The sequence below is a fragment of the Microcoleus sp. Pol7_B2 genome, assembly GCF_036701035.1.
Lineage (GTDB): Bacteria > Cyanobacteriota > Cyanobacteriia > Cyanobacteriales > Microcoleaceae > Microcoleus.
Map to the genome: position 1 here is coordinate 1 of NZ_JAUBQB010000009.1, position 57,671 is coordinate 57,671.

A 57,671-nucleotide genomic window follows, 5' to 3' on the forward strand; every position below is an offset into this window, starting at 1 on the left:
ATTGAGCCATTGATTGAAGTTGTTGCCATTAACAGGGGACAGTCAGCAGCAGAAATCAAGCAAGCTGTTATTGACGATGTGCGGCGATACATGGGGGAGCAAAAAGTATTTGATGACATTACTTTGGTAGTAATCAAACAGAAGTAAGTATGGGAGAATTTAGTAATCCGACTGTCCGAAAGTCCGACAGGGAATGAATTCCCTGCCTCAAAGTTAAAGTCCTCTAAAGAGGACTAATGAGTTTAAAAATTTTTATTCTAATCTCGTTTCCGGTTGGGTAGGAATGATAAAGTCAAGGTCGCGCAATTCAACATTCCCCCACTCCCCACTCCCAATCATAAGGAGTGTAACCGGAATTGATATCAGTCCTCTTCAGAGGACTTTAGCTATTAGACAGGGGTTTCAACCCCTGGCGGACTGCCGGGTAGGCGGGAGGATTGATGGACTAAAAGCTTAAGTTGACACGAATGGGCAATGCCGTTTCCCTACGCCTAAATAATCAAGAACACTTAATGAGAGATGTAATTATCACCCGATTAATTCTAGGGAAACGGGACTGCCATGTCCTGATTATGCGTAATATAAATTCCGATGCAACCGGATTTGATATAACTACTGATTTTGTAAGCCTTTCTGCTTGACCAGCCCTAAAAATTACCAATTAATAGTATAACCGAAATTGGGCGATGCCAATAGTTTACAAACCGGATATCGGCACAAACTCGTAACCGTAACTGGTGCGATTTCCGGGTTTAACAGTTACTAATTGAACTGCTCGATTGCGATCGCCCGAAGGTAAAAACCGAATCGGGCCGGATGCTCCATTTGCCGAAAAATCTGACGCCGATAAAGCTTGTTGAATGCCTGTACGAGTCGGATTGCGCCCTAAACCGGCAATTAACGCGATCGCCGCGTCGTAGGCTAAAGCTGTGCGCCAACTTACTTCAGCATTCCAAAGTTGTTTGGATGTTTGGGGAAAGTTTGACTGCGGATCTGCGAGAATGTGCCAAGGAACAGCCAGCACCATATCTGTTGCTCCTGCGCCACCGATTTGCAGTGTTTTAGCAGTATAAGCACCGTCTCCTGCTAGTAACGGCAGCCGTTTGGCGTTTACTTGCACTACTTGCAAAGCTTGGTCGAGCGTGGCTGAATTGGATGCTAACATAATGACTTCTGCTCCTTGGGCGATCGCACTTTTAACGCTATCGGCCGCATTAAAATTGCCCTTAGCAAAGTCAAATTCGCCTACTATTTCTCCTCTATCTCCGTAAACAGCAGTAGTGAATTCATCTTTTAAAGATTTGCTGTAACTGCTGGCAGAATTGAAAAATACAGCAGCTTTTTGCTTTTGCAATTTTCCCAGCATATAGCGGGAAAGAGCATTAGCCGCAAACCGATCGCTCGGCACTGTGCGAAATATATTGTTGGCCATTCCTGAGAGCTGCACAGACGTACTTGTCGGAGAAATTGCTACTAATTCTTTTTGCTTGTAAATCTTGCTGGCTGCTAGGGTTGTATCGGAACCAAAATGCCCGATGACTCCTAAAATTTCCGAGTTATTTGCCAAAGCACTGGCAATTTGTGCCACCATTTCTGGCTTGTTGTCATCGTTAGCAATTACCACTTTTAAGGGAGTACCGCTAATGCCGCCGCTTTGGTTGATTTCATTTTGAGCTTGAGCTACCCCCCGCAGAATTTCTAGAGCAGCATTGATATCGCCGCCAATGGGAACTGCTGCAGCAATTGTGTAGGATTTTTGAGATCCGATGCGAGCGTTGTTGAGGTAAATTAGTGCTTCGGGATCGTTGCGATTGGTTTTCAGCGAAGCTTGTAAATCCGAAATAGCTGCGTTATAGTTGCCAGATGCGATCGCCTGTACTGCTGCTTGTTTGGTTGTTGTGGCTTGCTCTGGAAGTAACAGTTTTTCGCCACCACTCAGGCGCTGCCCAATTGCCTGCTCTGATTGCGGCGAATTCCCCGTCGCAGAGTTGGGAAAAGTCGGATTTTGGGGTGATAAACCCCCGACATTGATGCTGCCTCGGCTTGTCAGCCACCAAATACCTGCACCGGCTAGCCCGATCGTAATTAGGAGCGATAATACCAGAACAGCGGTTTCATTTTTTTGGGACATGGCTGCAGAATTTTAGATTTTAGGTTTTAGATTCAACGACTTAAGAAGTTCGGCAACGAGCAATGTATGGGATGTAAAGCATTTAATAACAAGTTCTCTTTCATTTAATAATTTATGTAGCAATTATGCTAATTCTCATACTTGAGATAGATGATTGTGGGCTGACATCTACCTATATTTTAGCAGTTGTTAATTTATTTGATCTGGATATTATAGAATCTAGCTGTGTAGCAGCTTAGATCCCACTGAGGCTGACTGTGATACCTGCAGATTGTCCCGTCTCTGAGGGTTTGGCTCCTTTACCGTATTTGGCGCTGCTGGGGGTGGGAGCCATTTCTGGTGTGATTTCTGGTGCTGTTTCAGGCACCGCGTCTCCTAAGTCTGCGATCGGTGGAATGCGATCGCTATGCAGCCAACTAGGGCCAACAGGGAAGCTGGCATTTCTCTTGTTTTTTTCCATCCTTGAACAGCTTGCTCGCGGCTACGAAGCCTGGAGTAAAGAGTCGCTGGGTTATAACTTGCTTAACTTGTTGACTGCCGTTTTATCTGCAGTCATACTTCACTACTAGGGTAGAACAATCAGCTCAATATAGTTTGCTGCGAATCCTACTTTATAGGTTTTTTTATGTTGTTTAGCTTTTTGTAAACATTTTTGAGTCCCTCTTATCACAATCATCACCTAAATTCTTTTTCTTAATTATATCTTTATTTTCCCGGAGAGTCTCGACAGCGGGGGAGTTTTTAATTATCCAGGGGCGGGGAAAGATTAAAGTTTTTTTAAGTTTGACAAAATAAAGGACATCTTTTGTAATATAAAGAAGAAAGTTGAAAAAATTATAAAGACAAACTAATTGGATAAAAGTGTCGCTAAGGTAGTAAAAATGACGGTTGGTCAGAGAAAAAGAGTGTTAAGCTAGGCTAAGCTCAGTCAAAGCAAAACCTCGATATTTAATTAAGTTCGATCGATAACAAAGGCTAAGGTAAATTCCATGGCAAACTCAGTTTTAAATCAGCCAAACGCAGCAGCAGGAGTGCAGTGGCAGCCAAAAGATATTATCCGCGGCCTAGTGTGGAAAATTGCGATCGCAACCTGGCTGTTAATGGCTGTAGGCAGCGCCACGCGAGTCATGAATGCGGGGCTCGCTTGCCCCGACTGGCCGCTGTGCTACGGTCAATTAATACCTGCAGCGCAAATGAATTTGCAGGTATTTCTGGAATGGTTTCACAGGTTGGACGCAGCAGCGATCGGTTTAAGCGCGATCGCACTTTTAGGACTATCTTTGTTTTACCGCAGCCGCCTGCCAAAATGGCTGCCTTGGGCGATCGCCGGAGCACTATTTTTAATCGTTTTTCAGGGCGTATTGGGCGGCTTGACAGTAACACAACTGCTGAGATTTGACATCGTTACTGCTCACTTGGGAACAGCTTTACTATTTTTTGGCGCCCTGCTAGTCATCGGTTTCATGCTGACTCCCTACGAAGCTACAGGAAATGTCGGTAAATTGGCTTGGGTAAGTTCGATCGCAGCATTGTTAGTTTACCTGCAAAGTTTGCTAGGAGCATTAGTAGGCTCTAGATGGGCTCTGCACCAATGTTTGGACTCCTCAGAATTGTGTTCGGTAATGAACAGCCACATCGCCGGTATCGTACCAGCTACAGCAGCGACTTTAGCCGTAGCAGTCATGGCTTGGCGGCAGCCTGCACTGAGTCCAAACTTGCGAAAACTGGCTCATTGGGCGAGTGTTTGCCTAATTGCTCAATTAGTTTTAGGATTAGCAACTTTCCGGCTGCACCTTCAGGTAGAACCGCTGACAGTCGCCCACCAAGCAGTCGGTGCTGCTTTGCTGGGAACCCTGATCGCTTTTAGTGTTTTAGCTTGGCGCGATCGAGTTTTATCAGCTTGAGAGTAAGAAGCGGCGGGTTTATTAATCCTTGTAGCTACACCAAATATTTCTCGTAAAACCCGCCCCTACAACCTAATGACTAATGACGAATTCACAAATAATTACTAACAGCTTACAACCGATGCAAGAAATCCTTACCAACGACAGTCCCCGCCTCCACGAAAACTTTTCGCAAGTTGTGAAAAGCTACTATCAACTAACAAAACCCAGAATTATTTTACTGCTACTAATCACTACCTCAGCAGGAATGTGGATGGCCGCCAAAGGAGAAGTAGATCCGCTATTACTGGTATCAACTATTACGGGAGGTGCTTTAGCTTCTGCGTCGGCGAATACGATTAATTGTGTCTACGACAGTGACATCGATTATATTATGGAGCGCACCCGCTGGCGGCCGATTCCTTCAGGGCGTGTCAAGAAACGGGATGCTTTGATATTTGCGATCGCCCTAGCTACAATATCCTTTACATTGCTCACAGTTGTTGCCAACTTATTAGCGGCATTGCTAGCAATGTCAGGCATCGTTTTTTACGTCCTAATTTACACCCACTGGCTGAAGCGCCACAGCGTGCAAAACATCGTCATCGGCGGTGCAGCAGGGGCGATTCCCCCGCTAGTTGGGTGGGCTGCGGTAACGGGAGATTTGAGTTGGGGTGCGTGGCTGCTGTTTGGGATTATCTTCCTGTGGACACCGCCGCATTTTTGGGCATTAGCAATGATGATTCGCGATGAATACAAGGAAGTAGGCGTCCCGATGTTGCCGGTAATTGAGGGCGACGAAGAGACAGCCCGCCAAATTTGGATTTACACGCTATTGATGATTCCTGCAACTTTGCTGCTAGTTTATCCCCTGCATTTAGCGGGCGCGTTGTATGCGGGAACAGCTATTTTCCTCGGTGCTATTTTTGCCCAAAAAGCTTGGTTACTGTTGCAGACTCCAGAGGATAAGATTGTTGCGCGATCGCTCTTCAAATACTCTATTCTGTACCTGATGCTATTGTGTGCCGGAATAGTAGTTGACAGTTTGCCTGTGACTCATAACTTTACTACTGCTCTTGTACAAAATGTGCAAACTTTGATTAGTGCAGTTGTGATGTAGTTAGGAGTTACTCAGAAATACCAAAGAAACCTGGTTTTTCACCAGTATTAAAGTCTCAAATGCACTATTGTGCTAAAAAACCCGGTTTAGGCCTAAGTCCTAGTAGTGAGTTAAATTGCAATTCTTAAAATGAAGCCCGCATCTAGCGGGTTTTGTTTGTTTACTTTATGGAATGGGATACAACCATTTGCGAAATAATTGTGTTAAGCGCGGCATGATCAGATAGGTGAGCAGGATAACAGTCAGACCTGTGATCATCAGAGATGTGAGCAAGGCAGGAAGCCCTGATAGTAGCGGTACCAGCAAACGATTGAGAATAGAAATCGTACAAAACACTCCCAACCATGTAACTAACGCCATTTTGTAGCGAGGGGGTGGAGCCTTCATCGATTTATTGGGCAGCGTAAACCAGGTTTCCAATCCGGTCAGGGTTTGAATATTTTCTGGCCTTTCAATCAAGGGCTGCAATCGCTCAATCCACTCTCGCCGAACATCAGATTCTAGCCAGCTCTTAAGATTGTCGTAGCAATCGAACTTGAGAATGACCACATACTCAGGATGAGCGTGATGCTGGGGTCGAATAGTGCTGACACCCAGATGTCCCTTGAATTTTCGTGCATCTGCGGCGATGCCATGAAACCAGGCTTCGTAACCTTCCTCGCGCCCCGGTTTCACTACATGAGAGATCACAGTGGTGACTAGATAGTTTTCTTCACTGGTATTGCTCGCCAACGGTTCTTCCAACATAGAATTTAGAGAATTAACTGATAAAAAAGTTTTATTCAGAACAACCACCCTACAGACACCAAATTGCTCGGCAATTTTCGGCAGCACGTCTTGAAACAGAATGGAGATTAACGAATGCGATCGAGAAGGTTTGGCATGAGATGAAATGACTATAAAAAAACTTACAATCATTGAGAAGAGCTATTAAAAATACCCTCTACGTGGCTTACAACGAAGTAGTTGTCACCGCTAAATTCCACGTTAAATTCATAACCTAGCGATGACAATATTAACTCAGTTACACAGGAGCTAGATAAACTACGCGCTTTCTCACTACTTACTGGGAGATCCAGCCTTAGCCGTTGCTGCATAGCTGGTCATCAGGTTTTTATAGTCAGGAATAAACTCTGCTAAGAGACTACCCAATCCTTCAATATCGTTGCGCCAGTCACGGTGCAATTCACACACAACGCTAAACCAATTGACCAACTGAACTCCCGCACGAGACATTCGATCCCAAGCTGCATAGCGACAGGCTTCATCGAAGGTTCCAGAGGCATCGGTAACAACAAAAACTTCATAACCTGCCTCTAATGCCGAAAGCGCACAAAAAGTAACACATACATCAGTGACAATTCCGGCAATAATCAATTGCTTTTTACCTGTTGCTTCTACTGCTTTAACAAAGTCCTCGTTGTCCCAAGCGTTGATTTGTCCGGGACGCGGAATAAAGGGAGCATCTGGAAACTTCTCCTTCAGTTCAGGGATGAGGACTCCATTGGGGCCTTGCTCAAAGCTAGTTGTCAAAATTGTAGGCAGGTTGAAAAATTTGGCTGCACTTGCCAGCGCCAGCACATTATTTTTGAAGTCAGCGGCACCAATATCACGCACAAGTGAGAACAGTCCAGTTTGATGATCGACCAGCAAAACCGCAGCATTATTCTTGTCTAGACGGTTGTATTTGAATGTAGACATCAGGTATTTCTCCTATTTGGGTTATGGGTGAATGAAGAATTGCAGAAGGGAGTCAAAAATCACAAAGCCTTAAGCTGTAAAACTTAATAATGTGCTTTTTATTAAAAGCGAAACGTCTATTTCCTCTAAATGGCTTATGGCGTAACCTGTTGCGGCATGAACTCAGTTTGCAAAATCTTACCAAATTTCACCGCTCAAGATCCGCAAGTTAAGCGCTGAGTTAACGCGATCGCCCTAATCTCGACACACGTTACACCAACGCCCCTAACGCTTTCAATGTCGCTTTTTGAGCATTCGTCAATCCCGTTGCCCCTTGAATATTTATGCCTTCATACAGCCGATCGCCCATCAGCGTCCGGTTACAGCGACCAGTTGCGACATCCCACAACTTAATCGTGCGAATGATAAATTAGGTCTTTTGGGCAATCATATAAACATGATTTTCAGGATACTGGTCATATTCGAGATGGCGGCAGGTGCAATGATGCTCAACCAAAATTTGCACGAAAGTATCTACACCCAAAGTGCTGTAATCAAAGTCTTGACCTTGAAATGCTCCCGAAACCTCGCTGCTTGTATGTCCCCCGCCACAAGTGAACAGGATCACTCCATTAGGTTCAAGCGCATCGCATAGCTTTTGTATCACAGGCGCTTGGCTGTTGATTGGCAGATGAAACGTGCTATCCCACGCTGCAATCAGGCTGTAAAGTTTCGGCGGCAGCCAATCACAAATGTCTTCCCGGTAAAACGTGATTTCTGGATGTAGCCGCTGGGCTAAATCGATCATTTGCCTAGAAATATCAAGTCCTTCAGGCTGAAATCCATGCTTGGATAAACTGTTAATAAAACGTCCGCTGCTTCCACACCCGACATCAAGTGCTGCGTGCTGCTTAGAAGTAAATTTGATCGCCCGTTCTAATTGGGCAATCCCGTAGGTTGAATCTTGATGCTCAGTTTGCCACCATTGGGCAATTCGGTCGTAGCGCGCCGATGTATCATTTGGCTCCATAGAGTCACCTCATAAGTGGCGATCGAGATTTTCAGGACAATTAAAATCTTTCTCCACGGTACACCCAGACTACGCGATCGCCCCTAACGCTTTCCATGTCGCTTTTTGAGCGTTTGTTAATCCCGTTGCGGCTTGAATATTCATTACATCTTGAACACTACCAAATTTTTCAATGTTTCAATTTCTGGCTGTCAGTGGGAAAGTGGCGATTTCTGTTGCAGATTCTGGCAGAGGGGGGCGCAGACAAAGATAAACTAGCGGCCCTAACAGCGGAACTAGAGACACTGCCCAAAAAATGCGATCGTCCGCGAGTCCGCGGCGTGCCATGTCGTCTCCCAGAAGTGAGGGAAATATTACAGCCATCAAGCAACAATCCCAAGTTATTAAATGCACAAAAGGAATTGATTGCCACTGCCTGACATAATCTCCCCAATCTCCATTTAACCAAGCCCAAGCTAACAGCCAGATAGTAGTTAGTAAAAGTACAATCCCTGTCCAGCGGGAGTCTGATATTTTGATCGACATATCTTTGCGGCCGGAAAATTCTTGCTGAGGCTGGCGCAGGAGTAAGTAGGGAATTAAGCCGATGATGCCGGCGCCGTTGGAAGCGATGAAAGCAGGCCAAGCGGATATATTTTGGGTTTTCTCATCAATGAATAGGAGGCAAGCGTAGACCATCGGCCACACTCCCATGAGAGCGAATACCGTTACAAGGTAGGGGTTAATTCCTTCTAGCTGGAATTTGAGCATTTTTTCCATAACTGTTAGCGTTCCGGGCCTGTCGAGAGGAGCTAGCAGCAAGGTGTAGGCAATAAATGTTGCCCACAGCAACCCCAGGAACATTTTTGTTTTCATCCGATATAACGAGTAGTTGAACCCGACTAAACTAAATTATGGTAAAGTAGCGGCCGAGTTAGCGCCGTCTATCTTAGGTGATAAGCAGTTCGATTGGAACAGCGGCTGCAAACCCCGTTTTAGTTCGGGGATGAAAGGCTCTACAGCAGGCGATCATTACTTTAGGCAGACGCAGGAGCCGCGCCAGGGGAGATACATTTTAAAAAATCGGTTGTTTTCATTACACCACCCTTTATTAGAAAAGGAGTTTCAGCGGTGAACTTAATATCTGTAGAGGAACTCAAAGCGCTGGTACAACAATCTCCTGGATTGTGCGTCTCTATTTATATGCCAGTAGCTCAAGGAACAGAAATTCAACAAAATCCGATTCGGTTCAAAAATTTAATCAGAGAGGCTGAAGACAAAATTTTAGAGTACGGATTTGACAAAAAAGAAGCTGCCCAATTGCTAGAGCCAGTCAGAGCAGAAATTGACCAGGAAAACTTTTGGGAAAATCAAAGCAACCTGCTGGCGATTTTTGTCGGTTCGGGATTTTTCCGCTACTATACCTGTCCGGTGAATTTTGATGAATTAGTGGTTGTGAGCGACAATTTTCACGTCAAACCGCTGATGCCTATGCTGACAGGAAATAATTTATTTTATGTTTTAGCTCTCAGTCAGAAGGAAGTAAGGCTGATTGAGTGTACGGCTTACAGTGCTCGGGAAGTTGAAGTTGAAAACTTGCCGAAAAGCCTTGATGACGCTCTGCAATATGACCCGACTGCTAAAGATGGTCAGTTTCGGATTGCTACTTCAAAAGGAGGCACTAATAATTCTTTTCAGCAGCCGGGAAGTTTTCACGGTCAAGGAAGTCCAGATCAAGATGAGCGCCAGCACGAAATATTGCAGTATTTCCACATAATCGATGGGGCGCTGCACGAATATTTGCACAATAAAAAAGCTCCTTTAGTGTTAGCTGGAGTTGAGTATTTGTTCCCGCTTTACCGAGAAGCAAATACCTACGCGCATTTAGTTGAAGAAGGAATTACAGGCAATCCGAAACTTCTCAAGCCGGAAGAGTTGCGGGCCGAAGCTTTGCCGCTGGTGGAACCTTTGTTTTTGCAGGCTCAGTCAGAGGCGATCGCACAATACCACGATCTGACAGGAAGCGATAAAATTTCTGCTGATTTGAAAGAAGCTGTTTCGGCTGCTTATTTTGGACGGGTCGATCGGCTGTTTGTTGCTCTTGGCGTTCAGCAGTGGGGTAGTTTTAATCCCGAGACGAACTCGGTGCAAATCCACCCCGAGGCAGAATTGGGCGACGAAGATTTGTTGAATGCGGCAGCAATTCAAACTATTCTCAACGGCGGAATTGTTTACGCGATGCCGCCAGAAAAAGTGCCGGAGGAGGCACCTGTAGCTGCTATTTTTCGCTATTAATTTACCAGGTTGAAAGCAATGGAATCTACTTCAATGACAAATTCCGACAAACAAAACCAAAGTAGCAGCGGCGATACCGAACGCTGGGCATCTTTAATTGGTGGCGGGGCGCTGGTGCTTTTTGGTTTATCGCAGCGTTCTTTGCGAGGTGCTTTGCTGGCGGTTGCGGGCGGCGGTTTAGCGGCGCGCGGTCTGGGGGTTGTGGAGGGTTTGCAGTCTGCTGCCGATCCGAATCAAAGCATTAAAGTTGAAAAGACAGTGACGATAAACAAACCGGCTGATGAATTGTACCGTTTATGGCGCAATTTTGAAAATTTGCCTCGGTTTATGAAGCATCTCAAACACGTTACGGTCATCGATGAAAAACGTTCTCACTGGATTGCCAACGCGCCGATGGGCAATAGTGTGGAATGGGATGCAGAGATTGTCCGCGAAGAAGAAAATCGCTTAATTGCTTGGGCGTCTGTGGAAGGAGCTGATGTTGACAATTCGGGTTTTGTGCGCTTTCAACCGGCATCAGCGGGACGGGGTACGGAGGTAAAAGTTGTCATCGAATACAACCCTCCGGGCGGTGCAATTGGTGCTGGCGCTGCTAAACTATTTGGCGAAGCTCCCGAACAGCAAATTGCAAATGATTTACGTCGCTTTAAGCAGTTGATGGAAGCTGGGGAAATAGCGACTACGGAAGGTCAACCTTCGGGCCGCAAGTAATAAGTTAGAGGGTGTCCCCCGATCTAAGCATCTTTGTTGTTTACCTGATTAGCTGATGTCATCTCAAGTGGTTTTCGGAAATGCGGGCGCTGAAGGTGCAAGTCGGGGCGGTTGGTTTGCGGGTCACTTTATGACGCCTGAAGATGATCCGCGATCGACTTCTGTTTTAGAGGTAAAATGGGGCGCTCACCCCGCCGGAGATTGCAGGACTCAGTGGGCGGTAAATGCGACAGCCACGACGCTTTCTATCCTGGTAAAAGGGCGGTTTCGCCTGCAATTTCCAGAGCAAGAAATATTGCTTTCTCGCGAAGGAGATTATGCTCTCTGGCTACCGGGAGTGCCTCATTATTGGTCTGCCGAGGAGGATTCGGTGATCGTGACTGTGCGCTGGCCTTCCCTGTCGGGAGATAGTTCTGGAGTTAAGAAGTAACTTTAATTTCGGGAACCAAAACGCGGCCGCTATAACCCGCGCGCTGGTAGCGATCGATCGCCTCTGATGCGATCGCACCCGCTTTCCCACTCTCCACCAAGGCTACGCAAGCACCGCCAAAACCGCCGCCCGTCAGCCTTGCGCCGAAGACTCCGGGGATTGACTGCAAGATTGCCGCCAGCGTGTCTACTGCCGGCACCGAAACTTCGTAGTCGTCGCGCTGACTGGCATGGGAAGCATTCATTAACTCCCCAAAACGTTTTGCTGGCAAAGATTTTACCGCTTCGAGTACGCGGTTGTTTTCAGTAACCACGTGCCGCGCTCGCCTTCTGAGGGGTTCCGGCAATACTTCGACAGCTTGGGGGTCGGCGATATCCCTAAGAGCTTTAACTCCCAATATCCGCGCGGATTCCTCGCACTCGGCGCGTCGCTGGTTGTAGCCGCTTCCTGCTGCCAGTTCATGGCTTTCGCCACTGTCAATTATTAAAATTTCTGTGTTTGTGGGAAAAGGTATCGGGCGGCATTCGAGGCTGCGGGTGTCGATCAATAGCATGGTGTTGGTGTCTGCTAAACTCGACGCCATTTGATCCATGATGCCACAGTTCAAGCCGGCATACCGGATTTCGACTTGCTGTCCGATTTGAGCTAGCCGCACGTCGTCTATGGGGAGGTTCAGCAGCGCGCGCAGTCCTCTGAGGGTTGCTATTTCTAAAGCGGCGCTACTGGACAAACCGGCTCCGATCGGTACAGTCGAGGTAATGTAGAGATTTATTGGCGGTATTTTGTATCCTTCTTTTTCTAAAAGTCTCAGGCAGCCACAGATATAACTGACGAATTTTTGGGGTATGGTATCGTCGTCTGAATAATTTATGAGTTCGTCATATTCTGCTGAATAAAAATGGTGTCGATCGTCGCTGCTGAAGCCGATTTGTACTGTGGTGCGCTGGGGAATCGCAGTGGGAAGTACAAATCCATCGTTGTAGTCTGTGTGTTCGCCCAGCAGGTTTACTCTGCCGGGGGCGCTGGCTGTGGTTTTGGGTAATGTACCAAATACTCGTTGGAATTTCATTTTTGGGGAAGTGGTAATTGGTTGTTGGTAATTGGTTGTTGGTTATTTGTTATTGGTTATTTGGAAAAACAGCTATCCGTGTCTCCGTGACTTACGTGTTGTGCTGTTGGTAATTGGGAAGAAATAAATTTATTTTTTATTGTTTGTCCTTATTATAGTGCCCAAGTTTTTTGGTTAATTCAACCCCTGTTAACAAAAATAAACATCACCGTAGGTTGGGAAGATATATTGAGCTGTGATAGAATGACAGGCTAAGATTTCTCCAAAAATTCAAAAAATGCGATCGACCAGACCCCGAAAACAGTTTGCTCAACATTGGCTCAAAAGCGAGAAAGCCTTAGATAAGATTGTGAAAGCGGCTTCTTTGGATCGCGATCGCGTCCTGGAAATTGGGCCGGGTACGGGGATTTTGACTCGGCGTTTGCTGCCTGCGGCTGAGTCTGTTGTTGCTGTGGAGATCGATCGAGATTTGTGTCTCAAGCTAGCCAAACAACTCGGCAAAACTGACAATTTTTTACTGTTACAAGGCGACTTTTTGGAAATGGACTTAGAGGCTGAACTAACAGCCTTTCCCAAATTCCAAAATCCCAATAAAGTTGTTGCCAACATTCCCTATAATATCACCGGCCCGATTCTGCAAAAACTGCTGGGAACGATATCTGTTCCTGCTGCTAAACCCTTCGATTCCATCGTGCTGTTAGTGCAGAAAGAAGTGGCCCAAAGGCTTTACGCTAAACCGGGTTCGACAGCTTTTGGCGCGCTGTCAGTGCGCGTGCAGTATTTAGCAGAATGCGAGTTAATTTGCGATGTGCCCTCTAAAGACTTTTTTCCGCCACCCAAAGTCGATTCCGCCGTGGTGCGGCTGCTTCCCAGACAGATAGAAACTGCGGCGGTTAATCCGCGCTATTTGGAGAATTTAGTGAAGTTGGGATTTGGTAGCAAGCGCAAGATGCTGCGAAATAATTTGAAAGGGGCTGTGGATTTAAATAAACTCGTTCAATTGTTAGAAGAGTTACAGATCAATCCTCAATCTCGCGCTGAAGATTTAAGCGTGGCTCAATGGGTCAGTTTGAGTAATAATATTATGGGCGATGTTTGAGGTTCAGGATTGTGTTAGATACCAGACTTCTTAAATAATTCGGATACCTGGGTATTTTTTTTAATTAGGAGTTTTCGCAGTGACTACTAACAGTTGAATTTAGGTTTTATGGGGATTCTTAAAGGTTTATTATTGCAGGCTAATCGGAATTTTAATAATAAATTCCGCACCTTTGCCCGGTGCAGAAATACACTGCAATTCGCCTTTATGTCTTACTGTGATAATTTGATAGCCAATTGATAAACCCAATCCCGTGCCTTTACCTACTGGTTTAGTGGTAAAAAATGGATTAAATAACTGGTTCCTCACCGATTCGGTTATTTCTGGCCCGTTGTTGCTAATTCGGATTTCTACCACTTCACTGTCTAAAAGTTTAGTAGAAATTTTGATGAGGTGGCAATTAGCTTCATTGACTGCAATCGACTCGCTGTGGCTGTCATCTTCTAAAGCATCAATAGCATTAGCCAAGATATTCATAAACACTTGATTTAGCTGTCCGGGGTAGCACTCTATTCGGGGTAAATTGCCATATTCTTTGATAACTTGAATATTCGCCAAACCGGGCTTAGCATTCAATCGGCTTTGCAAAATCATCAGTGTGCTGTCCATTCCTTCATGAATGTCGGCTACTTTCATTTCTGCTTCGTCATGGCGAGAAAAAATTCGCAGCGACTTGACAATACCAAAAATCCGCTCAGCGCCGTTTATCATAGAAATTAATATTTTTGGCAGGTCAGAGATGATAAAGTCTAAATCTATAGACTCGATTTTTTCTTGAACTATGGGTAGGGGAGTCGGATACTGCTCTTGATAGAGATTCACCAGTTCTAGCAAACTATTGGCATACTGGCGGGTGTGAGTAATATTGCCGTAAATAAAGTTAATCGGATTGTTGATTTCATGAGCAACCCCAGCGACCAATTGCCCCAAAGACGACATTTTTTCGCTGTGAATTAGGTTGGATTGAGCCTGCTTCAATTCAGACAAGGCTTGTTCTAGTTGTTGAGTTTGAGACTGTAACTCTGCGGTGCGTTCCTCAACTCGAATTTCTAATTCTTCTTTAGCTCTTTGTAGTGCAGCTTCTGCTAATTGGCGCTCGACAATTTCCGCTGCTAGGAGTCTGTTGGCAAATTCTAAATGTTGAGTTTGAGACTGTAACTCTGCGGTGCGTTCCTCAACTCGAATTTCTAATTCTTCTTTAGCTTTTTGTAGTGCAACTTCGGCTAATTGGCGCTCGACAATTTCAGCTCCTAGGAGTCGGTTGGCGGATTCTAACTGTGCGGGGCTGGGAAGTGCTAGGGCTTGAGGAATTAAGTCTACCAAAAGTATGGCTGTAGCAAATGAAATAAAGGCAGTAATTGCTTTCATTGTTCCTGAAAGCCAATAGGTAGGATACCAAAGTGTCCAGAGTTCAAATATGTGAGTGATGCCACAGGCGACGATAAAGGCTCCAAACAGGGCAAAGATCCAATCAAAGGGCAAATCTTCGCGTTTGGAAATAAAATAAACCAATGTAATCGGGATGGAAAAATACGCCAGTGCAATTATAGAATCTGAGGCAACGTGAAGCCAGACTAACGGGGTATGCCAGAGATAGCAGTGGCCGTGAGGAATAAATGACCCGGAACTAAAAAAAGTTTTCCACATTTCCTGCATAATTTTTCCTTTGAGTTGTGAGAAAATGGACGGGGACTGGTGTCAATTAATTTCAACCAGGGGTTTATTTCACCTGCGGCTTAATCACCTATGCGTTCATATTCTCTGCTAGCTTCAGCAAAAATCAATCTGTATCTGGAAATCATAGGCGATCGCCCCAACGGATATCACGAACTGGCGATGGTACTTCAAAGCATAGATTTAGCCGATCGAATTGACTTGCGCCCGATCGGTACGGACACGATTCGCGTGCGCTGCGATCACCCGCAAGTCCCTCCTGATAAGAATAACCTGGCCTACCGGGCGGCGGATTTGTTGGCAAAGCAATTCCCCGATGCCTTGGCGAAATACGGCGGAGTCGAGATTGCTATTCACAAGCAGATTCCTGTGGCGGCGGGGCTTGCTGGCGGTTCGGCCAATGCGGCTGCGGTTTTAGTCGGGATGGATTTGCTGTGGCAATTGGGACTTACTCAGTCGGAGTTGCAAGAGTTGGGGGGAACTTTGGGTTCGGATGTGCCTTTTTGCATTGCTGGAGGTACGGCTTTGGCAACTGGTCGCGGAGATAAACTGTCGCCGCTGCCTGATTTGGGGGGCTTTTATGTGGTGTTGGCCAAGTACCGTAACCTCAGTATTTCTACCGCATGGGCGTATCAAACTTATCGCCAGCAGTTCAGTAGTTCCTATTGTGCAGCGGAAGATTTGGAGTGCCGCCGGCAACGGTTGCATTCAGGCCCGATGGTGGGGGCGATCGCCCAAAAAGATCGATCGAAAATTGGTCAATTGCTGCACAACGATTTAGAAAAAGTTGCTTTGCCCATGTACCCGCAGGTGTTGCAGTTGCGGCAGGCTTTTGAGTCGGCGGGGGCTTTGGGAACGATGATGTCGGGTTCCGGGCCGACGGTGTTTGCGCTGGCGGAGTCTTCAGAGCAGGCTCAGCAAGTTTTAGAACGGGTTAAAAGTGCGATCGCTTCTCCTGATTTGGATTTTTGGGTAGCACAGTTTAGCAATACGGGGATTCAGATTTTTTCGGAGGGAAACGAGACGAAACCGCCGATTTCGAGGGTTTAACTCGAAGAGAGTGCGATCGCCATCGCCCGTTAAACCGGTCTAACAGGCGAGGGTCAAGATTAATCTAACTTTTCGTAGAGTCTATTGAGATCGAAGAACTGATAATATGTCATGCAAGACTGATTTTAGTTTTGGTGAATTAACCAGAAATCTAAAATCTAAAATCTAAAATCTAAAATCGCCATGACTGATTTAACTAATCCAAATTCTACTTCTAAACCTCTGAGTTCTGTGGAAGATGCAACCTCTGCATCTTCCACGCCGCCGACGATTTTGCGGTGCGTGATGGGTTCGCTGATCGCAGGCGGGTTTGCGGCGGCTTTGTACGCGCTAACTTTGTCGATCGTCCAAACTTTTGCAAATTCGCCCATTCATTCTGACAATGTGACTGCGATTAATATTGGCGCGGCTGTGCGAACTTTAGTAATGGGGATTGTGGCTTTGGGTGCGGGTGTTTTTGCTTTTGCATCTTTGGGTTTGATGCTGCTGGCTGTGCAACTTTTAATTCAAAAGTTGCTAAAGAAACCTACAGCTTGAAGTCTACCAATTGCAAGAACTGGGCGACACAAACTTTCATCTGCAAGGCAAAGACTGCATAGTAAGAGCGAAGCAATGGAATTATTTACGATCGGACACTCCAATCTGAGTATTGAAGCGTTTGTTTTGCTGCTGCAACAACACGGAATTACGGCGGTTGCGGACGTGCGATCGCATCCTTTTAGTCGCTATTTACCTCATTTTAATAAATCCGAAATTAAAGCTTCTCTGTCAAGTGTCGGCATTCAATATGTTTTTTTAGGCAAAGAGTTGGGCGCGAGACCGGAGGATTTAAGCTGTTACGATTCTAGCGGTAAAGCTTTATACGATCGCATAGCAGTAACTCCTCTATTCTCCCAAGGAATTCAGCGCTTGCTCAAAAACGCAGCCAATTATAAAATCAGTTTAATGTGTGCGGAAAAAGACCCGATTACTTGTCATCGGACTATTTTAGTCTGCCACAAAGTTAAAGAATTTAATTTACAAATTAATCACATTCTGTCAGATGGCAATTTAGAATCGCACCCGCATTTAGAAGAAAGACTTTTGAGCAAGTTTAACAAAGGCAAAAAAAATAATGAGCCAATTCAGCTAAGCTTGTTTGAAGTAGAGCCTCAACTTAAACAGGAAATAGTTGATTTAGAAACAGCTTATTATCGTCACGGATTGGAAATCGCTTATGTCACAAAAGAAAGCAATTAATTTATTTACAATTGGTTTTACTCAAAAAAGCGCCGAGCAGTTTTTTGATACTTTGATGAAAGCGGGAGTCCGCAGGGTGATAGATACGCGGCTGAATAATGTGTCGCAGTTGGCGGGTTTTGCTAAGCGGAAAGATTTAGAGTATTTTTTGCGAACAATTGGCAATATTGAGTACGTTCACCTTCTGGATTTAGCGCCGACTCCAGATATTTTGGATGATTATAAAAAGAAAAAGGGAGATTGGGATGTTTATGAACAGAAGTTTTTGGAGTTGATGGGCGAGCGACAAATTGAACACCAGGTTTCATCGGATATTTTAGACTGGGGGTGTCTGCTTTGTAGCGAACCAAAACCTCATAATTGTCACCGCCGCTTAGTTGCTGAATATCTCAGCGAGAAGTGGAAGAATGTCACAATTAATCATCTTTGATTTATTGAAAATACTATATCATTGTGGGACGAATCTAAAATCTAAAATCTAAAATCGAATGGCTCAAATAATTTGTCTCGCTAATTCCTGGAAAAACCACGACAGGTGCATCGCCGGAATTAATCAACTTCAAGGTAAGTGGGTGCGTCCTGTTTCCGACTTACCAGATGGTCGAATTCCTAAAGCAATGTGCCTGATAAATAGACTTGGACTCGCGTTGTTAGATGTTCTAGAAATCCCTCTGGCCAAGACGGGACCGGACTTTGGCTTTGCGTGTGAAAATCTTTCTGTTTTACCGGGAGAATGGCGGCAAGTAGGGAAAGTTTCGCCCGCATATTTGCTGAAATATTGCAATAGTCAAGAATATATTTTGCACAACGATTTGCGATATGTTACGGTGAAATATATGCAGTCTTTGCCAATGTGCGAGCGCCTAACTTTGCAATTAGTCAAAGCAGTAAGATTTACGGTAAACGAGCCAATTAAAAGAAAGCAAGGTGGTAATAAATGGAAAGGCTCTATTGTCACGCAGCATGGTCAAAGATTGACTGCAACAATTACCGATCCGGTGTTTATTCTAAAGTTAGAATTGGGGTATCGACCGCAAAAAGCTTGTTTGGTAACAGTGAGTTTGAGTATGCCTTGGCGGCCCGATGATTGGAAGGGAGATGACCCTTGTTGGAAGTTGATTGCGGGTGTGGTAGAGTTGCCGGAAGATGTTGTTGATGATGAAATTTAGTTTTGACCAAAATGGGCTATCGATTATTTATTTCTTTTTATTTCCCGCAAAAACTCTGTTCATGCTATAATTCTGCGGGACTGTAGCAGGAAGGGGTGCTTTTTGATGAAAGCAGAATTTTATTTTGACTGTCACAAATATATTTGCAGTTTAGTTCAAGTAGATTTTGTCAAAGAATTAAAAATAAAAAATCATCAAGGTTTTGTTTTGGCTATTAAGCAAGGAGAAAAAATTGGACTTTTGGGGAAAAGTCGCCATAATGCTAAACAAGTTGATGTATCTAAGCCGCATTTTTATAATGTAATTAAAGCGGCGATGAGCGCTTTGGAATTAGAAACTAAAAATGAGGTGATATTAGAAAGAAATCGAACTCTTGCTGATGCCGAAGAAATGATTCAGCAGCAAAACCGAGAAATTCGCGTTCTCAACGAACAGATTAGAATGCTTGGAAGTAAGGTTGAGGAATTGTCAAGGGAAAAGCAGCAGTTATCAATGCAGCTAGTAGACAAAGAAATCAGAGAAACTGAAATTAGTCAAGAACTTGATAACTTTCCTGCTACCGAGGAAGATTTACTGACGGGGGAAATTGAGGATCGGATTGGAGAAGTTGAAATTCATGAAAAAATCGAAGAAGTTTCGGTTCAAGCTTCTGGGTTAGCCGTGCATTTAATCGCAAATCAACAGAATTCGGAGGAGATGGAGGGAGAGGAAGAAATCAGCGGGGGTGACGTTGAAATTGTTAATTTAGAAATTATAGAAGAAGTAGAAGAAAATCTCAAACAAGTAGAAATTCAAGGAGGCGAAAGTGAAATTAAGCGACTGCCTAAAAGACCTTCCAACAGAAAAATGAGAAAGAAATCTTAATGCTTTAGTTATATAGCAATACTCGCATCATTTGTGAATTTATTACGGACTCCCAGCGGGTTCGGGGAGGGTTGGGGTGCGTAAAAATAAACGAGTCATTTAGGATTGCTATATAACTCCTTTATTTGTGGCGATCGCATTTTAGCCAAATTCCTCAACAGTTAAGCCAAAAAATCCCTCACAACTAGCCCGTTTTTCCCCCCGCAGCCTCGCCCACAACAGAATTTTGACAATTATCCAGGGCGATCGCTAAAATTACAGGTACGATCGAACTATTGTCAGCAGCATTAAATCCTTCAGTCATTAGTCGTTTGCCAACAGTCACATAATTGTTGACAATATTGCACAATAGATAAAATTGTAAATATATAGCACCGGCGTTTTTTTTACCGCTTATGAATAGCAGATTCCTCGATCGCCTCCACCACCCCTCACGCCCCGTCATCGTCTTCGACGGCGCAATGGGAACCAACCTGCAAGTCCAAAACCTCACCGCAGAAGACTTTGGCGGCAAAGAATACGAAGGTTGCAACGAATATCTCGTCCACACGAAACCGGAAGCCGTCGCCAACGTGCACCGGGGATTCCTCGAAGCAGGGGCCGATGTTATCGAAACAGACACCTTTGGCGGGGCTTCCATCGTGCTCGCGGAATACGATTTGGCAGACAAAGCATATTATCTCAACAAAACGGCCGCCGAACTTGCCAAGGGTATCGCCGCCGAATTTTCCACGCCAGAAAAACCTCGATTTGTCGCAGGATCGATCGGGCCAGGCACCAAATTGCCAACATTAGGACACATTGATTTTGACACTCTCACCGCCGCTTTTGCCGAACAAGCAGAAGGACTTTATGACGGCGGCGTTGACTTATTTATTGTCGAAACTTGTCAAGATGTGCTGCAAATTAAATCAGCATTAAATGCGATTGAAGAAGTATTTAAGAAAAAAGGTGCGCGAATTCCGTTAATGGTATCAGTCACAATGGAAGCCACCGGCACAATGTTAGTCGGTTCCGACATCAGCGCCGCCCTAGCCATTTTGCAGCCGTACCCGATCGACATTTTAGGCCTCAACTGCGCCACCGGGCCCGATCGCATGGCCGAACACGTCAAATACCTTTCCGAACATTCGCCCTTCGTCGTTTCCTGCGTCCCCAACGCTGGTTTACCCGAAAACATCGGCGGACACGCGCACTACAAACTCACGCCAATAGAATTAAAGATGGCCTTGATGCGCTTTGTCGAAGACTTAGGCGTGCAAGTCATCGGCGGCTGCTGCGGCACCCGCTACGATCACATCCGCGAACTATCAGAAATTGGCAAAACTCTTAAACCCAAAATCCGCGAATTTACTTGGGAACCTTCCGCCGCTTCAATTTATACCGCCCAACCCTACGAACAAGAAAATTCCTTCTTAATTGTCGGCGAAAGACTCAACGCCAGCGGTTCCAAAAAATGCCGCGATTTGCTAAACGCTGAAGACTGGGACGGTTTAGTAGCAATGGCTAGGGAACAAGTGCGAGAAGGCGCGCACATTCTCGATGTTAACGTGGATTATGTCGGCCGCGACGGCGTGCGAGACATGAAAGAATTAGTCTCCCGCGTTGTGACTAATGCAACTCTCCCTTTAATGCTGGATTCCACAGAATGGGAAAAGATGGAAGCCGGCTTAAAAGTTGCGGGCGGCAAATGTTTGCTGAATTCCACTAACTACGAAGACGGAGAACCGCGTTTTTATCAAGTTTTGGAGTTGGCGAAAAAATACGGCGCGGGCATAGTTATCGGTACAATTGACGAAGATGGAATGGCGAGAACCGCAGACAAAAAATTTGCTATCGCCCAACGCGCCTATAACGCGGCAGTCGCCTACGGAATTCCTCCCGAAGAAATCTTTTTTGACACCCTAGCTTTGCCAATTTCTACCGGGATTGAAGAAGACAGAAAAAACGGCAAAGCTACCATCGAATCGATCCGCCGCATTCGCCAAGAATTGCCCGGTTGTCACGTAATTTTAGGAGTTTCTAACATTTCCTTCGGCTTGAATCCGGCGGCGCGGCAAGTCTTGAATTCCATGTTTTTGCACGAAGCAATGCAAGCGGGGATGGACTCGGCAATTGTCAGCGCTAATAAGATTTTGCCCCTCGCCAAAATCGACCCCAAACACCAAGAAATCTGCCGTAAACTCATTTACGACGAACGGGAGTTTGACGGCGAAATTTGCGTTTACGACCCCTTGGGCGAGCTGACAACGGTGTTTGCGGGCAAAACTACCAAGCGCGATCGTACAGAAGACGCAAGCCTTCCGGTAGAAGAACGCCTGAAGCAGCACATCATCGACGGCGAACGGATTGGACTCGACATCCAACTCGCCAAAGCATTAGAAACCTATCCGCCTCTCCACATTATCAATACTTTCCTGTTAGACGGGATGAAAGTAGTCGGAGAGTTGTTCGGTTCGGGACAAATGCAACTGCCCTTTGTTTTGCAGTCAGCAGAAACCATGAAAGCGGCAGTTGCCTATTTAGAACCGCACATGGAAAAGTCCGAATCCGGGGATAACGCCAAAGGCACATTCATCATCGCTACTGTCAAAGGCGACGTTCACGATATCGGCAAAAACTTAGTTGATATTATTTTATCAAACAACGGCTACCGAGTGATTAACTTGGGTATTAAACAGTCTGTTGACAATATCATCGAAGCTTACGAGAAGCACAAAGCCGACTGTATAGCGATGAGTGGGTTGCTGGTAAAATCCACCGCGTTCATGAAAGAAAATCTGGAAGTATTCAACCAGAAAGGAATCACCGTTCCGGTAATTTTGGGCGGCGCAGCTTTGACTCCCAAGTTTGTGCATGAAGACTGCCAAAATACTTACAAAGGTAAAGTTATTTACGGCAAAGATGCGTTTTCCGACTTGCACTTTATGGACAAACTCATGCCAGCTAAATCTGCTGGTAAATGGGAAGACTTGCAAGGATTTTTAGATGAAACACAGGATGATAATGAGGCGGTTAAAGAAGCTAAAGCGGCGCCAGAAACTTCTGTAGAAGATGCCAAGAAAGCAGACACTCCTGTGGTAATAGATACCAGGCGGTCAGAAGCAGTGGCAGCAGATATCGATCGCCCGACTCCTCCTTTCTGGGGAACGAAACTGTTGCAGGGAGAAGACATCCCCTTTGAGGAGATTTTCTGGCACTTAGATTTGCAAGCTTTAGTTGCCGGTCAGTGGCAGTTCCGCAAGCCAAAAGACCAATCGCGGGAAGAATACGATGCTTTCTTAGCTGAGACAGTTTATCCGAAATTGGAGGAATGGAAACACAAAATTATCACCGAAAATTTACTGCAGCCACAAGCAATTTACGGGTATTTTCCCTGTCAAGCTGAAGGCAATTCTTTGTATGTGTATCAGCCAGAAATCATGGATGGCGGGCAAGATGTATCGACACCCGCTGCAACATTCACATTTCCCCGGCAAAAATCGGCGCGACGGCTGTGCATTGCCGACTTCTTCGCCCCCAAAGAATCGGGTAAAATCGATGTATTTCCGATGCAAGTAGCGACAGTGGGAGAAGTTGCTACAGAGTACGCGCAAAAGCTGTTTGCTAACCATCAATATACCGACTATCTCTACTTTCACGGGTTAGCGGTACAGACAGCGGAAGCAATAGCAGAATGGACTCACGCGCGAATTCGCCGGGAATTGGGCTTTGGTAGCGAGGAACCGGACAACATTCGCGATATGCTAGCCCAAAGATATCGCGGTTCGCGGTACAGTTTCGGCTATCCCGCTTGTCCGAACATGGCGGATCAGTACAAGCAACTGGAATTGTTAAAGTGCGATCGCATCAACCTCTACATGGATGAAAGCGAACAACTTTATCCGGAACAATCAACAACCGCAATCATCACCTATCACCCAGCCGCCAAATACTTCACCGCTTAATTTCGAGGGTGCGCCCCGCGCACATTCCTCCGTGAATTATACTCGTTACCAGGCTCTTCCTGGTAACGCAGATCCGGAGGCTCTGGCTCCACTTAGAGCAGTAAAGCTTGTAGTATCGTTCCCAAAACTGTCCGGAGTATTGGCCCAGAAGGTAATATCATTGCTGACAATGCGTAACACCTAAATCTGACACTTGCGTTTAACCAAAGCGTCCACTAATGTACTCTTCGGCTTCTTTGGTTTGGGGAGAACCGAAAATTTGTTCAGTGGGACCAAACTCCACCAATTTGCCGCGTCGTTTGCCTCCATCGTCCGTTTCTGTATTGAAAAATGCCGTCCAATCCCCGATTCTTGACGCTTGCTGCATATTGTGAGTCACCGTAATAATTGTGTATCGTTCCTTAAGTTCTAAGCACAGTTCTTCGACCTGTCGCGTAGAAATGGGGTCGAGAGCAGAGCAAGGTTCATCCATCAATAAAACATCGGGCTTCATAGCGATCGCCCGGGCAATACAAAGCCGTTGTTGTTGTCCCCCAGATAACGCCGTTCCTTTATCTTTCAGCTTATCCTTAACCTCTTTCCAGATAGCTGCTTGTCTGAGGGAAGATTCCACTAATTCATCCAGATTTCCTTGATATCCGTTGGTTCTGGGGGCATAGGCAATATTTTCATAAATGCTCTTGGGAAACGGATTCGGCCTTTGAAACACCATTCCCACCTGTCGCCGCAATTTGACGGGATTCACTTGCGGATCGTAAATATTACGGTTGCGGTAAATGAGTTTCCCTTCCACCTTGGCACCAGGGATTAAATCATTCATGCGATTGAAGCAACGCAATAAGGTACTTTTGCCACAGCCTGAAGGGCCGATAAAGGCCACAATTTTTTGACGGGGAATTTTGATATAGACATCGACAAGGGCTAAAAAGCCATTGTAATAAACCTTTACGCCTTCTGCATCAAACGCACTATCGTCCGTTTTGAGTTTGGTATTACTGTCAGTCATCTGAAATAGTCTCCTTAATCTTGACAACTCAACTTAATTAATGGCTGGAATAGCGTTGGCGCAGATAGATAGCGACGCCATTAAGCGCCAAAATCAAGATAATCAGCACAATAATCGTCGCTGCGGCTGCACTGGCAAACCCCGGTTCAGGACGAGTGATATAGCTGAAAATTTGAATGGGTAACGCCATAAATCTTTGGAATAAACCCGGATTAAACGTGAGGAAACTGACAGCACCCACGACCACCAAAGAAGCAGCATCCCCCATAGCGCGGGAGACAGAAATAATCACCCCCGTAAGAATTCCCGGAATGGCATAGGGTAAGACATGGTGTTGAATGGTTTGCCATTTGGTAGTTCCCAGTCCATAGGAAGCATTTCTCAGGGAATCGGGAACGGCGCGGATGGCCTCCCTCGCCGTGACGATAATCACAGGTAAAGACAATAGGGCAAGGGTTAATGCCCCCGAAATCAAGGTAGGCCCAAACCCTAGTAAATAGTTAAAGACCCCTAAACCCAGTAAGCCATAGACAATAGAAGGAATCCCCGCTAAATTCCCGATATTTATCTCAATCACGGCAGTCCACCACTTTTTAGGGGCATATTCCTCTAGGTACAAAGCAGCCCCTACACCAATGGGAACCGCCACCAGAAGGACGATCAGTCCCAGAAAGAAACTCCCAATAATGGCTGGACGGATACCTCCGCGTTCGGCAAAACGGGAAGGCGTTTCCGTGAGAAACCCTGGTGTTAGCAATCTGCCAAGTCCATCATGGAGGATATTAAGAACCAGTAAGGCGAGGACAAATAAACCAATGAGTAACCCAATTAAGAATAGATACTCAAAGACTTTACCGATCGCTTCTCGGCGTTCTAAATTATCGGTAAATTCGGCAGTTTTGACGGAATTGTTTGTTGAAGTTGATTTAACCATAGCAATCAGTCGTATTTTTCCTTAAAGCGACTAGAAATCCAGAAGCTGGCCATATTGAGAGACAATGTAATCAGGAACAGAACTGCTCCCACCGCATACAAAGTCTTAAAACTGAGGCTACCCCTGGGACTATCTCCCCCCGAAATCTCCGCCATAAAAGCGGTCAGGGTGGCGACGGATTCCATGAAATTGACGGTGATGCGAGGCTGCGATCCAGCCGCAATCAGAACGGTCATGGTTTCTCCCACTGCGCGGGAAACGCCTAAAATAATCGAAGCCATAATCCCAGACAAGGCTGACGGAAGCACCACTTTAAAAATGGTTTCTAGTTTGGTAATGCCCAAGGCATAGGAACCTTCCCGCAGAGAACGGGGAACCGATTGAATGGCATCTAAGCTGATCGAACCGACGGTGGGGGTGATCATAATGCCCATCATTAACCCAGCGCTGAGGGCATTAAAAATCTCTAAGGGGAAAAGATGCCGCAGAACCGGAGTGACAAAAAGCAAAGCAAAGTAACCATAAACTACTGTGGGAATTCCCCCCAATAACTCCACAGCAGGGCGTAACACGGCTGCCACTTTCGGTTGGGCATATTCACTCAGGTAAATGGCTGAAGACAACCCCAAGGGAACCGCCACAGCCATAGCGATCGCAGAGGTTAAGAACGTTCCGTTCAGCAGCGGCCAGATGCCAAAATGGGCCTCGGCAAACAGCGGAGTCCATCGGGTATCCAGAAAGAACTGGGCTAAGGACACTTCTTGGAAAAAACCCAAAGTCTCTTGGAAAATGATCCAGACAATACCAAAGGTTGTGGCAACGGACACGAAGGCGCAGGCAAATAAAACCGCAGCAATAATCTTTTCTGGGACATCTTCAGAACCCTTCTTAAGCAAGGAGTCGTCCGCAGCGAAAAGGGAGTCATCAAAGGAACTAGGAGTTAGGGTCATGGGCTTGAGATTTCCTCCTTAAATAAAGTTAGTAATGGGTTCACCGGGTTTTGCTTTTTTGAATTTCGTTCCGGTTTCACGCCGCTCAAATTTTTGCTTAGTTTTCACATAAGCTTCATCGGGTAACGCCACATAGCCGACACCATCTACCCATTTCCAAGAATTTTCTAAATAGAATTTCACAAATTTTTCAAGGGAAGAATTGGTTTCAAGGGCTTTTTTATTGACGTAGATAAAGAGGGGGCGAGAGAGGGGGCTATAGATATTTCTCAGAACGTTATCAAGGGGAACTGGTTTAACACATTTTCCATCCGCATTTTCAATCGCCACCCCGTTCAATTTGTCTTGGTTTTGGAGCAAGAAGGCAATTCCCAGATAAGCCACTCCCGATTTATTGCCAATCACCCCTTGAACGAGGGTATTTTGGTTGCGGCTGGGGGTAAAGTCGGTACGACTATTTTTCCTTTTACCCGTTACGGCTTGGGTGAAATAATCAAAGGTTCCTGTATCGGAAGGAGGGGCAAACAGCAACAGTTTTTCGTCGGGAAAGTCGGGATTGATTTGCTTCCAACTGGTAATCTTGCCTTCAGATTTGGCATTCCACATTGTGTCTAATTCTTTAATCGTTAGACATTTGGCAAAGTTATTTTCCTTATTAACCACTACCGCAAGACCATCAAGAGCCATCGGCAGTTCAATAAATTCGATTCCTTTGTCGGCACATTTTTTGATTTCTTCCTCTCTGATCGTGCGAGAAGCCCCCGCAATATCAAGGTTTCCAGCGCAAAACTTGCTAAACCCTCCCCCTGTGCCACTGGCAGCCACGCTGACTTGGGCATTGGGATAAAGTTTTTGGTATTCTTCGGCGACGGCGAGGGAAACGCTAAAGCCCACAGCACCACCATCAATACTGATTTGCTGTTCCTTATCTCCTGAATTGCCACAACTCGTCATCAGGTTGCCCATGACGATGAGAGGGATTAGGTAAAACCAACGAGAAAATTTCATAGCATTTGAGTGTAAGTTTGGAAAAATGAAAGTGAATTAGGCGTTTAGGTTCAGAACTTTCCCTTAATTTGGTCAAAGATGGCACCGTTTGCAAAAAACTTCTCTTTTATCAAGGGCCACCCTCCTAAATCTTGAGCATTAAACAAAGTTTTAATTGGGGGAAATTGCACCTGTGCGCTTTGAGCGATAAAGGGATTGACCGAACGGTAGCCTAATTTGGCGAATTCTTGCTGAGCTTCGTCTGAATAGAGAAAATCGACAAAGGCTGTTGCCACTTCTCTCGTTCCATGCTTATCAACGTTTTTATCAACTATTGCCACGGGATTATCGATAGAGATATTGAGGGGAGGAACAAAGTAAGTGGTTTTTGGTTGGTTCGTTCCAGCTAAAATCACTTCATTTTCATAGGTGATTAAGGCATCTCCCTGACCTTGTTGGAAGAATAAGTCGCTGGCTTCGCGGGCATCTTTGGTTAGGGTGGGAATCTTTTTATAGACTTTGCCCACAAAATCAAGGGCTTGTTGAGGTTCGCCTCCTTCTTGGGTTACTGACCCCCACAGACCTAAAAATTCCCAAACGCCAATACCCGATGTTTGAGGATTTGCTGCAATCACGTTTACATCTTCGTTGGCTAAATCTGCCCAAGTTTGAATATCTTTGGGGTTGCCTTCTCGGGTGACAATTGCCGCCACAGAATGACTAACTACTCCCCGTCTAGGAACTCTGTCCTCCCAGCCAAAATTAATCAAACCAGCTTCTTCGATGCGAACCACATCCAATGGGAGGGCAAGATGCACCACATCGGCTTCTTGTTTGCCGGCAATGATCTCGTCAGTTTGCGCTAAAGACCCGCCATAACTGCGTTCAAAAATGACGTTTTGGTTGTGCTCTTTCTTCCACTTTTCAATAAATTTAGGGACGATTTGGTCATGGGCCGCTTTCGTCACTGAGAAGGAAACTAGGTTGAGCTTGACCTCGCTTTGATTGGCCCCACTCGCGGCAGAGCAAGCAGCAATTGACGCAGTTAGAATTACACCTAGTAAAAAGAAGACGATGTACGCTTGGACTGAGCGTCCTAGATGCTGGGCTTTTTTGAGAAATTGCCCTGAAAATCGCACCAATTGGGAACTGGCTGCGATCGCAAATTTTAGAGACTGAACGATCGAAGTCACTGAATTTTGCCAAACTTGTTGTTGATTCACCGATACTTTTTCTTTAACTACGGTATTTCTATCAATGTTTCGTAGTTACTCTGAGGAGTATAGAGTCATCAAATTATAGTATTCAGTTTTCTTAATATTTTCTTAATAAACTCTCTTAACCTAGCGCTACCATGACAAAGAGTCCAAACTCACACCCGCCCGCCGTGGTCGCTAAACAGTTAGAACTGACTAACTTTAAAAACCTGGAGGCAGAGCCTCAAGAAATGCGTTCCCCGGTAGAAACGGGGAACGAGAAACCAACAAAAAAGCACCTTAAAAAAAGTGCTTTCCTGAATATGAACTTTCCGTGTCTGACGAAACTTTTACGAGTAATTCCGGGGAGTGCGCGCGCCGGCAGATGCTCCTACCATAGAAGCAACTAAACCCAATAGTGAGCCGAACAAGAACGACCAACCAGCTTTTGCAGCATTACCAGCAAGATTGCGAGCATCCTGAGCAGATACGTTAGGTGCTCGGTTCGGCAAATCGACCCCGCCCTGCTGCGCTTGATTAATTGCTTCTCCCGCATTCGCAGCTATTACACCAAAAGTACCGGCCACGCCATTTGCTAACAACCAAGAGCCAATTGTTAAGGTAGTTGCCCACAAAATTGCTCCGTTCAAAAGCGCTGTGTTGCGGTTCATCGGACCGCAAGCGCGAGCAGTTACCCAACCGCCAACAGCCAAGCTAATTAACAAACTAATAATTGACCAAATTCCGACGCCGGTACCCACGTCGCCTGAAATACTGCGCGGAGCTCCTGAATTAGCAATGTTGCTCAACCCGATCGCAGCGCCCAATGCACTTAACACCAGTTGTGTGCCGATCGCAATTACCAAACCTGAAAAAATCGGGCCCCAACGTACTCGATCGTGGTATTCCATCACTGAATTTACTACCACGGGTTCAGTACCAACGTTATCTACAGGTCTATTTACGTATGACATAGGTTTTTCTTTCCTCTTAGAGTTGCTTTAATTTTTAACAATCTTTCACCTAAGCATTGATTGTGGCTGAGATTGATAAAAACTATATCTGCCTGGGGAAATAACCAGTATCTATGTCTGAAGAAAGAAACGAAAAAGTCATCCGCCGCCAGCCACCCGCTATTAGCTAATGACTGATGACTTATGACTTATGACTATTTTATCCAGTTAGAAAAGTTCCCGGATGTATACAGGAAATGCGGACGTATACAGAAAATACAGCTTAACGCAATCTTACAGCCGTTCCAACGGCAGTAATCAGCAGCAAAGCCCCGCTCGAGTCTACATTAATCGTGCCGGTGTCCACTTCCACCCCGATTACGGCATTGGCGCCCAGGCGCTGCGCTCGTTTTTCCAGTTCAGCGAGGGCATCTCGCTGTCCTTTGAGAAACACTTCCTCGTAACTGCCGGTGCGCCCGCCGATGATGTCGCGAATGCCCGCGAAGAAATCTCGCAGGGCGTTGGTGCCGTAGACAACCTCAGCAGTTACTATTCCCAGGTAAGATTGAATTTCTGCTCCTTGGATGATATCAGTTGTTGTTACAATCATCAGTTGGCCTCAGTCGCGAAAATTTTGAGTGGGTCTTGTTCTGTAGATTTACTACATCTCGCCGCTCAAAAATTCCTGGTAAACCCTAAGCTGTCAGCTTAACAAGGTGACAGCCCCTCGCTCTTTCATTCCACACACTCTTTGAAACAAATGGCCGTGTACAAACAAAGTCTCTTGGTATTCAGTACGTTGCTAGTAGCAGGATTCGCTGTCGCAGCGCCGCAGATAGCGCTCTCAGCAGAAACATTCGTTCAAGTCAACCCTCAAAATGATTCAAATTTAGATGCTCTGCTGCGACAAGGGCGCGAGTTTGTAGATTTAGGAGACTACAGTAAAGCGATCGCCATTTATCAGGAAGCGGCGCGTTTAGATACAGAAAACCCCCGCATTTTTTCTGGTATTGGCTATTTAGAAGCGCGTCAGGGCAACTATCAAGCCTCAGTAGAATTTTACCAACAAGCGATCGGTCTCGAACCGAACAATGCGGACTTCCAATACGCATTAGGATATGCTATGGCGAATTTACAAAACTATCCCGCTGCTGCCACAGCTTATCGCCGCGCCGCTGTTCTCGATCGCAAAAATGTCAATGCCCGAATCGGTCTCGGAGTGGTACTCTTTCAGCAAAAAGATTACAGCGGTTCTTTTAAAGCATACCAAGAGGCGATCGCCCTGGATCCAAAAAATTGGCAAGCTTATTCTTCAATGGGTTTAGTATTGATCCAGCAGGGAAATTTTGCCAGTGCTGTCACCGTGCTCCAACAAGCAGCCGAACTCGCTCCCAAACAAGCCGGTGTCCAGTTAAAATTAGGCACTGCTTTGCTGCGTGCCGGCTATACTTCCGAAGGGCTAGCAGCTTTTGAAGAAGCTGCCAAATTGGAGCCCCGGAATCCAGAAGTGCAGTTAGAAATTGGCGAACTTCTCAAGGCTCAAAACGACTTAGACGGAGCGCTGGTAGCTTATCAGCGGGCTATTGCGGTGCGACCGAATTTAGTGGAAGCACACGCAGGAATCGGGGAAATTCAACTGGAAAAACAAGATTTTTTAGGAGCGATTAACACTTTTGGGCGAGTGATTAAGCTCGATCCAAACAGGGCCGAAGCTTATTACAATATGGGTACGGCACTCAAAGCGCGCGATCGCAAATCCGAAGCAATTGAAGCTTTTCAACAAGCCCTCAACACTTTCCGCCAGCAAGGCAACAATGAGGGTGTACAAAAATCTGAGGCGGCCCTCCAGCAACTAAAGTAATATTTCTCAATGGACTAATTGGTAATGGGCTAGCAGTTTTGAGTGTGGAGTAAGTAATTTTCTTAGTGCTTAACTTTTTCCACTCGCCGTGTTGCAAGGAAAAAAGCCATCTCAAAACTGTTTCTATTCCCTATTCCCTATGCCCCCCTTTCCTCTTCCTTCTTCCTTCTTAGTTCGTTTCTTAAGTTTTTAATTGAATGCAGATAAATGTGGCTCAATAGAGTACAATTTTGCCGCGATTGGAGAAGAGCGATCGCTCTGTAATTTTAAGAAAAAATAAGGGCGATCGCACAGTAGCATTTGGTAAAAGCTCCATCTTTTGTAAGATGTTAAAACAGCTTCCTGAAAATGAATCTATTTCTATTGATAGAGACCGCAAACTTGTTAACTTTTGTAAAATAAGCAAAATCTCCCATCCCCAGAGCTTTATCTATGCAAACGTATGATGTGATTATCATCGGAGCCGGTCACAACGGACTGGTCTGTGCGTCTTATCTCCTAAAAGCTGGATATACCGTCCTGTTGTTAGAAAAACGTTCGGTTCCCGGGGGCGCGGCAACTACTGAAGCTGCGATTCCCGAATTGCCGGATTTTAAATTCAATTTGTGCGCGATCGACCACGAGTTTATCCATTTAGGGCCAGTTGTAGAAGAATTAGAACTGGAAAAATACGGTTTAGAATATCTTTTCTGCGATCCAGTGGCCTTTTGTCCGCATCCCGATGGCAAATATTTCTTAGCGCACAAATCCGTAGAAAAAACTTGTGCAGAAATTGCCCGCTACAACGAGCGCGATGCTAAAAAATATGCCGAATATACAGACTTTTGGCAGCGGGCTTTAGGTGCAATGGTTCCGATGTTTAATGCGCCACCAAAATCCATCATAGATATTCTGGGCAACTACGATATTGCAAAGATCAAAGATTTATTGTCAGTCATCGGTTCCCCCGACAAAACGCTGGACTTTATTCGCACGATGCTCACCAGCGCTGAAGACCTTCTCAACGAGTGGTTTGACGAGGAATTTATCAAAGCACCCCTAGCAAGATTAGCCGCAGAACTCGGCGCGCCTCCTTCGCAAAAAACCCTGGCTGTAGGCGCAATTATGCTAGCAATGAGGCACAATCCCGGCATGGCAAGACCGCGCGGAGGGACGGGTGCATTAGTGCAAGCGCTGCTCAATTTAGTCAAAAGTTATTCAGGTGTGGTACTTACCGACCAGCACGTCGAGAAAATATTAGTTGATGACGGTCGCGCTGTGGGAGTTCGAGTTGCCGGCGGCACGGAATACCGCGCTACAAAAGGTGTCATTTCTAATATTGATGCTAAGCGCTTATTTCTGCACTTAATGGATTCCAGCGATGTTGACAGTGCCGACCCGGATTTGCGGGAAAGATTGGAGCGCAAAATTGTTAACAACAACGAGACTATTCTCAAAATAGACTTAGCTCTCAATGAAATGCCCAAGTTCGATCGCTGGAATCATCGGGACGAGTATTTAATGGGTTCGGTTTTAATTGCAGACTCGGTGAGACACGTTGAAATTTCTCACAGCGACCCTTCAATCGGCAGAATCCCCGACTCTGACCCATCGATGTATGTAGTGTTTCCGACGGTACGAGACCCGTCAATGGCTCCCCCCGGACATCATACAGCTTGGATTGAATTTTTTGCTCCTTACATGATCGAAAATGCTGAAGGAACCGGCCAGCACGGTACGGGGTGGACGGATGAGCTGAAAAACAAAGTTGCCGATCGCTGTATTGACAAATTGGCAGAATATGCACCGAATATCAAGAAGTCAATTATCGGCCGCCGCGTGGAAAGTCCGGCGGAATTGGGAGAACGTTTGGGGGCTTTGAAGGGGAATTATTATCACGTTGATATGACCCTGGATCAGATGATCTTTTTCCGTCCTCTGCCGGAGTTGGCTAATTACAAAACGCCGATCGATGGTTTGTTTCTGACGGGGGCGGGAACGCATCCGGGCGGCTCGATTTCGGGTATGCCGGGACGCAATACCGCTCGCGTTTTCATGCACTCGCAGCAGCCTTTCGCCCAGACTTTCGCAGATGCGGCTAATACTCTGAAAGCGAAGGGTAAGTCGGTATTTCGGAGTAATGAGAAGTAAGATTTTTTGAACTGTAGGCAGATTAACGCAGATTAACGCAGATGACTCCCATCTGCGTTTGTTTGTATTGATTTATCAGTGGGGGAGTGCGATATTTTTTTCTGGTTGATGCCCTGTGAAGGGAAAAAGATTTGCGATCGCCCTCAATACCCTTTGTAAATCCTGTGCATCTTTCGCGCTTGGTGGCGACGGTGGGCGTTTCATCAAATCTGTTAAAATATTTTGTTATCATAGAGCATATTCCATCGATAAAATTCTCAATATTAGAAGAACAAGTTAACACTGCAAGCATTTTTGAACTTAGTATTGCAGCCAAACCTCTAATTTAGCAAAACAGGCAAGTCGCTGGTAGAAGTCGCTCCCCCTCTCCGAATCAGGGCGATCGCCGCCGATCCCCCAGCATCTCGCATTCTCCTTAATTCATACTTTATGCGGATGAAAACGCTGGCCCCAAGTTGAGAAACTGAGAAGTGGCGTTACCCTTTTTTTAGCGATGGCAAACCGAGTTTTGATTGTCGGTGGGCGGGGACGAATTGGCAGCAGCGTTGCCCAAGACCTTGTTACCCATACCGATGCAGAAATTACTATTACCGGACGCAACCCTGAAGGCTCTATTACGCCGGAATTGCCACCGGATAGGGTGCAGTATCAAGCTTTAGATTTAGCAGACAGTGCAGCCCTGCACCAAGCGGTTTCATCCTCTAACCTCGTCGTTCACTGTGCTGGACCTTTTCACTACCGAGACGCTAGTGTATTAAAAACTTGCATAGAAGCAGGTGTTAATTATACTGATGTCAGCGACAGCCGCAGTTTTACTCGCAGAGCTTTAGAATTGCGCGAAACAGCTAAAAATGCTGGGATTACGGCTATTATTAATACGGGGATTTTCCCCGGTGTGTCTAATAGCATGGTGCGCCGAGATGTGGAACAATTAGATGAAGCAGAACACATCCATTTGAGTTATGTAGTCGGAGGTTCTGGCGGCGCTGGCGTTACCGTCATGAGAACTACTTTTTTAGGCTTGCAAACTCCTTTTGAGGTTTGGGAAGAGCGCAAGTGGCACCAAGTAAAACCCTACAGCGATCGCGAAACAATTGAATTTCCCGCGCCCTACGGCAAAACAGGGGTTTACTGGTTTGATATGCCGGAAGCAATCACTTTGCCCGAAACATTCCCCGTCAAATCAGTTGTGACTAAATTCGGTACGTCTCCCGACCTTTACAATCACCTTACCTGGTTTGTTGCCAAGTATTGGCCTGCTAGCTGGCTCAAAAATAACTCCGTGATTGAATTTCTCTCCTACGTCAGTTATGGGATGACCAGTGTTACTAATAGTTTTAGTGGGGTTGGCGTGGCAGTGCGATCGCAAGTGACTGGTCTCAAAAACGGTCAACCCGCTAAAGTTTGCTCGACAGCGATACACCCCAATGCTGCCGTCGCTACTGGCATTGGTACTGGCAGCATCGCTCAATTAATGTTAGAAGGTAAACTGGAAAAACCTGGCATTTGGTCTGTCGAACAAGCTCTTTCTACTGAGCTATTTGAACGCGCTATGCAGAACAGAAAACTAGACATAGAGCAGGTGGTTTTGTAGTTACTTAGGTTATTTATAGGACTTTAAAATGTTGGAAAATGGGATTTTTGCCCGAACTGCTAAGACGCGAAACACGGGCCGAAAGAGAAGAGTCAGGGGCTTCGTAATTGATGGGAAAACCCCTAGATAGGGTTCCTCGCAGGAATTGCGATCGCCCCTCATAGGAGATGAGTTCCGCTTGTCTAACTAATCTATCTTTTGGTAGAAGTAATAGTAACAAGCAGGCGCTTAAGATATGGGACATGACGGGAAACATCCCTTTTGGCTCGCTCTAGATGCTGTAGCTGCGACAAAGATTGCGCTTGAACCAAGGTAGTCAATGTGCGATCGCAGTGAAGGGGCGACAAACACCATAATTTTTGCGGAAAAATACGAGGAGAAGTTGATATGAAGCGGGTTTTAAAAGCTCTAGGACAAACATTGAGCCAAAGCATTTTGCTGGTCTGTACCTTGGCGTTCATTGGTTTGCTAAGTCTAGCGATAGTACCCAGTCAGGCTGCTTACGCAGGTCAAGACAGGAGTCAGGCGCAGCCAGAAGCTAGAATTACTGACCCCGCAGAAAGTTTCGAGGATCTCAATCCCCAAGCAGCTTACGAAGAAATAGTCAAAACCTCTCAAAATCCTGCAAAGGTCGAGAAAGCTTACGACGAAAGCTTAAAGGAGTACAAGGGAGAACACCCGCAAGAAGGAATAGTTCAAAAAGCTGAAGATTTGATCGAAAAAGTCACGGGCAACTAATAAATCAAGAGATTTATATCTAACTCAAGTTGCTGGTAAATAGACAGCTTCAGTGAGTAGACAATGAAGCCACTGTCAGAACTTACTTGAAGATAATTATCTAGGGTGCGCCTCGGCGCACCTTATCGCTTGAAAGTAGCGTGTAAAACTCGTTTGTGAGTCGAGAAGTATTTTATCCTTTCCCTCCTTTTGAAGCTAGCAGCTTCAGCCTTAAGGCAGATGAATAGATATGAATTTAAAAGGTAAATTTAATAATAGTTACATTTAGATAAAAGGAAAAAAATATCATGAGCGATGACAAAAAAACGGTACATGAACCTGATGCTAACCTAGACCCGATTTCCGGCGAAAAAGGGGCTCATCCAGTAGGAACCGGTATTGGTGCGGCGAGTGCGGGTGCTGCGGGTGCTGCGATCGGCGGTGCCATCGGCGGGCCTGTAGGAGCAGTTGTCGGCGCTGTTGTGGGTTCGTTTAGCGGCGGTTTGGTGGGCAAAGGTGTGGCCGAGGCGATCGACCCCACGGTAGAAGATGCTTACTGGCAAAGCAACTACAGTTCGCGTCCTTACGTGGACACGAGCGCGACTTACGAAGACTATCAGCCTGCATACCGCACCGGTTATGAGGGATACAGCCGCTATGGCGCTACTGGTAAGAAATACCACGAGATTGAACCGGATTTGCAGCGCGACTACGAAACAAATCGCGGTAAGTCTAATGTGACTTGGGAAAAAGCTAAGCACGCCACGCGCGACGCTTGGGATCGGGTGGAACGCGCTGTTCCTGGTGACATTGACAAAGACGGCCGCTAAGGGCTTACGCCAAGTATTTCTCAGTCTTGGAGACACACAAACTCAAGCGTTCCGGTTATTTTTAGCCGGGTACCGGAATGGAGAGAAGTGTTTGATCAAAAAAAACCCGGCTGCTGCGTTCTGGACTGTTGTTGATAGATGGCACAGTTTTTAACGCGAGTTTAGCGAAGTTTTTGGGGATTTTCAGCCCCTCTCTACATCGGAGAGGGTATTTTTATGATCCCTTGAAATCGCATTTTTCAACACGATTTTTATTTCACAGGACTGTTCGCTGTGATAACTCGCTAGAGACGTAGAGGCTTGGTTGTGCGGGACGATCGCACTCCTAAAAAATGCTTTTTACAAAATCGGGATGCTTCCGTTTGAGATTAACATTTTTTTTTGACTATTAGCCTTAAAATTAAACTTATTCACGACTGAGGCATCGATCGCATATTTCTGTCATTTTTCGCGATGCGCTTTCTTCAATCGCAGCCGGCTCGTAAAGTGTCGGTGGCTTCAAGTCCGATAATTGTTAATCTAAATCCTCTCATTCAAAATTGGTATTACTTGTGGATGAAATGTTGGAAAGAGCTTGGACACTCAAGCAAAATTTAATTGACTTTGTGCTGGATGCTGAGGGAGAGTTGGCGGTAGCTTTGGAAGCTTATGCTGCAGCTCGATCGACCGGCGAGCGCTACGATATTGCTCAGCAAAATCAAGTGATTGACAGTTTTACCATCGAAGGTAAAGTCGGAGAGAAAACGCCGATCGACCTATTTGTCGAAAGTCAGCCGGATTTAACCCAGAGCGATCGTAGCTTGCTCGAAAGTTGGGAGCACAGAAGCTTCACTGGCTTATTTGAAATCACTCAACTTTCCCCCGACAGGTTTGAACTGATGAACTGGCTGACGGCTAAGCACTACGTTGTCAAGCCCAACAGTCCTAATTTTCTTGCAGAGATGTCTCGCTTTAAGTTAGGAGAAATCTTGCTGGCTCGGATTTCTCCCCTTACCGATGACTGGTGGATACTTTCGAGCTCTCCCATTTTGAAGGGGAAATTGGGTAAGCCGAAGTTGGCGGTGGCGATCGGCAATTTCAAGCAAAATCACAACAAGAACCTGTACAGCGATGCCCCGGAATTGTTAGAGCAAGCTTGGCAGTCAGTAGAAAAGTACCATGAAGATTTTACCGAATTTTTTGGTAGTGATGAATTGACGCTATCGGGGTATCACCTGAATAAACAGTTGGCTGAATTTCAGGAATTCATCACTAAAAAACGCCTAGCGGATATCGGCGTTGATGGAAGTAAATCTCTGGCGGATATCGTTGAGGATGCCGGAGTCGATCGAGAAGAAGTCAAAGCAGCAGCAATCGCGGCGGCTGGTGCCGATGCTAACGCAGTTGAGGTAATGCTCGACAGCAATGCTAGTTCAAAAATGGTAATGCCGAAAGTCGAATTGCCCGATCGCTTCAAGAAAGCCGAACAGGTGACAGCACTTTCTCATCCTCGCTGGGGACAAACCTTTTTGTCTACTTACGCTCAATTTACTGCACTGCTATCTGCTGAAGACTTTTCAACTGTTCCCGGTTACGAAAAGCTGGTGCGTAACTATCTCGAAGATCCTGCAATTAATGCCTGGATTTGGCAACGGTTAGCTAAAGTTAATCCAGCGAAATTAGAACAAATTTTGCAAACTGTATTGCAACGTACAGACTTTCAGCTCGATCGCGATTTAGATGCCTTGCTGCAAGAGTTTAAAAAACCTTTAGAACCTGAACTCCCGGAAATTGCCAGCGTTCCCGTGCACCTGCACAACTTATTTCAGGAAGCTTTAGGCGAAGTTAATAAGTCAAAGTCTAAACCGCAGGAGAAAAAGAAAAGCTCTAAAGGCTTTAAATCCTAAGCAACTAAGTTCGTGGCATACTCCTACACGCTATGGTATCGCATACAGTGTAGGCTGCTCACCAACTCCACCTCATGCTATGGGCTAACGCGCCGGCTTTGCCAAGGGATACTCGATGAGATTGCCACAGCAAAGGGAAAGCAGGAAGAGAATGGCAATTTCAAGTGCCAGTGCGATCGACCCTAGCCATTTTGGGCGCGTTAGTCTGCATGCCTCAGATAATAAACCATTAAACAAGCTCACAGCTAGCTGTGAGCTTATGGCCCGGTAATATTACTCAAATAGCTTTGCAGTCAGGACTTTAGTTTTTCTTCACCGCGATCGAAAGAACTGAAGTCCTCACTACAAACACTTTTTTTAATCTTCCACTCGTCGGACAGCCATGCGTTGCAGCGGCAGGCTGAGTATGCTAGAAGCAGTCAACAAGTAAGAAAGAACAGTAGTCAGCTTCAAACTGAGCAATAACCAGCTATCCTCTGGTAGGTGAAGTTTCAGCCCGAAAAAAGAGATGCAGTACACTATCCAGTAAGTAAAGCTCATCTTGATTAGGATTTCTTCGCTCAAAGTGCGATCGTCCGTTGGCTGCGAGTTGCGATTATCAGCCAGCAGGACTAGACCCGCAATAGAAGCCACAAAAGAAACCATAACGAGATAGTCATGCCAGTTAAGCTCAACCATTTCTAAACTCCGCTTTTATCCGAATTTTTGGAATCAGACATCAGTCTAAAGGATAAGTTTTCCCGGTCAAAGCAATAGTTACAAATTGAAACAGCCGCAGTTACAAATCGCAATGAAAATCAACCGCAACCACCAGCCACAGGCTCGTTTAGTCAGTCGCCAAGGACAGTTCCCCTTAAATATTGTCAAGTTGGGAGTACCTCGCCTGCATTTTGCCGACCTCTACCACAGGCTGCTAACTCTTTCTTGGCCGCGATTTTTCATCCTGATTTGTCTCTCCTATACAGTCACAAATTCTTTATTTGCCTTAGCTTACTTGGCGGGAGGAGATTGCATTGCTAACGCGCGGCCGGGTTCTTTCCCAGATGCCTTTTATTTCAGCGTGCAAACAATGGCGACGATCGGCTACGGCTCTATGTATCCGCGCACGGATTACGCTAATACTATAGTCGCGATCCAAGCGCTTTTTGGTTTGTGGGGAGTGGCGATGGTGACGGGACTGGCTTTTTCGAGATTTTCCAGACCAACAGCTAGAGTTATCTTCAGCCGGGTAGCTGTGATCGCTCCTTTCAACGGTGTTCCGACTCTGATGTACCGCACTGCAAATCAGCGTTTTAACCAAATTTTAGAAGCGCAGCAGCGAGCTACTTTGATCCGCAACGAGGTAACAGCGGAAGGAGAATTTATGCGGCGTTTTTACGATTTGCAATTAGTGCGAAGTCACTCTCCGGTTTTTGCCTTAACTTGGACGGTTATGCACGCAATTGAGGAGAGCAGTCCTTTGTACCAACTTACTGCCCAAGACTTGATGGAACAGCAAGCGGAAATTGTAATTACGTTAACAGGAATTGACGAAACAGTTTCGCAAACAATTAACGCGCGACATTCTTTTGTAGCATCTGAAATTATGTGGAATATGCGATTTGTAGATATTCTTTTGAAATCGGCGACGGGAGGGCGGGTGGTTGATTATACTCGGTTTCACGATGTGAAGCCTGTGGAAGAGAAGTTGTGAGTATAATAGTGCTAGAATACCTCTAGGACGACAAAAATTGATATTTATGACTTCAGTTACTACGAAGATGACACTCAAAGAATTGCAACCGCAACTTTTGGCTTTAACTCCCGAAGAAAAGGCTCAAGCTATACAATTCCTAGCCCAAAGTTTAAGCAACTTTTGGCCGGGAATTAAAAAGACTCCCGGTGTCATGGGCGGAGAAGCCTGTATCCGAAAAACTCGGATTCCTGTTTGGCTTTTGGTAAGTTATCGCCGTCAAAGTGCCACCGATGCTCATATTTTAGAAGGTCATCCCGATCTGAGTGCCGCAGATTTGGTGAATGCTTTTAGTTATGCTGAGGCATATCCTGATGAGATTGAAAGAGCAATTCGAGAACAAGAAGAGGCATAAACTGTGGCGCGTCTTTATGCAGATGAACAATACCCGTTTCCTGTTGTAAAATTACTGCGTAATTTGGGCCATGATGTCCTGACAGTTCAAGAAGCGGGGAAGGCTAACCAAAAGATTCCGGATGAAGAAGTTCTAGATTTTGCTATTAGCAATAATCGTGCAGTATTGACATTAAATAGACCTGATTTTATTCGACTGCATAGGTTTAACTCTGACCATACGGGCATAATTGTCTGCACAAACGACCAAAACTGGGAACGGCTGGCTGTACGCATTAATGAAGCTATTTCTAATCTAGAAACACTGAGAAGTCTACTGATTCGAGTTAATCGGCCGTCGGAGTGAGTATAACAGCTGCAGAAGGAATCAATTCGTATAGCAGCTATCGCACAAAGTATTAAAATAAACAAAAAACTCCTCGTACTATGCGAATAATTCATACTGCTGACTGGCATTTAGGGCGACGTTTTCGAGGGATCGATCGCACTTTTGAAATTGCGATCGCCCTCGAACAGATTTTGAAGCAAGCAAAAGCCTTGGATGTCGATGCTGTGCTCGTTGCCGGTGACATTTTCGACGTGCCCAACCCTCCCGCTTACGCCGAACGCATTGCTTATAACTTTTTCTGCGAACTCCAAGCCGCAGGAATTCCCGCAATTGCGATCGCCGGTAATCACGATTCGGCATCCCGCATCGACAGCATCGCGCAATTGCTTTCCCTCGCCGGTGTTCGCGCTTTAGGCAAACCCAGGCTTTCTGCAGACGGCGGCACAATTACTCTCAATACAAAAAGCGGTAAACTTTGCGTGGGAGCGATGCCTTTTGCTTCCGAACAAAGACTGTTAGATGCTAATTCTCTCTGGCAGTCTGGCGATGCCGATCGCCGAAGAGATTACCGCGAAATAGTAGCATATTTACTCGAAGATTTAACCAGGGATTTTAGAGACAATACTGTCAATATTCTCATGGGACACATGAGCATTGACGGCGCTCGATTGGCAAAATCCGAAGTCGCTTATTACACGCGAGAAAAATACCTGCTCTCATCGCAAACTCTGCCGCCGGAAGCTCAGTATGTCGCCCTCGGACACATCCACATTCACCAGCGGATTTCTGAGACTTCTCCCGCTTATTATTCGGGTTCTTTGATTCAGTTAGATTTTGGAGAAGCGGAACAGGAAAAAGGATTTTGCTTGATAGAAGTTGAGCCGGGAAGTCCGGCAAAGGTGGAATTTAAGCCTGTGGCTTGCCACAAGCCGTTAAAAGTGCTTAAATGTCATAACGACAATCTCGATGAAACTTTAGAAGCTCATCAGTATCATCCGGGTTTCTTGAAAGTAATTGTCGAACTGGACAGTCCGCAAATCGGACTTGCCGATCGAGTGCGCCAAATTTGTTCTCAAGCGCTGTTAATTGAACCGCGCTATCCAGATGCAGCGCTAGAAGCAACAGAAATAACTAATATCGATCCCAATAATTTCGATCCGGCAGCAGAGTTTTGCAACTATTATCAAAACCGCTTGGGAACGACACCGAAACCGGCAGTATTGGAGGAATTTCAAAACTTGTACAAGAAGTTTAAGGAAACAGTTAACAATTAAATACTCTTGTCCCTCCCCCTTATTTTAAATTCCAGGCTCAGTCTGGAAATATCCAGAGGCTCTGCCTGGCGCTTAAATAGGAAAATTGGAGCCAGAGCCTCTCGATATGCGTTACCAGGCAGAGCCTGGTAAAGAGTAATATAAATCCACCATCTAAAATCTAAAATCAGTATGCGTCCACTCGAACTTATTCTCGAAGGATTTACCAGCTTCCACCGCGAACAGCGTTTAGATTTTTCTCAACTCGATTTGTTTGCAATTACGGGTGCTACAGGTGCGGGCAAATCTTCACTGTTAGATGCCATGACTTACGCTCTTTTTGGCACTACTACTCGCAGCGGCAAACAAGTAAGTGATTTGGCGAGTCAAGGCAGCGAAAATTTAAAAGTGCAGTTGCGTTTTGCTGTGGGTTCGGCACAGTATCGGGTGACGCGAAGGTGGCGTTTTCGTCCCAAATCTCCGGAAAATAAGGTGATTTTGGACAACTGGCAAAATGGTCAATGGGAAACTTTGGGGACGAGTATCGTTGCTGTTCAAAATACGATTGAACAGATTTTAGGAATGGATTTTGATACTTTTACGCGAGCAATTGTTCTGCCTCAAGGCAAGTTTGATGAGTTTATTAAAGGGGATACATCAAAACGTCGGGAAATTTTGCGTCAGCTAGCGGGATTTGAGATTTTTGAGCAGATGCGGAAGGAAACAAATGAACTCGCAAAGTTGCTGAAACAAGAACGGGAAATGGTGGAAAGGCAGCTAGCGGATTTGAGTGCGCCGACGGCTGATGAGGTGGCTCAAAGACGATCGCAACTTTTGATTTTAGAGCAGCAGTTGCCTGAGTTCGAGCGCGCTGTCATGAAAGCTCAGAAGGCTCTAGATGAAGAGGAACAGCTATTTTCGCAAATCGCTCGCTGGCAAGAGCTGCAACAAGAACTTGCTAAATTAAATGCTAATTCTGCTGAGGTTGCAATTTTAGCACAGCGTTTAGAAAGAGCGCAAGCTGCCAATCATTTACAGGGAGATTGGGCTTTAGTGCGATCGGCTCGCAGTCAGTATGAAACTGCCGAAAGTGCCTCGGTGGCAGCGCGAAAGCAGTTAATTCAAGCTCGCTCTGAGCTGGCAGTAGAGCAGCAGCAACTTGACGCGGCAAAAGCCAAAGAAGAGGTGCTAGCGCCACAAATTAAGGCTCGCGAAGATGCTCTAGCTGCTGCTAAAGTATATGAAGAACAGCGCGCTCAATTAGAAAAAGAAGTTGCGCTTGCCCAAAAAATTCAACAGGAAAAACTCCGCTTTTTTATGGCAGCAGATAAAGACCTGCAAGCTGCTAATACTAAAATTCAAGGCGCGGGTTTTCGAGTTACTCAAGCAGCGGCACAGCTCGCACAGTATTCGCAGGGAGGAAAGCGTTTAGAGCAATTGCAGCAAATTTCACCCTTATTGATGGAAATTCACCTAATTACCAAGCAGCAAAAGACTCAGCAACAACAGTTGGATAAATCTCTAGCAGAGAAGGAAAGCGCTCAACAAAATTATGTGGAGGTTACCGCTAATTTAGAAGCAGTTGAACTCAGGCTAAAAGAGTGCGCCCGCGAGTTAGAAGCGGCGGAAACAGCTAATGCGGAAGCGGCACGTTTAGAGAGTGTTGCTGCTATCAGAATGTCGCTGAATTCTGGCGATACTTGCCCGGTGTGCGGGGGGGTGCATCCTGAGAGCGAGAGCCTCCCTCCTTTGCCGAATTCTAATATTGTCGATGTCGCTGGTTTGCGGCAGAAATTGGCGGCAGCAAATCAGGTTTTTCAAAATGCTCAAAGGTTGGCGGCTGAGGGAAAAAGTGCAGTTTCAGCCTGCCTGCAAAAAGAGTCGGAAATTGCTCAAATGTTGCAATTAACCGCGAATAAAGTTGCCGAATTGCAGCAGGAAATCACTCAAGTTCTGGAGACTCCTGATTGGGAAAGCTTGGGGTTGCAACAGGAGTTGGCAATCCTTAAAGAGAGCGATCGCCAATACCGCGAAACCGAACAGCAGTTCCAACTGGCATCATTGGAATATGATAATTTTCAGGAAAGATTTAATCTTGCGGTAGCGAATCGAGCAGCTAAACAGCAGGAATATCAAGATGCGATCGCCGAATCAGACCGCCGCCAGCAGCAGTTGCAAAGTTGTGTAAATGCGCTTTATCAAATTACCGAATATCAACCTTATGCTAATTTAGCAAAAGTCTTAGAACAAGACAAGCAAGACTTGGCAAATCTGCTGAAAGTTGCCGAAAAATCCTATCAAACTGCTCAAAATAAGGTTATTCAAGCCGCAGAGAGAGAGCAACAAGCGGGAGAAGCTTTTGGACAAGCCCAAGCCCAGAAACAGCAGTTAAACCTGGATTGGGGAGCAAAATTAACAGCGGTTGATTTCACAGAAGAGACATTTTTAGCAGCGGTGGCGACAGTTAAGGAACAATCAGAATGGGAAAATGCTATTCGCTCTCACCGCGAATCAAAAATTCAGTTAGAGACGCGGGCGAAAGATTTGAGCGAGGCGATCGCAGGCAGAACTACCGATGAGAATACTTTAGCACAAGTGCGATCGGCAAAACATACCGCCCAAGAAAACCTCAAACAAGCCAACAACAACCGCGCCGAACTGTTAGCTTGGATTCAAGTAGCAGCTCAAAATCTCGAACAAGCCGACAGAATGTCACAGCAAATCACAAATTTCACCGAACAAGAGCAAACTTATCACACCTTAGCGCAGAACCTCAAATCCAACGAATTTCAATCATACATTTTAGAACATTTAGAAGCAGAATTAGTCGGCAGCGCCACCTTAATTTTGCAAGAATTAACCGAAAATCGCTACAAACTAATAAACCAAGACGGCGAATACTGGGTAGCAGATAATTGGAACGGCGGCGAAGCTAGACGAGTGCGTACTCTTTCCGGTGGCGAAACCTTTGCCACTTCCTTATCAATGGCTTTAGCTTTGTCAGAAAAGCTGTCTCAAGGATCTCACTTGGGCAGCTTATTTCTCGATGAAGGATTTGGTACTTTAGATACCGAAACTCTCGAAAGCGTTACTCAAATTTTAGAATCTTTGCGACAGCGAGAAAGGCTGATTGGAGTGATTACCCACGTTCGAGAATTGGGCGAAAGATTGCCCGCACAAGTTAAAGTTTCTAAATCCCCCCAAGGTTCTAAAATAGAAGTACATAGATCCTGAAGTGAGAGGCGCGTGCGTGAAATAGTAAACTTGCTTAAGGACGTACATTATCACTAAACCTGCCACTACAATTACCTATAATATATGATGAAAAATTACCCGAATCGAATGCAATCGGTACAGTCGCCAATAATTCCAGTAGTTGGCGAACTGATCCGCCAAAATCCGGGAACAATATCTTTAGGACAAGGCGTAGTTTACTACAATCCGCCACAAGAATCATTTGAAAAAATTCCCGAATTTTTTTCAAATCCCGACAATCACAAATACAAAGCCGTGGAAGGAATTCCACAATTACAAGATGCTATCGCAGCTAAACTAAAAACAGATAACGACATAGAAATTAATAGCAAAAACTGCATTGTCGTTACCGCTGGTAGCAATATGGGATTTACCAACGCCATTCTCGCTATCACTTCGGCGGGAGACGAAGTTATTATCCAATCACCTTATTACTTCAACCACGAAATGGCGGCAATTATGGCAAGTTGCCGACCTGTGATAGTAGAAACTGACGCCAATTATCAACTTAATATCGATGCTATAAAAAAAGCAATTACCGACAAAACGCGAGCCATAGTTACCATTTCCCCAAATAACCCCACTGGTGTTGTTTATCCTTCCGAAGCACTGCGGGAAGTTAACGAAATTTGTCGCCAGCACAACATCTATCACATCAGCGATGAAGCTTATGAATATTTTACTTATAACGGCGTCAAACACTGTTCGCCCGCCGCTTTTTCCCACAGCAGCGAACATACAATTTCTCTGTTTAGCCTTTCCAAAGCCTACGGTTTTGCGAGTTGGCGGATCGGGTATATGGTAATCCCAGAACACTTGCTCGTTTCAGTGAGAAAGATTCAAGATACAATCTTAATTTGTCCGCCCGTAATTTCTCAGTATGCAGCCTTGGGAGCTTTGCAAGTTGGTAGAGGTTACTGCGATAATTATGTAAGGGCGATCGCATCTGTGCGACAACTCGTATTAGACGAACTCAATACCATCCAAAATTTGTGTACAATTTCCCCAGCCGCCGGAGCATTTTACTTTTTCTTGAAAGTTGATACTGAAATCGATACAATGGAATTAGTAGAAAAATTAATTCGCGAATATCACGTAGCAGTGCTTCCCGGTACAACCTTCGGCATGGATAACGGCTGCTATTTGCGGGTTGCTTACGGTGCTTTGGAAAAAGCAACCGCCACCGCAGGTATTAGGAGATTAGTTAAAGGTTTGAAGACAATTTTAAACAAGTAAAATAGGAAGATTAAACATGGTTGCCACTAATTTAAAAGCCAATACAAATATCCAAGATACCTCCGCTGCAAGACTGGCAGACTTGCGCGATTTGATGGCAGATTATGAATTAGATTGCTATTACATCCCAGCGGTTGACGAACATTTAAATTTATCAGTTCCAGCAGCCAAGCAACGACGAGCTTGGATGTGCGGTTTTACGGGTTCCGCCGGTGATTTGTTGGTTGGGAAAGATTGCGCTTGGTTGTTTGTGGATTCCCGCTATTACGAACAAGCCGAATTGCAAGTAGATACTGGAATTATTCAAATATCGAAACTCGGCTTAGAAGGAAATTTAACATTAATTGAAACTTTAGAAAAACTTGCTGTAGAATCGGCAGAAAAATCAACTAAAATTCGCATGGGTTTTGACCCGTTTACAGTAGCGACAGAGCAATATCAAAATTGGGTGAAAAAATTCGCGAATGCAGAGATTGAGCTCATACCGATCCGGGAGAATTTGACAGACAAAGTGCGATCGCAAACTCCTTGGCAAACAGCAGAGACTTTACCCGCGATTGATGCAGAACCCATATTTAGTTTACCTGTATCCCTGACCGGAGAAACCGCCGCCGAAAAATTAGCCAGAGTCAGGGAAGCGATGCACAAAGCCAATATAGATGTGCTTCCGATTACCAACCTGAATCAAATAGCGTGGCTGTTCAATCTCCGAGGCTCGGATATTCCCCACATTCCCATTTTCATATCCTATGCCATTGTCACCACTGATTCAGCGTTTTTGTTTACAAATACCGAACGAATTTCGCTAGAAATCAAGCAAGAATTGCGGGCGGATGTAACTTTACTTCCCTACGCAGACTATCCGCATACATTAGAAACTTGCGTAAATTTGCCACATAAAGTTCGGGTACTTTTAGACCCCAAACACAGCACAGCAGGTACGTACCAGTTAATATTAAACCATCAAGAATCGCAGTTTTACAACATCGAAATAGTTTTTGAGGCGCATCCGGTAGAAGGGATGAAAGCTCGCAAAAATCCGGTTGAAATCGAGCAGATGAAATCAGCCAATTTCAAAGCAAGTCGAGCGAAAACTTTGACTTTAAAGTGGTTGACTGAACAGATAGAAAATGGTAAGACCTTGACGGAGTTTGATGTCAAACAAAGCATCGAAAGATTTTACCAGGAAGAAACGGATTTTCAGACTTTAACTTTTAGAACGATCGCAGGTGCGGGAGCCAATAGCTCGATCGTACATTACGGAACTCCCAGCCCAGAAGTCACCTTAAAACCCGGAGAATTGCTGCTGCTTGACTCAGGCGCGCAATATTTAGCAGGTACAACGGACGATACGAGAACAATAAGTATCGGAGAACCGACGGCGCTACAAATAGAACACTACACAACAGTTTTAATCGCGCACATCAACTGTGCAATGCAGCAATTCCCCAAAGGAACAACGGGAGCGCAATTAGATGCGATCGCCCGTGCGGTATTATGGCAAGAACAGCTAGACTACGGACATGGCACCGGGCACGGAGTCGGCGCGTTTTTAGCCGGTCACGAAGGGCCAAACGGCATCAGCAAATCGGTACAATATCCCCTAGAAGCGGGAATGGTAACTAGCATTGAACCGGGATATTACGAACCGGGATGGGGCGGAATTCGCATCGAAAATCTCTATGTTGTCAGGGAAATGCCGTCAAAAAAAGGTTCCGTTTGGTACGGATTTGAATCGCTGACGTATATTCCGTTTGAGCGCAAATTGATAAATGTCGATCGACTCTCAAAGACTCAACTAGCATGGTTGAATAATTATCATGCTGCTGTAGTCGAGAAACTGGAACCCGTACTTGATGCAGCAACAATTGAATGGTTGAAAAAAGCCTGCGCTGCGTTAGGTAAAATTGATGTTACTGTTAGCCAATAAGCCGATCGTAATCTGCGTGCGCGCCGATCCAAAACCACAAAATACCCTGCTCAATCCCTATACGCAAAGCTCGGTAGTCTTGTCCGGCTCTGACTGACCAATACTTGCCGACTTTTTTGAAATGCAGCGATGGATGAGTTGGATCGGCTTTGAGTAATTCGTAACATCGATCGGCTGAAAGCTTTACGGTTTCAGGTAAAGCGTTGTAGCATTCCCAAAATCGACGAGTCGTGTAGTGCATCAAATTTCCCGATAGCGCCCCGCCTCAAAATCTGCGAGTGCCTCCTGGGCTAAATCTTCCAACTTACCGCCAGCAATATCTAGTTCTAACTGCACGTCCCAACGCCGATAATCCAACTCAAAAAACCATTCCAAAAGTTGATGAAACTTATCTGGTGGTAGATCCAGGATAGCGGCTTCAATTTGCTCGATAGTCAACATAGAGCTTGTGATTTGTAGCTAGTTATATCTATCAAAATTATACTAATAAAGCTGGTGACAGGATTTGAACCTGCGACAGGCTGATTACAAATCAGGTAGCTTTAACTACTTTTGAGGTAAACCAACGCCTGGAAGCTTTACTAGATACCCTCTGTCCAAGAAACTGGGTATGAGGCGGGTATGAAATTTACCCATACCCAAAATCATGTTCATCAACCAGGATAACACTAAAGATGGTGTAGTAGCTAAGTACGGTAAGGTGTCGGTAGAGCGATTCCAAGGTAGCTATCGTATTCGCTGGCGGTTCAATGGTCAGCGTTACGTGATAACCGTCGGTAAAGCTGATACTGATACTACTCTCAAGGTAGCCAGTGCTAAGGCTCAAGAAATCAACAGCGATATCCTAATGGAACGCTTCGATGAGAGTCTAGCTAAATATTCTCCTAAACACGCACAAGCACTAGCACCTGTACAACGGGTAACTAAGCTTAATCTAGCTGATGTTTGGGAACACTACAAGGAAGCCAATCTACAGCGAGTAGCTAAAACAACTCAAAAAAAAGACTGGAAAGAAGTAGAGAGGTGCTTAGCTAAAGTTTCCAGTGAAGCTCTTGACCTGGACAATCCTCACTTACTATTGCAGGAATTATTGGAGCATTACAGTTCCAGCACCCTAAAAAAAGCAATTGCTAACATCAATGCTGCCTGCAACTGGTCTGTTGAAACTAAGTTAATCAGTGATAATCCCTATCACAATCTCAAAAAGCAACTGCCTAAAGGACAAAAAAGTAAACGTTCTAAAGAATGCTTTGAGCCTGAAGAAGTTAAAAGCATTATTCAGTCATTCTCAAGTAATGAATTCTGTTCACCTGCTAGTGCTTACTCTCATTCCTACTACTCTGGTTATGTAGAGTTTCTAGCTTTAACAGGTTTCAGACCAGAGGAAGCAATAGCTCTCAATTGGAATGATATCAAAGAAAGAAAGGGGAAGACTGTGATAGTGGTTAGCAAAGCCTACTCAAAGGGAGAGTTAAAGGATACTAAAACCTACAATACTCGAATTTTCCCTTGCAATGACCAACTTCTTAGCCTCTTAAGACGCATTCCTAAACGTCAAAATGAAAATAATTTAGTCTTTCCTAGTGTAGAGGGAGGATATCTTAATCAAGATAATTTTCTCAATCGGCAATGGCGTCCTGTAGTAATCAAACTGTACCAGTCTGGAAAAATTAGCCAATACCTACCCTGTTATAATCTTCGGCACTCATTCATCACTCGCTTAATTCGGGATGGTTATGATCCATCTACCGTAGCAGCACTGGTAGGCAATAGTCCTCAAGTTATTCTCGACCACTACCTAGCAGCTAAGAAGGATTTAACATTACCTGAGTTGTAAGTCTCGTAAATAAAACAGAAAATTAAGAGGATAGAGGCGAAAAACTTCTATCCTTTTCATTGATGTGCGTTGGTACGGTTTACGGAACATGAGATACGGTTATTTTTACCTTACTTACTCTGTCGATTCAATTAACGACTTTCTATAATTAGTAATAGGTAAACACTGAACTTTGACAATTTAAGAGTCTCTTATTTTCTTGTCTTACAAGCAAGAACTTAGAGATTCTCGGTTTCTAGCGATTTTGCTATGGCAATCTCCGTTAGAACATTTTAGGGGTGTTTATATGATGATTTTCTCTATATTTTTGACTATTTTGTATGACTAACTACCAAGAAACCGAAGCAATTATTGCTAATAACTTTGCTGAGCGGTTAAAGCTTAACAAAGTCACCAAGGATATTTACTTGGATGGAGAACTATTTGACTTACCTAAGTTTAGGCATCAGGTTTCTCTCCACCATAATACAGTCCTAGAAAATGATAAGTATATCAATGAACTAGCCCACATCTACGCTAGTAAAAATCTCTTCTCTCCCTTAGAGGATTACTTAAGTGAATGCGAGTCTAAGTTTCCAGATATAGACTACAAAGATGTTTTTAGAGAGCTTAATGAGAAAGTCCTACATATTGACCCTGATTCCTTAGAAGGATTATTTTTACCTAAGACTTTAGTAGGTGCAGTAGCGAGAGCGTTAAAGCCTGGTACTAAATTTGATACTGTACTTATACTTAAAGGTTCTCAAGGCTTTTATAAGACTTCTTTCTTCAGGGAATTAGCGGGAGAAGATTTATTTACTTCTATGTCTTTGCAAGCTTCTAATAAAGATGAGATAATGGTTTGTCATAGTAAGTGGATTATTGAGCTAGGAGAGTGTGAAGAGACTCTGACTGCGAGTAAGATGGGTAAGTTAAAAGCTTTTATTACTCAGCAAAGCGACACTCTTCGTAAACCCTATGATAGTAGACCGATTACACTACATCGACAGTTTATTCTGGTAGGTACAACGAATAAAGATAAGTTTTTAGTTGATCCTACAGGTAATAGAAGATTTTGGTGCATAGATGTAAACGAGAAAATAGATATTGACTGGGTAAAAGAAAATAGAGATTTGATTTGGGCTAGTGCTGTTAAAGCCTACAAAGATAATTATCCTATCTACTTAAATGAAACTGAGCAAGAAATGCTTAATGCCGTAAATAAAAAATATGAAGCAAATGATATGTGGGAAGATATAGTAGCTGATTGGGTAGAGAAACAACAAGAGCCTTTTGTTTTGAGCGATGTCTTAACACAGGCTATAGGAAAAGAACCTAAGTCTTGGACTAGAAAAGATGAAGAAAGGATTACTAATATTCTGACAGGTTTAGGCTTAGAAAAACCCACTCAAACTAGCAGGGTCAACGGTAAGCCGGGTAAATACTGGCGAGTACCTGTGGCTGTAACTAGGTAATTGCTCAGTTACGGTTGAGTTCCAAGCTGAATCCTTTATCTATCAAGGGGTTCAGCTATTTTGTAACTGTGTAACCGTGTAACTGTAAAATTTTAACTAATCGTTGAGAGCGATCGGTCAATCTAGTTAATTGATAGACCCGGAGGAAATAAAGATCCAATGGTGTTAAAGTTAGTTGAGTTACAGTTACATAGTTACATAGTTACACTTGTCAGGATAAAATTACCTACTGATAAATAGCTAAAACTATTGCTATAGAATTTTAAGGCTTCAGACAATTAGGTGATATAAGTCACCGTATATGCAGAGGACTACTGTTAAATTCATAATGATAAGCACCCAAAACAAGGGGGTTAAGTTTTATGGAATCTGCCAAATCTATCTTATTAAATGAAAAATTTACACCTGATGATGATAGACTAAACTATCAAGCCTATGTGAATTTACTTCTAACTTGTAATGTATGTGGAGAAGCTGTTTTTTTAAAGCAGGCAAGTGATTTTAATAAGTCCGGTATAAAAAGAGCTGCTCACTTCTCTCATTACAAAGATACAGGCAAGAATGATTGTTGCTTGAGAACTGAGATCAATACCAATACACGAGACACTGATTCAGAGGGTAAAAAACAAAGTTTAGTAAATTATCAGAAAAAAATTCAACTGATCATTGATGAAGGAATAGTTTACTATCAAAAAATCTCATATTTACAGCTTAAGGAGCGCACAGATGAAGGTGAAAGCTTAGTAAATCAATATAAAATTGATATCAATTCATGGTTGAGTCGGTTTTACGAAGAAAGAGAACATATTAAAAATTTGGCATTATCTTTATATCATAATAAATCCTCTGAAATAGAGTGTATAGTTTTTTCAGATATAGTTAATTATTTGTGTCTTCCTGCTAGTGAAGATATATTAAAAAAAATCTTTTACTATGTGTTTCTTTTTAATAAAGAGGTTTTTCTTAATAACGATTTTGAGAAAGTTTGTTCTAAAGCGATTAAATTAATAAGTTATATTGATTTGGGAAAACAATATCAACGAGCAAAAGAAAGTTTAACGGGTTTTAATGACGATAACATCACAGAGGATGTACTACCAGAAGATACTAACTTAGAAAGAGAAACGGTTAAGCCTAAGATGGTAATAATTCCCAGCATTTTCGGAAGTTACGAAGTGGAACTTAGAGAAAAAATTCAGCTAAATTATTATTTGTGCTGCCCTATAGTAAACAAAAATGGTGACAGAACTTACCAAAAAATCAGAGGGCGACTCCCAGAAGAAATCAGTATTAGCTGGCGTGAAGATAAAGATGGTGAATATTTGACTCTACGGAACAACGTGACAATTGTAGCAACTTTTTCTTTAACGGCAGATAGGAGTATTAAATGGAAGCCTTCACCTGTGTATTTCGTACCTGAGACTATCATCGCCCGACCTATATACTCAACTCCTAAGAAACATATTGAGAGTGAGAACTTATACAGCTTCTTTCTTCAATGGGTAAAGTCAGAGGAGTTTATTCGCCATCAAATTGCATGGGAGAGTCATTTTCCTCCCGAATTTCTTAAGTTATTGTTTCTTTTTATAGCATATATGACCGAGCGTTCACGTCTAACAATATCAACGGGCGACGGGTTAACCCTAGAAGTGAATGTAAATCCTGAAGATGTTGATAATATCTATCAGGGATTACTACATCAATTAATAGGAAAGTCTAAATCCATGAAAAAACGTTATTTGATGTCGAATTTACCTCTAAAAGAATTAAAGGTGAGCCTCTTATAAGGTTCTATGGGCTTAAATAAAATTACCAAAAAGAAGGAGAGCTAAGTTTTATGAAAGCAGAATCAGAAGTATCTATTTCTTTTGCAATATCTATTTTCTCGAATGAGAAATTTAAAGCCGATGATAATAGACTAAACTATGACTCCTATGAAGAGCTAGGTCTAATTTGTGGTAAATGTAGAGAACTTATCTTTTTCAAGCAAGGTACAAAAAGAATTTCTCACTTCTCTCATTTCAGAGATACAGGCAAAGATTGTCTGTGGAGAACAGAGAGCCAGAGTAATACACAATCTAGTGATTCATATAAGAGAGAACAAAGCTTACAAGAATTCCAAACTAAATTTAGAGGGATTATTAAACAGGGTATAATCAAATATCGACAAATATCATCTACTCAGCTTGATACTCAAATAGCTGAAGGTAAAAGCTTAGTGTCTACATATAAAATTGATATCGAATCTTGGGTAATGTGGTTTAATCTAAATAGAACACAACTGGAAAATCTCGCTAATAACTTGTATCAAAGTAATGAGTTAGTATCGGAGAGAAATCAGAGAATTCTTTTAAATTTTCTTGATTATTTGTGTGTTCCTGCTAGTGAATATATTTTGAGAGATATCCTTTACTATGTATTTGGTTTATTGGATAAAGAGATATCTCTTAAGAAATATTTAGAAGAGGTTCCCTCTAAAGTCATTGAATTAATGAGTTATGTTGATTGGGAAAAAGAATATCAAGTAGCACAAGAAAGTTTAACATTTAATGAGTTCCCAGGCTCTACACACCCCAATCTACCCGCTAAGCCACCTAAATCAGCCACAATCACAGAGAGAATAGAACCCAAACCCATTGAGTACACTTTGCTGCAAGTCGTAAAAGCCAAAGTAACTGAGAAAGAGAAAGTAGTTAACGGGCAATTAGTTAAAGTTAAAACATTTAAGGAAGTAGCAAAGGCTAAAACAGATGTTCTGAAAGCTACGTTAACTTCTTCTGATTTAGGGCGACAGTTAGCTTTTTCTTTTCAACGTGGGGGCAATGAAGAGGATGCAAAAGACCCTGAAAGTCGGATTTTGGCTACCTTTACTATCGCGAAGAAATCCGACAAGAACTTTGAGTTATCCTTCACGTACAAGACGGAGTTTAAAGCTTTGGAGGCTCATACCTATAAACCGCTAATAATTGCGTTTCCAGGGATTGAAGCTATATCTATTGCTGATGTATTCAGTCAATGGCTGTGTACTCCTGAATTTTTCGAGCATCTTAAAATCATGGCGTATAAGGGAGGTTATACTCCGGCTCTAGTAAAGATGCTAGTCCTATATATGTCTTACCAAGACGTTAAGACTGATGCACTGGTACAAGTTGGAAAATTTTCCAAGGACATGGTGATCGACATTAATGAACTAGCTAAAGTATTCCGAGCTAATATGCAGGAACTCAAGTCAGATGTTCCCAGAATGGCTAAGCATTACTCCGCAGATTTAATGTTAACTCCTGTTAGTGATACTCCTCCCTCACTAGAAATCAGTGGTCAACAAACAGAGACTCCACAAAAGTTAATCACATCTGAGGCTTCTACTGAAACCGCAGAGTCAGATATTCCAGAAGACAATAAAGAAATAAGTCAGACACTCCCTGATACCGCAGAGACCTCAATTGAAGAAGAACAAGACCCCGCGATCGAAATGACATAGACAGTAGAATCTACTCTATCACCACTTGGTTATGGTATACCCGGTAAGTTGCCCTAATCCTTTCTACTAAGCTGTTAACGTGACTAATAATCATACCTTAACTAACAATAACTTAGTAGAAAACCGTAAACACTCACAAACAAAGGACAGATACCATACCTCCTAGAAGTCAAAACCTATCCTTTACTGCTGAATTTATCGAAGAAATTTGCCTCGAACTCTTCGCAGCAACCTTCACAAAAAAGATTGATAAAAAGAGCGGAAAAGAAGTAAAGACATACAAGAAAGTTAAAAACGCCAAAGTCGAAATTATCTCTATTTCATTGGTAAAAAGTGAGAAAGGTCAACAACTACTGTTTGATTATCAATCTGCGGAGGGAATACGGAGGACAGTATCAACCTTTAACTTCATGTCAGATTTTACACTGGCATGGGATGTTACCCCGGAATGGTCGGATCTTAATAAGTACCGAATCCATAAGCCTTTAAACTCGAATTTATCACCAATAGAAAGCTATGCTTTGCACGATCTGTTCAGCCATTGGTTTCAATCCGATGCCTTTGTGCAACAGATAACAGTCCTTTCAGACCAAAGGGTTTATGCTCCTGAGCTTATCAAGTTGTTGCTTTTATTTATCGCCTATCAGCAAGAGCGATATTCTAAGGCTGTAGAGTTGGGCGGATATTCCCTAACAATGGAGATTGATCTAGACCGTGTGGTGGTTATCTTTAAGGAATACATTAAGGAATACATTTCAGGTTTTTCTGAGGACTTTGTACACTTAAAGAAATACTACAACGTTAGCCAGTTTACACTATCCGCAGCAGCAACACGAGAGATTGAGTCTATACAGGTAACTCCTTCTACTCCTGATGTGTAAGTAGTCGAGCCAATGCCACGATCTACTAATGAACCCTTACCCTACTAGATAGCCAACCAGCTCTAAATCCCTATCTAGCTTAGCTTTACTTCGCACTTTTTATAGACTACTAAGATAGGAGATTATATCTAAAAAGTGGTATAGGAAAGTATATATGAAATATGAGAATCTATAGGAACAGAGTAGAGACGATAGCTAAATGGTTGAGGTTAGAGTAACCAGCTTTCCCTATGTGCTTTTATTACATAATTTATTTCAATGCAAACTCAAGTTTCTATAACTAAAATAAATCATATTATCTGCCTCTAGATTGAGCTATATGGAGTGATAAGGCACGTAGGGGTATGAATCTACATTTATTGTGTAGAGGAGCCTTAAAACTCGATTTAAGAGGGATAGAGTGAGATGTGACCGCTTAGGGTCTAGGCAAGTAGAATTATTAGGCAGTAATTATCTTTCTACCTAAATAATTTTGATTTACTTATAAACCCTAGCTTTCAGACCTTAGTTGGGTATGAAACAGGTATTCTGGTACTAGACCCACTTCATACCTAGAAATGAGCAGAAGGCTAGAAGTTTTATCTAACCTTGGTTTGAGCTATAAAGCTGGTGACAGGATTTGAACCTGCGACAGGCTGATTACAAATCAGCTACTCTACCAACTGAGTTACACCAGCAGTGAAACTTAATATAGCAAACTTATAGTCATCAGCGCAACCCCCCCAGCCATTTTTTTTTCAAATTCGCTCAAAACCCCTCCCCGTAAGGGCAAAACCGAAATTGTCTGCCCACTGCCAATTAACTAATCGCAGCGCCAAATCTTAATCGTCTGATCCGCACTGCCGCTGGCGAGCAAATTGCCCGAAGGCGCGATCGCCACCGAGTACACCGTACCCGAATGTCCCTTAAGACTGGTCAACAACTCCCCCGTCTGCAAATTCCAAATATTAATCGTATTATCATCGCACCCACTAGCCAAAGTCAAACCGTCCCGACTGATAGCAACCGACTCGCCCCGACTCACATAATTCTGCAAAATATGCACCGCCTCATTCGTTCCTAAATTCGTTTCACCCTTTCCCCTTCCAGAATTAGTATTTAAAATCCGCAACAAACTGCCCGTGTGCAAATTCCGCAGCTTAATCGTATAATCATTGCTCACGCTAGCAAGAATCTGACCGTCTGGGGCGATCGCCACAGAATTCACCCCAACATTCAACCCCGAAAGAGTCCGCAGCAACTTGCCAGTTTCCACATCCCAAACCTTGCTCGTCGCATCCGAACTGCCACTCGCCAATATTTTACCGTCCGGGCTAAAAACCACCGCATTCACATTGTCAGAATGGCCCCTCAAAGTCCGCAGCAACTCACCACTCCGCAAATTCCACAGCTTAATCGTATTATCAGCCCCGCCGCAGCTAGCAATTACCAGGCGTTTCGGGTTAATCGCCACCGAATTCACCTCCATAGAATGTCCGGGAAAAGTACACAGCAAATCGCCGCTGTGTAAATTCCA

At 44.4% G+C, this 57,671-nt stretch carries 53 protein-coding genes and 1 tRNA gene (1 of these 54 running past the window's edge); 32 read left to right on the top strand and 22 right to left on the bottom strand.

Annotated elements, in window-relative coordinates:
• Nucleotides 1–9: 9 nt before the first annotated feature.
• Nucleotides 10–147 carry a hypothetical protein gene (locus tag QUA57_RS05410; RefSeq protein WP_333060031.1) on the top strand — a complete coding sequence of 46 codons (138 nt, stop codon included), beginning with the start codon at nucleotides 10–12 and terminating at the stop codon, nucleotides 145–147.
• A 550-nt stretch (nucleotides 148–697) separates the two neighbouring features.
• On the opposite strand, the gene QUA57_RS05415 is transcribed toward QUA57_RS05410, so the two are convergent.
• Together QUA57_RS05415 and QUA57_RS05420 are read right to left on the bottom strand one after the other, a co-directional pair.
• Nucleotides 698–2,131, bottom strand: a complete 1,434-nt coding sequence (locus QUA57_RS05415; RefSeq protein ID WP_333060028.1) for an ABC transporter substrate-binding protein — start codon at nucleotides 2,129–2,131, stop codon at nucleotides 698–700.
• Nucleotides 2,132–2,366: 235 nt separating this feature from the next.
• Nucleotides 2,367–2,591 carry a hypothetical protein gene (locus QUA57_RS05420; RefSeq protein ID WP_333060027.1) on the bottom strand — a complete coding sequence of 75 codons (225 nt, stop codon included), beginning with the start codon at nucleotides 2,589–2,591 and terminating at the stop codon, nucleotides 2,367–2,369.
• Nucleotides 2,592–3,120: 529 nt separating this feature from the next.
• Here QUA57_RS05420 and QUA57_RS05425 point away from each other — a divergent pair.
• Both QUA57_RS05425 and QUA57_RS05430 read left to right on the top strand, forming a co-directional pair.
• Complete coding sequence (locus QUA57_RS05425) at nucleotides 3,121–4,035, top strand: heme A synthase (RefSeq protein WP_333060026.1); 915 nt, start codon at nucleotides 3,121–3,123, stop codon at nucleotides 4,033–4,035.
• Between the two features lie 121 nt (nucleotides 4,036–4,156).
• The gene (locus QUA57_RS05430; protein WP_333060030.1) at nucleotides 4,157–5,134 is read left to right on the top strand and encodes a heme o synthase; all 978 of its coding nucleotides are present in this window, start codon (nucleotides 4,157–4,159) and stop codon (nucleotides 5,132–5,134) included.
• A 165-nt stretch (nucleotides 5,135–5,299) separates the two neighbouring features.
• Here the strand turns inward: QUA57_RS05430 and QUA57_RS05435 are convergent, their stop codons facing one another.
• From QUA57_RS05435 to QUA57_RS05455, 5 genes are all read right to left on the bottom strand, one after another.
• Nucleotides 5,300–6,052, bottom strand: coding sequence for an antibiotic biosynthesis monooxygenase (locus QUA57_RS05435; protein ID WP_333060025.1), 753 nt, complete (start codon nucleotides 6,050–6,052; stop codon nucleotides 5,300–5,302).
• Nucleotides 6,053–6,193: 141 nt separating this feature from the next.
• Complete coding sequence (ycaC, locus tag QUA57_RS05440; protein WP_190733447.1) at nucleotides 6,194–6,835, bottom strand: isochorismate family cysteine hydrolase YcaC; 642 nt, start codon at nucleotides 6,833–6,835, stop codon at nucleotides 6,194–6,196.
• 250 nt (nucleotides 6,836–7,085) lie between these two features.
• On the bottom strand, nucleotides 7,086–7,223 hold the full coding sequence (locus tag QUA57_RS05445) for a hypothetical protein (RefSeq protein WP_333060024.1): 138 nt from the start codon (nucleotides 7,221–7,223) through the stop codon (nucleotides 7,086–7,088).
• A gap of 21 nt (nucleotides 7,224–7,244) precedes the next feature.
• Nucleotides 7,245–7,844 (bottom strand): class I SAM-dependent methyltransferase, encoded by a 600-nt coding sequence (locus QUA57_RS05450; RefSeq protein WP_333060023.1) that lies wholly within the window; start codon nucleotides 7,842–7,844, stop codon nucleotides 7,245–7,247.
• A gap of 177 nt (nucleotides 7,845–8,021) precedes the next feature.
• Nucleotides 8,022–8,699 carry a DUF2834 domain-containing protein gene (locus tag QUA57_RS05455; protein ID WP_333060022.1) on the bottom strand — a complete coding sequence of 226 codons (678 nt, stop codon included), beginning with the start codon at nucleotides 8,697–8,699 and terminating at the stop codon, nucleotides 8,022–8,024.
• A gap of 255 nt (nucleotides 8,700–8,954) precedes the next feature.
• Here QUA57_RS05455 and QUA57_RS05460 point away from each other — a divergent pair, with 255 nt between their 5' ends.
• The 3 genes from QUA57_RS05460 to QUA57_RS05470 are packed head-to-tail and all read left to right on the top strand — an operon-like array spanning nucleotide 8,955 to nucleotide 11,259.
• Complete coding sequence (locus tag QUA57_RS05460; RefSeq protein ID WP_333060021.1) at nucleotides 8,955–10,118, top strand: baeRF3 domain-containing protein; 1,164 nt, start codon at nucleotides 8,955–8,957, stop codon at nucleotides 10,116–10,118.
• 18 nt (nucleotides 10,119–10,136) lie between these two features.
• Entirely contained in the window at nucleotides 10,137–10,829 is a 693-nt protein-coding gene (locus QUA57_RS05465; RefSeq protein ID WP_333060020.1) for an SRPBCC family protein, read from the top strand.
• A 55-nt stretch (nucleotides 10,830–10,884) separates the two neighbouring features.
• Nucleotides 10,885–11,259: a signal peptidase I gene (locus QUA57_RS05470; protein ID WP_333060019.1), complete on the top strand. Its 375-nt coding sequence runs from the start codon at nucleotides 10,885–10,887 to the stop codon at nucleotides 11,257–11,259.
• Here the strand turns inward: QUA57_RS05470 and galK are convergent.
• A complete protein-coding gene (galK, locus tag QUA57_RS05475; protein ID WP_333039274.1) occupies nucleotides 11,249–12,328 on the bottom strand; it encodes a galactokinase in 1,080 nt (359 codons plus the stop codon). The genes QUA57_RS05470 and galK overlap by 11 nt on opposite strands.
• A gap of 277 nt (nucleotides 12,329–12,605) precedes the next feature.
• Here galK and rsmA point away from each other — a divergent pair, with 277 nt between their 5' ends.
• Entirely contained in the window at nucleotides 12,606–13,427 is an 822-nt protein-coding gene (gene rsmA / locus QUA57_RS05480; RefSeq protein WP_333060017.1) for a 16S rRNA (adenine(1518)-N(6)/adenine(1519)-N(6))-dimethyltransferase RsmA, read from the top strand.
• A gap of 129 nt (nucleotides 13,428–13,556) precedes the next feature.
• Here the strand turns inward: rsmA and QUA57_RS05485 are convergent, their stop codons facing one another.
• Nucleotides 13,557–15,083: an ATP-binding protein gene (locus QUA57_RS05485; RefSeq protein ID WP_333060015.1), complete on the bottom strand. Its 1,527-nt coding sequence runs from the start codon at nucleotides 15,081–15,083 to the stop codon at nucleotides 13,557–13,559.
• Nucleotides 15,084–15,173: 90 nt separating this feature from the next.
• Here QUA57_RS05485 and ispE point away from each other — a divergent pair, with 90 nt between their 5' ends.
• The 7 genes from ispE (at nucleotide 15,174) to metH (ending at nucleotide 23,370) form a co-directional block, all read left to right on the top strand.
• Nucleotides 15,174–16,151 carry a 4-(cytidine 5'-diphospho)-2-C-methyl-D-erythritol kinase gene (ispE, locus tag QUA57_RS05490; RefSeq protein WP_333039268.1) on the top strand — a complete coding sequence of 326 codons (978 nt, stop codon included), beginning with the start codon at nucleotides 15,174–15,176 and terminating at the stop codon, nucleotides 16,149–16,151.
• A gap of 183 nt (nucleotides 16,152–16,334) precedes the next feature.
• Complete coding sequence (locus tag QUA57_RS05495; protein WP_333060014.1) at nucleotides 16,335–16,688, top strand: DUF3082 domain-containing protein; 354 nt, start codon at nucleotides 16,335–16,337, stop codon at nucleotides 16,686–16,688.
• A gap of 75 nt (nucleotides 16,689–16,763) precedes the next feature.
• Nucleotides 16,764–17,390, top strand: coding sequence for a DUF488 domain-containing protein (locus QUA57_RS05500; protein ID WP_333060013.1), 627 nt, complete (start codon nucleotides 16,764–16,766; stop codon nucleotides 17,388–17,390).
• Entirely contained in the window at nucleotides 17,368–17,820 is a 453-nt protein-coding gene (locus QUA57_RS05505; protein ID WP_333060012.1) for a DUF488 domain-containing protein, read from the top strand. Before QUA57_RS05500 ends, QUA57_RS05505 begins: the two co-directional genes overlap by 23 nt.
• 58 nt (nucleotides 17,821–17,878) lie before the next feature.
• Complete coding sequence (locus QUA57_RS05510; RefSeq protein WP_333060011.1) at nucleotides 17,879–18,559, top strand: dual OB domain-containing protein; 681 nt, start codon at nucleotides 17,879–17,881, stop codon at nucleotides 18,557–18,559.
• Between the two features lie 105 nt (nucleotides 18,560–18,664).
• Nucleotides 18,665–19,423, top strand: a complete 759-nt coding sequence (locus tag QUA57_RS05515; RefSeq protein ID WP_333060010.1) for a hypothetical protein — start codon at nucleotides 18,665–18,667, stop codon at nucleotides 19,421–19,423.
• Between the two features lie 395 nt (nucleotides 19,424–19,818).
• Nucleotides 19,819–23,370, top strand: coding sequence for a methionine synthase (gene metH, locus QUA57_RS05520; protein ID WP_333060009.1), 3,552 nt, complete (start codon nucleotides 19,819–19,821; stop codon nucleotides 23,368–23,370).
• A gap of 199 nt (nucleotides 23,371–23,569) precedes the next feature.
• Here metH and pstB read toward each other — a convergent pair whose 3' ends face one another.
• The 7 genes from pstB to QUA57_RS05555 all read right to left on the bottom strand — a co-directional run bounded on the left by pstB (nucleotide 23,570) and on the right by QUA57_RS05555 (nucleotide 30,006).
• Complete coding sequence (gene pstB / locus QUA57_RS05525; protein WP_333060008.1) at nucleotides 23,570–24,376, bottom strand: phosphate ABC transporter ATP-binding protein PstB; 807 nt, start codon at nucleotides 24,374–24,376, stop codon at nucleotides 23,570–23,572.
• Between the two features lie 37 nt (nucleotides 24,377–24,413).
• On the bottom strand, nucleotides 24,414–25,310 hold the full coding sequence (gene pstA, locus QUA57_RS05530) for a phosphate ABC transporter permease PstA (protein WP_333060007.1): 897 nt from the start codon (nucleotides 25,308–25,310) through the stop codon (nucleotides 24,414–24,416).
• 5 nt (nucleotides 25,311–25,315) lie between these two features.
• The gene (gene pstC, locus QUA57_RS05535) at nucleotides 25,316–26,260 is read right to left on the bottom strand and encodes a phosphate ABC transporter permease subunit PstC (protein ID WP_333060006.1); all 945 of its coding nucleotides are present in this window, start codon (nucleotides 26,258–26,260) and stop codon (nucleotides 25,316–25,318) included.
• 18 nt (nucleotides 26,261–26,278) lie between these two features.
• Nucleotides 26,279–27,268, bottom strand: coding sequence for a PstS family phosphate ABC transporter substrate-binding protein (locus QUA57_RS05540; protein ID WP_333060005.1), 990 nt, complete (start codon nucleotides 27,266–27,268; stop codon nucleotides 26,279–26,281).
• Nucleotides 27,269–27,318: 50 nt separating this feature from the next.
• Entirely contained in the window at nucleotides 27,319–28,470 is a 1,152-nt protein-coding gene (locus QUA57_RS05545; RefSeq protein WP_333060004.1) for a sulfate ABC transporter substrate-binding protein, read from the bottom strand.
• Nucleotides 28,471–28,793: 323 nt separating this feature from the next.
• Nucleotides 28,794–29,417, bottom strand: coding sequence for a hypothetical protein (locus QUA57_RS05550; RefSeq protein ID WP_333060003.1), 624 nt, complete (start codon nucleotides 29,415–29,417; stop codon nucleotides 28,794–28,796).
• Nucleotides 29,418–29,679: 262 nt separating this feature from the next.
• Complete coding sequence (locus tag QUA57_RS05555; RefSeq protein ID WP_172184303.1) at nucleotides 29,680–30,006, bottom strand: YbjQ family protein; 327 nt, start codon at nucleotides 30,004–30,006, stop codon at nucleotides 29,680–29,682.
• A 150-nt stretch (nucleotides 30,007–30,156) separates the two neighbouring features.
• On the opposite strand from QUA57_RS05555, the gene QUA57_RS05560 reads away from it, so the two are divergent.
• Nucleotides 30,157–31,257, top strand: a complete 1,101-nt coding sequence (locus tag QUA57_RS05560; protein ID WP_333060002.1) for a tetratricopeptide repeat protein — start codon at nucleotides 30,157–30,159, stop codon at nucleotides 31,255–31,257.
• A 432-nt stretch (nucleotides 31,258–31,689) separates the two neighbouring features.
• Nucleotides 31,690–33,387 carry a beta-carotene ketolase CrtO gene (gene crtO, locus QUA57_RS05565; RefSeq protein WP_333039240.1) on the top strand — a complete coding sequence of 566 codons (1,698 nt, stop codon included), beginning with the start codon at nucleotides 31,690–31,692 and terminating at the stop codon, nucleotides 33,385–33,387.
• 22 nt (nucleotides 33,388–33,409) lie between these two features.
• Here the strand turns inward: crtO and QUA57_RS05570 are convergent, their stop codons facing one another.
• Complete coding sequence (locus QUA57_RS05570) at nucleotides 33,410–33,619, bottom strand: hypothetical protein (protein WP_333060001.1); 210 nt, start codon at nucleotides 33,617–33,619, stop codon at nucleotides 33,410–33,412.
• Between the two features lie 261 nt (nucleotides 33,620–33,880).
• Between QUA57_RS05570 and QUA57_RS05575 the strand changes: the two genes are divergently transcribed.
• The 4 genes from QUA57_RS05575 to QUA57_RS05590 all read left to right on the top strand — a co-directional run bounded on the left by QUA57_RS05575 (nucleotide 33,881) and on the right by QUA57_RS05590 (nucleotide 38,414).
• Nucleotides 33,881–34,981, top strand: coding sequence for a saccharopine dehydrogenase NADP-binding domain-containing protein (locus QUA57_RS05575; RefSeq protein ID WP_333039236.1), 1,101 nt, complete (start codon nucleotides 33,881–33,883; stop codon nucleotides 34,979–34,981).
• Nucleotides 34,982–35,368: 387 nt separating this feature from the next.
• Nucleotides 35,369–35,719 (top strand): hypothetical protein, encoded by a 351-nt coding sequence (locus QUA57_RS05580; RefSeq protein ID WP_333039234.1) that lies wholly within the window; start codon nucleotides 35,369–35,371, stop codon nucleotides 35,717–35,719.
• 287 nt (nucleotides 35,720–36,006) lie between these two features.
• Nucleotides 36,007–36,528 (top strand): hypothetical protein, encoded by a 522-nt coding sequence (locus QUA57_RS05585; RefSeq protein ID WP_333039233.1) that lies wholly within the window; start codon nucleotides 36,007–36,009, stop codon nucleotides 36,526–36,528.
• 551 nt (nucleotides 36,529–37,079) lie between these two features.
• Entirely contained in the window at nucleotides 37,080–38,414 is a 1,335-nt protein-coding gene (locus tag QUA57_RS05590) for a hypothetical protein (protein ID WP_333060000.1), read from the top strand.
• Between the two features lie 357 nt (nucleotides 38,415–38,771).
• Here QUA57_RS05590 and QUA57_RS05595 read toward each other — a convergent pair whose 3' ends face one another.
• Entirely contained in the window at nucleotides 38,772–39,092 is a 321-nt protein-coding gene (locus QUA57_RS05595; RefSeq protein WP_333059999.1) for a hypothetical protein, read from the bottom strand.
• Nucleotides 39,093–39,204: 112 nt separating this feature from the next.
• On the opposite strand from QUA57_RS05595, the gene QUA57_RS05600 reads away from it, so the two are divergent.
• From QUA57_RS05600 to QUA57_RS05630, 7 genes are all read left to right on the top strand, one after another.
• Nucleotides 39,205–40,107, top strand: a complete 903-nt coding sequence (locus QUA57_RS05600) for an ion channel (protein ID WP_333059998.1) — start codon at nucleotides 39,205–39,207, stop codon at nucleotides 40,105–40,107.
• A 67-nt stretch (nucleotides 40,108–40,174) separates the two neighbouring features.
• A complete protein-coding gene (locus QUA57_RS05605) occupies nucleotides 40,175–40,501 on the top strand; it encodes a DUF433 domain-containing protein (protein ID WP_333060029.1) in 327 nt (108 codons plus the stop codon).
• Between the two features lie 3 nt (nucleotides 40,502–40,504).
• Nucleotides 40,505–40,846, top strand: a complete 342-nt coding sequence (locus tag QUA57_RS05610) for a DUF5615 family PIN-like protein (protein WP_333059996.1) — start codon at nucleotides 40,505–40,507, stop codon at nucleotides 40,844–40,846.
• A gap of 80 nt (nucleotides 40,847–40,926) precedes the next feature.
• Nucleotides 40,927–42,102 (top strand): exonuclease SbcCD subunit D, encoded by a 1,176-nt coding sequence (locus QUA57_RS05615; protein ID WP_333059995.1) that lies wholly within the window; start codon nucleotides 40,927–40,929, stop codon nucleotides 42,100–42,102.
• A 171-nt stretch (nucleotides 42,103–42,273) separates the two neighbouring features.
• Nucleotides 42,274–45,315, top strand: a complete 3,042-nt coding sequence (locus tag QUA57_RS05620; RefSeq protein ID WP_333059994.1) for an SMC family ATPase — start codon at nucleotides 42,274–42,276, stop codon at nucleotides 45,313–45,315.
• A gap of 84 nt (nucleotides 45,316–45,399) precedes the next feature.
• The gene (locus QUA57_RS05625; protein WP_333059993.1) at nucleotides 45,400–46,572 is read left to right on the top strand and encodes a pyridoxal phosphate-dependent aminotransferase; all 1,173 of its coding nucleotides are present in this window, start codon (nucleotides 45,400–45,402) and stop codon (nucleotides 46,570–46,572) included.
• Between the two features lie 16 nt (nucleotides 46,573–46,588).
• Nucleotides 46,589–48,502: an aminopeptidase P family protein gene (locus tag QUA57_RS05630; RefSeq protein WP_333059992.1), complete on the top strand. Its 1,914-nt coding sequence runs from the start codon at nucleotides 46,589–46,591 to the stop codon at nucleotides 48,500–48,502.
• On the opposite strand, the gene QUA57_RS05635 is transcribed toward QUA57_RS05630, so the two are convergent.
• Nucleotides 48,492–48,743: a hypothetical protein gene (locus QUA57_RS05635; RefSeq protein WP_333059991.1), complete on the bottom strand. Its 252-nt coding sequence runs from the start codon at nucleotides 48,741–48,743 to the stop codon at nucleotides 48,492–48,494. The two genes, QUA57_RS05630 and QUA57_RS05635, sit on opposite strands and share 11 nt — an antisense overlap.
• On the bottom strand, nucleotides 48,743–48,943 hold the full coding sequence (locus tag QUA57_RS05640) for a hypothetical protein (RefSeq protein WP_333059990.1): 201 nt from the start codon (nucleotides 48,941–48,943) through the stop codon (nucleotides 48,743–48,745). The genes QUA57_RS05635 and QUA57_RS05640 overlap by 1 nt, the downstream gene beginning before the upstream one ends.
• A gap of 205 nt (nucleotides 48,944–49,148) precedes the next feature.
• On the opposite strand from QUA57_RS05640, the gene QUA57_RS05645 reads away from it, so the two are divergent.
• From QUA57_RS05645 to QUA57_RS05665, 5 genes are all read left to right on the top strand, one after another.
• Nucleotides 49,149–50,339: a tyrosine-type recombinase/integrase gene (locus tag QUA57_RS05645; protein ID WP_333059989.1), complete on the top strand. Its 1,191-nt coding sequence runs from the start codon at nucleotides 49,149–49,151 to the stop codon at nucleotides 50,337–50,339.
• Between the two features lie 320 nt (nucleotides 50,340–50,659).
• Nucleotides 50,660–51,793, top strand: a complete 1,134-nt coding sequence (locus tag QUA57_RS05650) for a virulence-associated E family protein (protein WP_333059988.1) — start codon at nucleotides 50,660–50,662, stop codon at nucleotides 51,791–51,793.
• A gap of 362 nt (nucleotides 51,794–52,155) precedes the next feature.
• Complete coding sequence (locus tag QUA57_RS05655; RefSeq protein ID WP_333059987.1) at nucleotides 52,156–53,580, top strand: hypothetical protein; 1,425 nt, start codon at nucleotides 52,156–52,158, stop codon at nucleotides 53,578–53,580.
• A 50-nt stretch (nucleotides 53,581–53,630) separates the two neighbouring features.
• Nucleotides 53,631–55,274, top strand: coding sequence for a hypothetical protein (locus QUA57_RS05660; protein ID WP_333059986.1), 1,644 nt, complete (start codon nucleotides 53,631–53,633; stop codon nucleotides 55,272–55,274).
• Nucleotides 55,275–55,684: 410 nt separating this feature from the next.
• Nucleotides 55,685–56,155: a hypothetical protein gene (locus QUA57_RS05665; protein ID WP_333059985.1), complete on the top strand. Its 471-nt coding sequence runs from the start codon at nucleotides 55,685–55,687 to the stop codon at nucleotides 56,153–56,155.
• 604 nt (nucleotides 56,156–56,759) lie between these two features.
• On the opposite strand, the gene QUA57_RS05670 is transcribed toward QUA57_RS05665, so the two are convergent.
• Both QUA57_RS05670 and QUA57_RS05675 read right to left on the bottom strand, forming a co-directional pair.
• Nucleotides 56,760–56,832, bottom strand: a tRNA-Thr gene (locus tag QUA57_RS05670).
• 125 nt (nucleotides 56,833–56,957) lie between these two features.
• Nucleotides 56,958–57,671, bottom strand: partial view of a WD40 domain-containing protein gene (locus tag QUA57_RS05675; protein WP_333059984.1) — the end only. Its footprint extends 1,443 nt past the window's final position; only the last 714 of its 2,157 coding nucleotides appear in the window; the start codon falls outside the window, past its right edge — the gene reads right to left on this strand; it ends in the stop codon at nucleotides 56,958–56,960.

Bases quoted from the DNA above. Each gene is read 5' to 3' on its own strand.
- QUA57_RS05415 (WP_333060028.1), bottom strand. From the start codon at position 2,131: ATGTCCCAAAAAAATGAAACCGCTGTTCTGGTATTATCGCTCCTAATT.
- QUA57_RS05420 (WP_333060027.1), bottom strand. From the start codon at position 2,591: ATGGAAAAAAACAAGAGAAATGCCAGCTTCCCTGTTGGCCCTAGTTGG.
- QUA57_RS05425 (WP_333060026.1), top strand. From the start codon at position 3,121: ATGGCAAACTCAGTTTTAAATCAGCCAAACGCAGCAGCAGGAGTGCAG.
- QUA57_RS05430 (WP_333060030.1), top strand. From the start codon at position 4,157: ATGCAAGAAATCCTTACCAACGACAGTCCCCGCCTCCACGAAAACTTT.
- QUA57_RS05435 (WP_333060025.1), bottom strand. From the start codon at position 6,052: ATGATTGTAAGTTTTTTTATAGTCATTTCATCTCATGCCAAACCTTCT.
- ycaC (WP_190733447.1), bottom strand. From the start codon at position 6,835: ATGTCTACATTCAAATACAACCGTCTAGACAAGAATAATGCTGCGGTT.
- QUA57_RS05450 (WP_333060023.1), bottom strand. From the start codon at position 7,844: ATGGAGCCAAATGATACATCGGCGCGCTACGACCGAATTGCCCAATGG.
- QUA57_RS05455 (WP_333060022.1), bottom strand. From the start codon at position 8,699: ATGAAAACAAAAATGTTCCTGGGGTTGCTGTGGGCAACATTTATTGCC.
- QUA57_RS05465 (WP_333060020.1), top strand. From the start codon at position 10,137: ATGGAATCTACTTCAATGACAAATTCCGACAAACAAAACCAAAGTAGC.
- QUA57_RS05470 (WP_333060019.1), top strand. From the start codon at position 10,885: ATGTCATCTCAAGTGGTTTTCGGAAATGCGGGCGCTGAAGGTGCAAGT.
- galK (WP_333039274.1), bottom strand. From the start codon at position 12,328: ATGAAATTCCAACGAGTATTTGGTACATTACCCAAAACCACAGCCAGC.
- rsmA (WP_333060017.1), top strand. From the start codon at position 12,606: ATGCGATCGACCAGACCCCGAAAACAGTTTGCTCAACATTGGCTCAAA.
- QUA57_RS05485 (WP_333060015.1), bottom strand. From the start codon at position 15,083: ATGCAGGAAATGTGGAAAACTTTTTTTAGTTCCGGGTCATTTATTCCT.
- ispE (WP_333039268.1), top strand. From the start codon at position 15,174: ATGCGTTCATATTCTCTGCTAGCTTCAGCAAAAATCAATCTGTATCTG.
- QUA57_RS05495 (WP_333060014.1), top strand. From the start codon at position 16,335: ATGACTGATTTAACTAATCCAAATTCTACTTCTAAACCTCTGAGTTCT.
- QUA57_RS05500 (WP_333060013.1), top strand. From the start codon at position 16,764: ATGGAATTATTTACGATCGGACACTCCAATCTGAGTATTGAAGCGTTT.
- QUA57_RS05505 (WP_333060012.1), top strand. From the start codon at position 17,368: ATGTCACAAAAGAAAGCAATTAATTTATTTACAATTGGTTTTACTCAA.
- QUA57_RS05510 (WP_333060011.1), top strand. From the start codon at position 17,879: ATGGCTCAAATAATTTGTCTCGCTAATTCCTGGAAAAACCACGACAGG.
- QUA57_RS05515 (WP_333060010.1), top strand. From the start codon at position 18,665: ATGAAAGCAGAATTTTATTTTGACTGTCACAAATATATTTGCAGTTTA.
- metH (WP_333060009.1), top strand. From the start codon at position 19,819: ATGAATAGCAGATTCCTCGATCGCCTCCACCACCCCTCACGCCCCGTC.
- pstB (WP_333060008.1), bottom strand. From the start codon at position 24,376: ATGACTGACAGTAATACCAAACTCAAAACGGACGATAGTGCGTTTGAT.
- pstA (WP_333060007.1), bottom strand. From the start codon at position 25,310: ATGGTTAAATCAACTTCAACAAACAATTCCGTCAAAACTGCCGAATTT.
- pstC (WP_333060006.1), bottom strand. From the start codon at position 26,260: ATGACCCTAACTCCTAGTTCCTTTGATGACTCCCTTTTCGCTGCGGAC.
- QUA57_RS05540 (WP_333060005.1), bottom strand. From the start codon at position 27,268: ATGAAATTTTCTCGTTGGTTTTACCTAATCCCTCTCATCGTCATGGGC.
- QUA57_RS05550 (WP_333060003.1), bottom strand. From the start codon at position 29,417: ATGTCATACGTAAATAGACCTGTAGATAACGTTGGTACTGAACCCGTG.
- QUA57_RS05555 (WP_172184303.1), bottom strand. From the start codon at position 30,006: ATGATTGTAACAACAACTGATATCATCCAAGGAGCAGAAATTCAATCT.
- QUA57_RS05560 (WP_333060002.1), top strand. From the start codon at position 30,157: ATGGCCGTGTACAAACAAAGTCTCTTGGTATTCAGTACGTTGCTAGTA.
- crtO (WP_333039240.1), top strand. From the start codon at position 31,690: ATGCAAACGTATGATGTGATTATCATCGGAGCCGGTCACAACGGACTG.
- QUA57_RS05570 (WP_333060001.1), bottom strand. From the start codon at position 33,619: ATGATAACAAAATATTTTAACAGATTTGATGAAACGCCCACCGTCGCC.
- QUA57_RS05575 (WP_333039236.1), top strand. From the start codon at position 33,881: ATGGCAAACCGAGTTTTGATTGTCGGTGGGCGGGGACGAATTGGCAGC.
- QUA57_RS05580 (WP_333039234.1), top strand. From the start codon at position 35,369: ATGAAGCGGGTTTTAAAAGCTCTAGGACAAACATTGAGCCAAAGCATT.
- QUA57_RS05585 (WP_333039233.1), top strand. From the start codon at position 36,007: ATGAGCGATGACAAAAAAACGGTACATGAACCTGATGCTAACCTAGAC.
- QUA57_RS05595 (WP_333059999.1), bottom strand. From the start codon at position 39,092: ATGGTTGAGCTTAACTGGCATGACTATCTCGTTATGGTTTCTTTTGTG.
- QUA57_RS05600 (WP_333059998.1), top strand. From the start codon at position 39,205: ATGAAAATCAACCGCAACCACCAGCCACAGGCTCGTTTAGTCAGTCGC.
- QUA57_RS05605 (WP_333060029.1), top strand. From the start codon at position 40,175: ATGACACTCAAAGAATTGCAACCGCAACTTTTGGCTTTAACTCCCGAA.
- QUA57_RS05615 (WP_333059995.1), top strand. From the start codon at position 40,927: ATGCGAATAATTCATACTGCTGACTGGCATTTAGGGCGACGTTTTCGA.
- QUA57_RS05620 (WP_333059994.1), top strand. From the start codon at position 42,274: ATGCGTCCACTCGAACTTATTCTCGAAGGATTTACCAGCTTCCACCGC.
- QUA57_RS05625 (WP_333059993.1), top strand. From the start codon at position 45,400: ATGATGAAAAATTACCCGAATCGAATGCAATCGGTACAGTCGCCAATA.
- QUA57_RS05630 (WP_333059992.1), top strand. From the start codon at position 46,589: ATGGTTGCCACTAATTTAAAAGCCAATACAAATATCCAAGATACCTCC.
- QUA57_RS05635 (WP_333059991.1), bottom strand. From the start codon at position 48,743: ATGCACTACACGACTCGTCGATTTTGGGAATGCTACAACGCTTTACCT.
- QUA57_RS05640 (WP_333059990.1), bottom strand. From the start codon at position 48,943: ATGTTGACTATCGAGCAAATTGAAGCCGCTATCCTGGATCTACCACCA.
- QUA57_RS05645 (WP_333059989.1), top strand. From the start codon at position 49,149: ATGTTCATCAACCAGGATAACACTAAAGATGGTGTAGTAGCTAAGTAC.
- QUA57_RS05650 (WP_333059988.1), top strand. From the start codon at position 50,660: ATGACTAACTACCAAGAAACCGAAGCAATTATTGCTAATAACTTTGCT.
- QUA57_RS05655 (WP_333059987.1), top strand. From the start codon at position 52,156: ATGGAATCTGCCAAATCTATCTTATTAAATGAAAAATTTACACCTGAT.
- QUA57_RS05660 (WP_333059986.1), top strand. From the start codon at position 53,631: ATGAAAGCAGAATCAGAAGTATCTATTTCTTTTGCAATATCTATTTTC.
- QUA57_RS05665 (WP_333059985.1), top strand. From the start codon at position 55,685: ATGTCAGATTTTACACTGGCATGGGATGTTACCCCGGAATGGTCGGAT.